The 57,671-nt window shown below is 58.7% G+C and carries 32 protein-coding genes and 1 pseudogene (2 of these 33 cut by a window edge); 16 read left to right on the forward strand and 17 right to left on the reverse strand.

Annotated elements, in window-relative coordinates; translation table 11 throughout:
* Both E8M78_RS05790 and E8M78_RS05795 read right to left on the reverse strand, forming a co-directional pair.
* A protein-coding gene (locus E8M78_RS05790; RefSeq protein ID WP_137134166.1) for an acetyl-CoA C-acyltransferase crosses the window boundary here: on the reverse strand, positions 1-570 show its beginning. It extends 609 nt beyond the left edge of the window; the window shows 570 of its 1,179 coding nt (coding positions 1-570); it begins with the start codon at positions 568-570; its stop codon lies off the left edge, out of view.
* Entirely contained in the window at positions 567-2,690 is a 2,124-nt protein-coding gene (locus E8M78_RS05795; protein ID WP_137134167.1) for a 3-hydroxyacyl-CoA dehydrogenase NAD-binding domain-containing protein, read from the reverse strand. The genes E8M78_RS05790 and E8M78_RS05795 overlap by 4 nt, the downstream gene beginning before the upstream one ends.
* A 136-nt stretch (positions 2,691-2,826) precedes the next feature.
* Here E8M78_RS05795 and E8M78_RS05800 point away from each other — a divergent pair, with 136 nt between their 5' ends.
* The 5 genes from E8M78_RS05800 to E8M78_RS05820 all read left to right on the forward strand — a co-directional run bounded on the left by E8M78_RS05800 (position 2,827) and on the right by E8M78_RS05820 (position 8,074).
* Complete coding sequence (locus tag E8M78_RS05800) at positions 2,827-4,062, forward strand: thiolase family protein (RefSeq protein WP_137134168.1); 1,236 nt, start codon at positions 2,827-2,829, stop codon at positions 4,060-4,062.
* Positions 4,063-4,086: 24 nt separating this feature from the next.
* On the forward strand, positions 4,087-5,373 hold the full coding sequence (locus E8M78_RS05805; protein ID WP_137134169.1) for an acyl-CoA dehydrogenase family protein: 1,287 nt from the start codon (positions 4,087-4,089) through the stop codon (positions 5,371-5,373).
* Between the two features lie 24 nt (positions 5,374-5,397).
* Positions 5,398-6,543 (forward strand): DUF5938 domain-containing protein, encoded by a 1,146-nt coding sequence (locus tag E8M78_RS05810; RefSeq protein WP_137134170.1) that lies wholly within the window; start codon positions 5,398-5,400, stop codon positions 6,541-6,543.
* On the forward strand, positions 6,543-7,373 hold the full coding sequence (locus E8M78_RS05815) for an enoyl-CoA hydratase/isomerase family protein (protein ID WP_137134171.1): 831 nt from the start codon (positions 6,543-6,545) through the stop codon (positions 7,371-7,373). The genes E8M78_RS05810 and E8M78_RS05815 overlap by 1 nt, the downstream gene beginning before the upstream one ends.
* Before the next feature lie 164 nt (positions 7,374-7,537).
* The gene (locus E8M78_RS05820) at positions 7,538-8,074 is read left to right on the forward strand and encodes a cupin domain-containing protein (protein ID WP_137134172.1); all 537 of its coding nucleotides are present in this window, start codon (positions 7,538-7,540) and stop codon (positions 8,072-8,074) included.
* Between the two features lie 62 nt (positions 8,075-8,136).
* On the opposite strand, the gene E8M78_RS05825 is transcribed toward E8M78_RS05820, so the two are convergent.
* Complete coding sequence (locus tag E8M78_RS05825) at positions 8,137-9,714, reverse strand: bifunctional 3-(3-hydroxy-phenyl)propionate/3-hydroxycinnamic acid hydroxylase (protein ID WP_137134173.1); 1,578 nt, start codon at positions 9,712-9,714, stop codon at positions 8,137-8,139.
* A 243-nt stretch (positions 9,715-9,957) separates the two neighbouring features.
* Between E8M78_RS05825 and E8M78_RS05830 the strand changes: the two genes are divergently transcribed.
* The 3 genes from E8M78_RS05830 to E8M78_RS05840 all read left to right on the forward strand — a co-directional run bounded on the left by E8M78_RS05830 (position 9,958) and on the right by E8M78_RS05840 (position 12,499).
* On the forward strand, positions 9,958-11,052 hold the full coding sequence (locus E8M78_RS05830; protein WP_137134174.1) for an autotransporter domain-containing protein: 1,095 nt from the start codon (positions 9,958-9,960) through the stop codon (positions 11,050-11,052).
* A gap of 71 nt (positions 11,053-11,123) precedes the next feature.
* Complete coding sequence (locus E8M78_RS05835; RefSeq protein ID WP_137134175.1) at positions 11,124-11,741, forward strand: NAD(P)H-dependent oxidoreductase; 618 nt, start codon at positions 11,124-11,126, stop codon at positions 11,739-11,741.
* A gap of 359 nt (positions 11,742-12,100) precedes the next feature.
* The gene (locus E8M78_RS05840) at positions 12,101-12,499 is read left to right on the forward strand and encodes a hypothetical protein (RefSeq protein ID WP_137134176.1); all 399 of its coding nucleotides are present in this window, start codon (positions 12,101-12,103) and stop codon (positions 12,497-12,499) included.
* Positions 12,500-12,790: 291 nt separating this feature from the next.
* Here E8M78_RS05840 and E8M78_RS05845 read toward each other — a convergent pair whose 3' ends face one another.
* Positions 12,791-14,212, reverse strand: a complete 1,422-nt coding sequence (locus E8M78_RS05845; RefSeq protein ID WP_170973330.1) for an aminomethyl transferase family protein — start codon at positions 14,210-14,212, stop codon at positions 12,791-12,793.
* A gap of 160 nt (positions 14,213-14,372) precedes the next feature.
* On the opposite strand from E8M78_RS05845, the gene E8M78_RS05850 reads away from it, so the two are divergent.
* The 3 genes from E8M78_RS05850 to purU all read left to right on the forward strand — a co-directional run bounded on the left by E8M78_RS05850 (position 14,373) and on the right by purU (position 17,371).
* Positions 14,373-15,317 carry a LysR family transcriptional regulator gene (locus tag E8M78_RS05850; RefSeq protein WP_170973331.1) on the forward strand — a complete coding sequence of 315 codons (945 nt, stop codon included), beginning with the start codon at positions 14,373-14,375 and terminating at the stop codon, positions 15,315-15,317.
* Positions 15,318-15,629: 312 nt separating this feature from the next.
* Positions 15,630-16,490: a methylenetetrahydrofolate reductase gene (locus E8M78_RS05855; protein WP_137134179.1), complete on the forward strand. Its 861-nt coding sequence runs from the start codon at positions 15,630-15,632 to the stop codon at positions 16,488-16,490.
* Positions 16,487-17,371, forward strand: a complete 885-nt coding sequence (purU, locus tag E8M78_RS05860; protein WP_137134180.1) for a formyltetrahydrofolate deformylase — start codon at positions 16,487-16,489, stop codon at positions 17,369-17,371. The genes E8M78_RS05855 and purU overlap by 4 nt, the downstream gene beginning before the upstream one ends.
* Before the next feature lie 255 nt (positions 17,372-17,626).
* Here the strand turns inward: purU and E8M78_RS05865 are convergent, their stop codons facing one another.
* Positions 17,627-18,634 carry a LacI family DNA-binding transcriptional regulator gene (locus E8M78_RS05865; RefSeq protein ID WP_137134181.1) on the reverse strand — a complete coding sequence of 336 codons (1,008 nt, stop codon included), beginning with the start codon at positions 18,632-18,634 and terminating at the stop codon, positions 17,627-17,629.
* 107 nt (positions 18,635-18,741) lie between these two features.
* Positions 18,742-19,926 (reverse strand): glycoside hydrolase family 88 protein, encoded by a 1,185-nt coding sequence (locus E8M78_RS05870; protein ID WP_137134182.1) that lies wholly within the window; start codon positions 19,924-19,926, stop codon positions 18,742-18,744.
* A 230-nt stretch (positions 19,927-20,156) separates the two neighbouring features.
* On the opposite strand from E8M78_RS05870, the gene dctP reads away from it, so the two are divergent.
* The 3 genes from dctP to E8M78_RS05885 all read left to right on the forward strand — a co-directional run bounded on the left by dctP (position 20,157) and on the right by E8M78_RS05885 (position 24,906).
* Complete coding sequence (dctP, locus tag E8M78_RS05875) at positions 20,157-21,137, forward strand: TRAP transporter substrate-binding protein DctP (protein ID WP_170973332.1); 981 nt, start codon at positions 20,157-20,159, stop codon at positions 21,135-21,137.
* A gap of 71 nt (positions 21,138-21,208) precedes the next feature.
* A complete protein-coding gene (locus E8M78_RS05880; RefSeq protein ID WP_205910224.1) occupies positions 21,209-23,122 on the forward strand; it encodes a TRAP transporter large permease subunit in 1,914 nt (637 codons plus the stop codon).
* Between the two features lie 62 nt (positions 23,123-23,184).
* Positions 23,185-24,906 carry a DUF2264 domain-containing protein gene (locus E8M78_RS05885; RefSeq protein ID WP_170973333.1) on the forward strand — a complete coding sequence of 574 codons (1,722 nt, stop codon included), beginning with the start codon at positions 23,185-23,187 and terminating at the stop codon, positions 24,904-24,906.
* Between the two features lie 66 nt (positions 24,907-24,972).
* On the opposite strand, the pseudogene E8M78_RS05890 reads toward E8M78_RS05885, so the two are convergent.
* The 9 genes and pseudogenes from E8M78_RS05890 to E8M78_RS05930 form a co-directional block, all read right to left on the reverse strand.
* Positions 24,973-25,913 (reverse strand): annotated as a pseudogene (locus tag E8M78_RS05890) (IS630 family transposase).
* 268 nt (positions 25,914-26,181) lie between these two features.
* Complete coding sequence (locus E8M78_RS05895) at positions 26,182-27,348, reverse strand: FAD-dependent monooxygenase (RefSeq protein ID WP_137134186.1); 1,167 nt, start codon at positions 27,346-27,348, stop codon at positions 26,182-26,184.
* 17 nt (positions 27,349-27,365) lie between these two features.
* Entirely contained in the window at positions 27,366-29,378 is a 2,013-nt protein-coding gene (locus E8M78_RS05900) for a TonB-dependent receptor (protein WP_137134187.1), read from the reverse strand.
* An 8-nt stretch (positions 29,379-29,386) separates the two neighbouring features.
* On the reverse strand, positions 29,387-30,634 hold the full coding sequence (locus E8M78_RS05905) for an MFS transporter (protein WP_137134188.1): 1,248 nt from the start codon (positions 30,632-30,634) through the stop codon (positions 29,387-29,389).
* A gap of 93 nt (positions 30,635-30,727) precedes the next feature.
* Positions 30,728-31,528: an alpha/beta fold hydrolase gene (locus tag E8M78_RS05910; protein ID WP_170973334.1), complete on the reverse strand. Its 801-nt coding sequence runs from the start codon at positions 31,526-31,528 to the stop codon at positions 30,728-30,730.
* Positions 31,518-33,164, reverse strand: a complete 1,647-nt coding sequence (locus E8M78_RS05915) for an alpha/beta fold hydrolase (protein ID WP_170973335.1) — start codon at positions 33,162-33,164, stop codon at positions 31,518-31,520. The genes E8M78_RS05910 and E8M78_RS05915 overlap by 11 nt, the downstream gene beginning before the upstream one ends.
* Positions 33,148-34,281, reverse strand: a complete 1,134-nt coding sequence (locus E8M78_RS05920; protein ID WP_137134191.1) for a Gfo/Idh/MocA family oxidoreductase — start codon at positions 34,279-34,281, stop codon at positions 33,148-33,150. The genes E8M78_RS05915 and E8M78_RS05920 overlap by 17 nt, the downstream gene beginning before the upstream one ends.
* Positions 34,274-40,888: an SDR family NAD(P)-dependent oxidoreductase gene (locus E8M78_RS05925; RefSeq protein WP_137134192.1), complete on the reverse strand. Its 6,615-nt coding sequence runs from the start codon at positions 40,886-40,888 to the stop codon at positions 34,274-34,276. Before E8M78_RS05925 ends, E8M78_RS05920 begins: the two co-directional genes overlap by 8 nt.
* A 32-nt stretch (positions 40,889-40,920) precedes the next feature.
* Positions 40,921-53,376: a non-ribosomal peptide synthetase/type I polyketide synthase gene (locus E8M78_RS05930; RefSeq protein ID WP_170973336.1), complete on the reverse strand. Its 12,456-nt coding sequence runs from the start codon at positions 53,374-53,376 to the stop codon at positions 40,921-40,923.
* A 210-nt stretch (positions 53,377-53,586) separates the two neighbouring features.
* Between E8M78_RS05930 and E8M78_RS05935 the strand changes: the two genes are divergently transcribed.
* Together E8M78_RS05935 and E8M78_RS05940 are read left to right on the forward strand one after the other, a co-directional pair.
* Entirely contained in the window at positions 53,587-54,582 is a 996-nt protein-coding gene (locus E8M78_RS05935; protein WP_137134194.1) for a helix-turn-helix transcriptional regulator, read from the forward strand.
* 132 nt (positions 54,583-54,714) lie between these two features.
* On the forward strand, positions 54,715-55,638 hold the full coding sequence (locus E8M78_RS05940; RefSeq protein ID WP_137134195.1) for an IS5 family transposase: 924 nt from the start codon (positions 54,715-54,717) through the stop codon (positions 55,636-55,638).
* Positions 55,639-56,086: 448 nt separating this feature from the next.
* Here the strand turns inward: E8M78_RS05940 and repB are convergent, their stop codons facing one another.
* Positions 56,087-57,106 (reverse strand): plasmid partitioning protein RepB, encoded by a 1,020-nt coding sequence (gene repB / locus E8M78_RS05945; protein ID WP_137134196.1) that lies wholly within the window; start codon positions 57,104-57,106, stop codon positions 56,087-56,089.
* Positions 57,106-57,671, reverse strand: partial view of a plasmid partitioning protein RepA gene (repA, locus tag E8M78_RS05950; RefSeq protein WP_137134197.1) — the 3' portion only. It continues 631 nt past the right edge of the window; only the last 566 of its 1,197 coding nucleotides appear in the window; its start codon lies off the right edge, out of view; its stop codon occupies positions 57,106-57,108. The genes repB and repA overlap by 1 nt, the downstream gene beginning before the upstream one ends.

A 57,671-nucleotide genomic window follows, 5' to 3' on the forward strand; every position in this document is an offset into this window, starting at 1 on the left:
GATCTCGTCATCGAACCTGCCGTTTGCAGCGGCGAACGCCGCTCGCTGCTGGCTGGCTGCACCATAGGCATCCTGATCCTCCCGCGAGATGCCATAGCGGCGGGCGACCGTCTCGGCCGTGTCGATCATCGACTGGTAGAGCGCGGGCTTTGTGCGCGCCAGTTCCGGGTCCTGCAGAAAGCGGGTGTTCATCACATTGGCAACGCAGGAAATACTCTCGACACCGCCCGCGACAAAGATATCGGCCTCCCCCGCGATGATGCGTTGCGCGGCAAGCGCAATAGCCTGCAGCCCGGAGGAGCAGAAGCGGTTGACCGTCAGACCCGGAACACTGACGCCAAGTCCGCCCGTGAAGGCCGCCTGTCGGGCGATGTTCATGCCGTTCGCGCCCTCAGGGAAGCCACAACCGAGGATGAGATCGGCCACTTCCGGCCCGTCCAGGCCGGCGCGCTTCACCGCCTCGCGCACCACATGACCGGCCATGGTGGCCCCATGGGTCATGTTCAGTGCCCCTTTCCAGGATTTTGCCAGCCCGGTACGGGCAGTGGAAACGATTACGGCGTCGGTCATGGGTTTCTTCCATAGTCAGAAAGGCGTTGCCCGTGGGCTGCGAGCCGCCGAAGCAAGGGGTGCGGTGTCCAGAAGGCCCCATCGCCATGCGGGCTGCGGGCAAACGTGCCCATCTTGCGCAGAACCCCGCGCAACCCGATGCGATCGGCATCGTAAAGCGGGCCGCCGCGCGCAGGCGGAAAGCCGAAGCCGGCCAGGTAGACGGTATCGATGTCAGAACCTCGAAGCGCGATGCCTTCATCCAGGATCGCCGCGGCGGCATTGACGAGCGCCAGGGTGCAGCGACCTGTGATTTCATCGGCACTGATCTTGCGGGCTTTTACGCCGCTGTCCGAACGCCACGCCGCCAGAGCGTCGCTCAGCGCCCGGTGTTCTGCCGGGCGGCCGCCTGAATGGTCATACCAGCCGAGGCCGGATTTATTGCCGTACCAGCCCTGATCGCGAAGAATATCAGGAATCTCGGGCAGCCGAAGCTCGGGATTGGCAGCGCGCCGCCGCTCCCGGATCGCATCATTCACGTCGTTGCCCACAAGATCCATCATGGCGAAGGGCCCCATGGCCATGCCCCAGCGTTCCAGAGCCCGGTCAACCTGTGCGGGTGTTGCCCCCTCCTCGACCAGATAAAGCGCCTCGCGCATGTAAAATTCGATCATCCGGTTGCCGATGAAGCCGTCGCAGACACCGGAAACGACCGAGACCTTGCGCAGGCGCTTACCGAAGGAAAGGGCGCTGGCCAGCACATCGGGCGCGGTCTGCTTTCCTCGCACCACTTCCAAAAGGCGCATGACATCGGCAGGGTTGAAGAAATGCAGTCCCAGCACATCACCCGGCCTGCCGGTAAAGGAAGCGATCTGGTCGAGATCGAGGGTCGAGGTGTTGCTGGCCAGAATGGCGCCAGGCTTCATCACGCTATCCAGCGCCTTGAAAACCGCCTGCTTCACCTCCATGCGCTCCACCACGGCCTCGATGACCAGATCGCAATCGCGAATTTCGTCGTAGCCGGAAACGGCGGTTATGCGGGCCGCCGTTTCGCGCGCAGTCTCCCCGCTTATCTTTCCTTTCGCGACCGCTTTTTCGAAGCGCAGGGCAAAGGCAGCGCGGGCACGCTCCAGCGCCGCGTCATTGAGATCCAGCAGCCTGACGGAAAGACCCGCACCGGCACAGGCAAGTGCGATGCCCTGCCCCATGGTTCCGGCACCGATCACCGCCACCGTTTCGATCAAACGCGGCGTTGCGGCATCCAGACCCGGCACCTGCGCCGCCGCTCGCTCCGCCAGAAATGCGTAGCGGAGTGCTGCCCCTTCCGGGGCTATGCGTGCCTCCAGAAACTTTTGCTGTTCGACCTCCCGCCCTTTGGCAAACGGCAGCGTTGCAGCAGCCTCCAGGCAATCGACAGCGGGTAAGTGTCCAGGTGCGCGCTGGCGGTAGCCGCTCAGATTGGTGCGGATGGATTGCAGGAAGGCGACCGCAGACACATGCTCAACGCGGTTCTGTGACAGATGCGGCAGACCCTCGCCAAGGCCACGGGCAAAGGACAGCGCCTCCCCCAAGGGATCGGCACCCAGCATGGCATCAAACAATGGCGTCTCCGCGAAACGCTCTGCCTTCACCGGACGACCGGACAGAATGAGATTGGCGGCGGCCTCCAGTCCGATGGCGCGCGGCAAAAGCTGTGTGCCACCCGCCCCCGGCAAAAGACCGAGGGTCACTTCCGGCAGACCGATGCGCGCATCGCGGTTCGCCAGCCGATAATGGCAGGAAAGAGCGAGCTCCAGACCGCCTCCGAGGGCAGCCCCCGTCAGTACCGCAATGACCGGCTTTTTGAGCGACGGTAGCAGATCATAGACAAGCTGCGCCGGGTTGGGATCGGCATCCGCCGCGCCGGTATCCATTTCGTTGAGATCGGCACCGGCACACCAGACGGCCGATTGGGATGCCAGAAGGATTGCGCTTACCCCTTGATCGGCTTCCGCTGCCGTCAGCGCATCCCAGAGCGCCACGCGAAAAGAACGGGTCAGAACATTCGTTGCGCCCTGCTGCATGGTGATGATGCGGATCGTACCGTCATCATCGATATGAAGAGGGTTCCGCTGGCTCTCGGCCCCGGTCGTGTCAGTCATTGGGTTTCCTCCCCCGTTTGACGACAAGACCTATCCCCCCATGCGTGTCGGGGCTCCCCCACAAAGTAGGGGGGGGCCAAGCGACAGGCAGAGACATAACCTTCAGCCAACGCGCACAAACGCGGCGGGAGGAAACATGGATATTTACGTGGCTGGTGTCGGTATGACCCAGTTTGGCCGTTTGCTGGACAAGGAGGTCTGGCAGATGGGTGAGGAAGCCCTCAACAAGGCGCTTGCCGATGCCGGTGCCGAACATTCGGATATCGAAATGGCCTTCTATTCGGGCCAGACACAAGGGTTCCTGCAGGGTCAGTATGCGGCTCCCGGCCAGATGGTCTTTGCCCGCACCGGCATCCGCGGCATTCCCGTCTATAATGTCGAAAATGCCTGCGCGGGTGGCACCAGCGGCTTCCAGATGGCCAAGATGGCGATCGAGGCCGGTCAGTGCGATATCGCGCTTGCCCTTGGCGCCGAGAAAATGAACATCGAGGACAAGGGCAAGGCTCTCGCCCTGTTCGATGGTGGCTGGGATGTGTCGCGCGTCGAGGAAAACTATCAAATGCTCGTGGCGCTCGGAGAAGGCATCGACGTTCCTGAAGGCAGCGAATCCGACCGTCCCTATTCGAAGTTCATGCAGATCTACGCCGCCATGTGCCGTTTCTGGATGAAGGAGTTTGGCACGACCCAGCGCCAGATCGCTGCCGTCAGCGCCAAGAACCACATGCATTCGGTCGAAAATCCGCTGTCACAATTTCGCAAGGCCTTCACGGTGGATGAAGTGCTGGCGGATCACCCCATCACCTATCCGCTGACACGGCCCATGTGCGCGCCGCTGTCGGATGGCGGGGCCGCCGTCATTGTCTGCAACGAAAAAGGGTTGAAGCGACTGAAGGGATCGCGGGCGCGCGCCATTCGCGTCGCTGCAAGCGCAATCGCCACCGCCACCGAACGCCAGGCCACCGATTTCGACAAGGCCGTCTGCCGTCGCGCAGCGAACAGGGCCTATGAAATCGCCGGTCTTGGACCAGAAGACGTCCATGTTGCGGAGGTCCACGATGCCTCGGCCATGGGCGAGGTCATGGCGGTGGAATACACCCGGCTGATGCCGATGGGCGAAGCCGGACCCGCCGCCGAACGCGGCGATCTCTCCATCGGCGGCAAATTGCCGGTCAACCCCTCAGGCGGCCTGGAATCGAAAGGCCATCCGCTGGGCGCGACGGGTCTCGGACAGATCCACGAGCTTGTGACGCAATTACGCGGCGAAGCCGGTCGCCGCCAGGTCGAGGGCGCCAAGGTCGCGCTTCAGGAAAACGGCGGGGCGTCGGTGGGCTACGAGGAGGCCGTCGTCACCGTCAATCTGTTCAGCCGGTAACAGCCATCGCAGGGAGGAAACGCGATGAAGGACACCGTTGATCATAAACTGGCATTTCCGCATACGGAATATTCCGGCTTTGATGCAGGTCTTTCCGAACAGGAGGCGGCAGCACTGGAGGGTGTCAACCGCTTCGCCCGCGAGGTGATGCGCCCGATCGGCATCGAGCTGGACCGGATGGACCCTGATGTGGCCTATGAGAAGGGCTCGCCCTTCTGGGATTTCCATGACGCCATACGGGCGCTGGGCTTGGGGCCCGAGGCCATGGAGGGGCTGTCTGCCCGTGAAGCGGCGCGGATGGAGGCGCTTGTCGTGGCAGAACTCGGCTGGGGCGATGCCGGCCTTGCGGTCTCGGCAGGTGCTGGCGAAATGCCCATCCGGGCTGCCATGGCGGCGGGCAATCAGGAACTGGTAGACCTTTGCCAGGGCAAGCTCGGCTGCTGGATTGCGAGCCAGCCGGACCGGGGCTCTGACGGCATGACGCTTTACCCGCAGGAGCGGAAGCCAGGTTCGAAGGGCAATATCGGCAATCTTCAGGCCCGCTTCGTTGGCGACGAAATCATCGTGAACGGCCAGAGTTCGGCCTGGGTCTCGAATGGCTATGTGGCCGAAGTCGGCCTTCTGGATATCGTTGCCGATTACGGCAACGGCTTCTATGACGAGGAAGGCAGCGTCCACGGCTGCCTGGTGGTTGTGCCGCTGGATCTGCCGGGGATCTCGCGCGGCAGGCCCTTGCGCAAGCTTGGCAAGCGGCCCCTGCCGCAGGGGGAAATCTTCTTTGACAATGTGCGCATTCCACGCCGCTTCGCCACGGCGGAACGGGATGATTTCAAGACCAAGCATGCGCTTTCCTGGGCCCATGCGGGCACCAACATGGCGCATCTGGCCACAGGCCTCGCCCGCGCGGCATTCGAACATGCCCTGACCTATTGCAATGAACGCCGACAGGGCGGCGGCCTCATCGCCGATCTGCAACTCACCCAGTACAGGCTGGGCGTCATCGGCGCGAAGGTGGAGGCCATCAAGGCCATGGCCCGCCATGTCGCCGAATACACCAAATGTTCGCCGGTGCCGCACCCCTATTTCACCGCGAGCGGCAAGGCCTTCTGCACACGGGAAATGTTCGAGGTGGTCAATGAGAGCATGCAGCTTTTTGGCGGCAATGGGCTGACGCAGGAATATCCGTTGGAAAAGCTGCTCCGGGATGCGCGCGCCATGCAGATCGAGGATGGCGAAACCAATGTGCTGTTCATGCACTTCGGCTTCCTCATGGCGCAGATGAACCGGCACACCGGCTGGGGAAAGAACTGAATTTCAACGACTTCGGAGGAAGACATGAGCATAGACTATCCAGTCGTCGTCTATGGGGCGAACGGCTATACGGGCAGGCTTGTCTGCGAACACCTGGGTGAGCTGGGCATTCCCTTCATCGCCGCGGGCCGTTCGAAAAAGAAGCTGGAAGAGATGATGCAGATCGTGCCGGGCATCGAACGCTCGAAGCACATGATCGTTGAGGTCGAAAACACTGTCGAGGCCTTGTCGGAGCTGGTGCGTGGCCGCAAGGTCGTGTGTAACACAGTCGGTCCGATGAACCGTTTCGCCCGCGAGCTTCTGCAGGCCTGCTATAACGAACGGGTCAGCTACCTCGATACGACCGGCGAGCAGCACTGGATTCGCGAGCTGATGGACCATTGGCACGAGAAGTTCCGTTCCATCGAGCGACTGGTCATTCCCTCCTGCTCCTACATGTACGGCGTCTGCGAACTGGGTGCGCGGGTCTGCCTTGAAACGCCGGGGATCGACTCCATCGATGCCACCTCGATTGCCGATGGTGTGCCGACGGTTGCCTCTGCCCGCACCATCCTCGATGCGATCCGGCATCCTTCAGTCTACCTCAAGAACAATGAGCTGGTTCCCTACAAGGGCATCGAGAACTCGCGTATCACCTCACCGGAAGGAACGGTACTGACGGCATCCACCTGGGGCGGCACTGCCCTGCCGATCTGGTTCAGCCGCGACGGACGCATCCGCAACGCCAAGATGATGTGCGCCATGTGGAACCAGGAACTCTACAAGAAGGAACTGGAACTGGAGCGCCTCAACAAGACGACCTTCCAGTGGATTCCAGACGAAATCCTCTATCCGATGATGGACAAGATGGCCGAGGGCATTACCGCGGGAACGCCTCCGCGCGAAAGCCGCTATGTTCATCGTGCCATTGATGTCTGCGTCGGACGCGGCCCGGTCGGCATGGTCAAGACCACGATGGTCTCGAACGGGGGGTATTACACCACGGGCCTGATCCAGGCCTATGTCGCCTCCCGCCTCGTCTACGAAACTCCGCCAAAGGTGGTGGGCTTCGCCTCGCCCTCGGAGGCCTTCGGTCATCGAAACATTCTCGGCGTCATGGAGTCCTATGGTTACGCCAAACTGGGCGTTCAGAAGATCATCGGTAACCACGTGGAAGGAGCGGCGGCATAATGACCTTCAAAACACTTTCCCTTCGTGAACAGGGCGCAGTTCTGCATGTCACGATCAACAATCCGCCGCTCAATCTGATGACGGGCCAGCTCGCCATGGAGCTTTTCCAGCTTCATGGACTGCTGATGATGCGCCGGAGTGAAATCGTCTGCGTGGTCATCGACAGCGCAGACCCGGACTTTTTCCTCGGCCATTTCGAGGTCAATGAGCTGGAAGCCGCTCTGGACGATCCGTCGAAGCAGAGCCAGTATCCGGACGTGAACCTCATTCAGGGTCTCGCTATATCCTGGCGCGATCTGCCGCAGGTGGTCATTGCCAAAGTGCGCGGCCGTTGCCGCGGCGGCGGTCTGGAATGGCTGCTCGGCCTGCATATGCGGTTTGCTTCGGAAAACGCGCTCTTTGGCTTTCCGGAAGCGGATGGCGGTTTCATTCCGGCGGGCGGCGGCACCACGAACACTATCCAGATCGCCGGCACGGCGCGCGCCATGGAGATCCTGCTTTCGGGTCGCGACTTCACGGCCGCAGAGTTTGAACGCTATGGCCTGATCAACCGCGCCCTGCCGGATAGCGAACTCGATGCCTATGTCGAGGCACTGGCGGCAAATCTTGCACGCCGCACGCCGCAGGTTCTAGCCATGCATCGCGCGGTACAGGTCAAGGCCGTTTCACCGCAGGAAGAACCGTTGTTTGCCGCCATGGCACAGGAAAACATCGCGTTCCGCTCTGCCATCGCAGACGGATCGCTGAAGGCGTCCATCGCGCGCATGAAGACGCAGGGACAGACCCGGGAAAGCGAACTGGATCTGCCCGCAAGTCTCGCCAGGGCATAGCGCCTGACGAGCGACATGCACCCGGGCCACGGTCCCTCGGGTGTCATGTCCTGCTGGCTGGCGCGTTCCCCACGTCCCGCGCCAGCCAGTCAGCCCGTGGTTATGCAGCAGCAAAGAAACTTGAGACGTATCGAACCATGCCTTGTCCGGACCAGGAGGAAAGCATGCCTATCAGACGTGTTGTCACGGGTATCAACGAGAGCGGAAAATCGATTGTCGTCAGCGATGGAAGCTCTTCAGCCGAAAGGGCTTTGCAGCATTCGCCCGGCTTCGTCATAGCGCCGCTGTGGAGACTGGAGGAAACACCGCCGCAAAATGACCGCTCGACGGATCCACTTTCGCAGGCCGGCAGTCTGCTGGCCCCTCCAGGTGGTGCCGTTTTCATCGTGGTGACCTTTCCGCCAGATTCAATCACGGCAGCGCCAGATTTCGATCCGGTGGCCGCGGGCGGCGAATTTGCAGAGGCCGTGCCCGGCCTTGCTGAAACTTTCGAGCCGGATCACCCAGGCATGCACACGACCCCGACACTGGATTTCGCGACGGTCGTCTGCGGAAACGTTGTGCTTGAACTCGATGACGGCGTCACCGTCGCCCTCACCCAGGGTGACACAGTCGTACAGCGTTCGACCCGTCACGCCTGGCGTAATCCCGGATCCGAACCCGCGACCGTCTCCTTCGTCATGTTGGGCACGCGCACCTGACATGTAGCAACTCTGAAAGCGAGGACGGGGTCGCAGTGGTCCTTTGCTTGCTTCACCCGGGCTCAGGTGGCAGCCAGCACAGGCAAAATCGCATCCAGCACATGCGTCAGATCGCCGGGCGTGCGCAGTCCGGCAAGAACGACATGGTCCGGCCGAACAAGAATAGCCTCACAGGCATGCTTCTGCATCCACAGACGGAAGACCGCATGGCGCTCGCAAAGCGTGCCCTTTTCTCCCTCCTCCGCAATGACGTGGGGCGTGATCGCGAGTGTCTCAAGCCTGTGGCGGTCAGTCGGGGCCGGTTCAAAACCTTGCCGGACCAGCAGGTGAAATCCGTAGCCCAGAATATCATCCAGACACCGGACAGAACCGTCGGTCGCAATTATCTCGGGCTGCGGCGATGGTCTGCCTGCAGCATTCACCGAGCCGATCCCGTGCAGGCACAAGGGGCCGGGGCCAATCGGCGGAAAGAGGTCCTGGCGGATCGTGGTGCCGCCGCCAGAAGCCATGTCGGCCCGCATCCGGCGATTGCGTTCCTCGGCAAGAGCCGGATCGCGTTCGCCTATGATCGCGCCCAGCCCTTTGGTGATGGAGATGACCTCTTTGACCAGGGGGCGGCGCTCTGCTTCATAGGTTGCAAGCAGACTTTCCGGCGCTCCATCCAACACTGATGCCAGCTTCCAACCAAGATTGGCGGCGTCCTTGATACCCTGCACCATCCCCTGCGCCAGGAAGGGTGGCGTCATATGGCATGCGTCACCCGCAAGAAAAACGCGGCCCCGGCCCCATTGCTTGGCAACAAGCGCGTGGAACCGGTAGGCGGCAGCGCGCCAAAGCCGCGCTTCGCCACGTTTGAGCCAGGGAGAAAGCAGGCCCCAGACCGTATCTTCACCACTCATGGCAGCCGGGTCTTCGCCCGGCAGCAACATGAATTCCCAGCGACGCAGGTTGCGTGGGCCGACAACGAATGTGTGTGGCCTCGCCGGATCGCAATACTGCACGTTCACCTCCGGCAGCGATACATCCTGCTCCACAAGCATATCAACGACGACCCACGGCTCATCGAACACCAGATCCTCGAAGCCAATGCCGAGATGGCGCCGTACAAAGCTGTTGCCGCCATCGCAACCGACCACAAAACGGGCAAGCTCATTGCGAACCTCGCCCGACCGTTTGTCGAGCAGGGTCAGGACTGGCATCGTCTCGATCTCGCGAAGATCGGTCAGCTCGGTCGCCAGCCGCATATCCACGGTGCTGCACCGCGTCAGGTGCTCCCGCAGAACCCTTTCCAGATCCGGCTGCAGGAATGTCAGGTAGGGAGGCCATGCAAGAGGATAGGGCGGCTCCTGCGAGAGAAAGCGCCGGATGACCTCGCCATCGGCTGTCCGATATTCCGTCGGCCTGTAGGCGCTCGTCACACCCGACACGGCAGCGCCGAGTCCAAGCTCCTGGAACACACGCATCACCTCCTGGTCCAGCCCGATGGCACGCGGCAGGTTGAACAGGTCGGCCGCCGCATCAAGGGCCAGAACATGCAGTCCCCGCCCAGCCAGAAGTGCGGCCAGTGTCGTGCCCACGGGACCCAGACCAACAATAGCGACATCGAACGGCTGGTCGGACCTGGAACCTCTACCCTGCATCGTCGTCTCCTCCCGAAGAACATTCGGTCATCAGCCTTAAAACTCGGGAATTAATTTCGCAAGATATTCTTATTATCGAAATTTTGGATCTGGATAATCACGAACTTACCCTTGCTCTGGCGGCATGCAGGCCGGATGCAATCCTTCTTACATCTCTACTATTTCGTAAAAATACAAATTATCGAAAATATCTGGACTCACCCGTACAGAGACGATAGTGTCCGCGATGGGAGGACATCGACCATGAAACATTCGACTTTATTGGCAGGCTGCCTCATCAGCCTTTCTGCATTTCCTGTACTGGCTGAAAGCCCGAAACCCGCAATCGAGGGGCCACCAGGCGCAGGCGCGCCTCCAGCGAGCGTGATCACGCAGATTAACCTCGGCAATGCCGGTCTCCTGGCGCCGTTTTACTCGGATCTCGAATATGGCACGGTCCTGCAGCGGGTGGGCCAATCGCGTTCGCGCGTCAATACGATCAACAATGGCCCCCGCGGAACGCCAACCACCGGCTACGAGAACTCGTCATTCACGGTTGCCTTGCCCTGGATTTTCCGTGCTCCAATTGACGAAACGTCAAACTTCACTGTCAAGCTTGTTGGGGTAACCGCCAACGAAGGCACCAACCGTATCTCTGAAGATGCACAGTTCGGTTTCGCTGCGGTGGGTTACGAGTGGTTCTACAGTCCCACAGGCATGTTTGCCGTTGAGCTTGGTTATCGCGGCACAGAAATTGATCGCACCACGGGTGCATTCGATCTTCGTCGCAACAACCTCGATTTCAAGCTCTCCTTCGCCCAGCAGATAACCGATGAATGGGGTGCCGTGGGCCGTGTGGTCTATTCGCCGGGCAAGACGAAGACAGATATCGGGACGCCGTTCGGCATCGCTCATGCGAAAATGTCGGACTACTATGTCTACAACCACTTCGATCTCATCGGCAACTATTCTCTCAGCTTCCTGCCCGACGACTGGAAGTTTCATCCGCAGCTTGGCCTGACCTATCTGACCAGTTGGTCCGATGAAACGACGAACAGCCTCGGTGGAAGGATACTCGCAGCCGAGGACCGTTATGGCTCCGTGCAGGCCATTGCCAATTTCGAAAAGCAGGTCAGGCCGGGCTCGTTCTCGCCGGTCCTTGCGCTCGGCGTCGAACACGTCTTCAAGGACGATCTGGCTGCATACAGCAATGAGAAGACCTATGGCATTGTCCAGGTTGGTCTGGGCTACCTCGATGCGAGCGGCTTTGCGACCTATGTCGGCATTCATCATCGCGAGGGATTTGCCGGACAGCGCAGCTCCACGGAGCTGACCATCGCGGGCAATATTCGCTTCTGACACCCTGGCATCCGGCATGCCTTGCGGAGCGGCTCAAGCCGCTCCGCCCTTCATTTTCAGGACGTCACACCATGCCCACACTGCTTCACATCCATTCCAGCCCAAACCTCGGTCCGTCTGTAACGCGCAGCCTGTCGTCGCGCTTTGTCGAACGGTTTTCAGCCTCCCACCCGGATACCACGGTGGACGTGCTGGATCTCGCCGCAGACCCTCTGCCGCATTTCGGACCCGCCAACATGGCCGCCGCCATGACCCCACCTGAAAATTTTTCCGAGGCAACCAGGGTTGCAGTCGGGCGGTCAGCGCAGCTGATTGATCAGATCATGCGTGCAAATGTCATCGTCCTGGGGGTGCCGATGATCAACTTTACCGCACCTACTCAACTGAAAGCCTGGATCGATCACATCAGCATCCCGCAAAAAACCTTCCGCTACACCGGTCCGGGGAAGGTGGAAGGTCTCGTTGTTGGCAAGAGAGTATTTCTCATTGCCGCGAGCGGGATGGACTACTCAACAGCGCAGGGTAAAGCCTTCGATTTTCTGGAACCAATGCTGCGCTGGCAACTGGGCTTCCTTGGCATGACGGATCTCACCGTCATCAGGGCACAGGGCATGCGCATGTTCCCGGAAAAAGCTACGGATATCATGGCTGCCGCAGAGGCAGAGGTGGATCGGCTGGCTCTTGGATAGGGCTTCGCCCGGCACACCCCGATCCGATACGAGCAACAAGACTTCCCGACCAGCATGATCGGGGAGTTTTTGATGGTGCCGGATCAACGTGGAATTGCCACGTCCTGAGGAATTACCTGGCAACAGATCATCTGCCGCCCTTGCCGTCCTGAACGCGTGGAGGGTCGCAAAGTCCTGTATGCCGCTCAGAAACAACGGTCCCTGCACTGTTGAGGATTGGCTTCCGCCGCGTGGCGTGGCAGAAGGTGCGCGGACGCGACCGCCGTTAGCTTTAGAACGGGGTCGGGCGACCGATTGACGTCACGTTGCTGCCGCGAGATCACGCTGGCCGTCCACTTGGTTCACATGAAGGTATCAGGATGTCCATTACCATACAGAAGACCATTCCTGCGTCGCGTATGCTTCAGTTCAACCAGATGGTCGATCGGTGGCTGGAGGAAGGGCCCATCAAGCTGGCCACGAATGCGACGATCACGGCAATGGACAATGCGGGCATCCCTAAGGCCGAACAGGTCGCGATCATCGAAGACCGCAATATCATCATGAAGCACAATATGCGCCTTGGTCTGATTAGCGAGGTCTTTGCCAAGGCGATTGAAACAGCGGTCAATTCCTTCCGATCAGGAAGCGAAGCACAGGATGAGATCGCTCGCCTGATCGTTACGGCGGTTGGCATTCGACAGGAAGATCACAGCGAATTGGTCACCTTTACTTTTCTCACCACAGCCGAAGCGAGTAGCTTCGATGCTGCATGTTGACGCGAAGACTGATAACCTGAACAGCCTGTAAGGCCGATATCATCGTTCAGCGCCGGGCGTGCGCTCCAAGGAACCTTCGGGACGGAAGATCCGCCAAGACCATCAGCGCAGCCGGCAATATGCCGGACAACAGGCCATATAAACAACCGCCCCGAAACCTCAGTATCCCGGAGCGGCCGCTTGGGCCTAAAGCATGGCGCGTTCAATCATCCTCGACTGAACGATAACGTACATGCGGCAAGAAAAGATCGAAAGCGCGGCTCTATCGAATCCAATAAAGTGCGCCGCGCTTTAGGCCATCTCCGCAGTCCTGTATGTCTCGCGTGCCACCCGCGAATAGGGTGCGGGGCTCACAATGGCGCGGATCTGGAATGGATCGGTCGCAGGCACGACATGGTTGCCATATCCTCCTCCCGCCTCGCCCCAGGTCAGGGTCAGTTCATCACCGATCTCGACGCTCTCTTCCACCAGAGCCATGGACAGGATGGTCCGTTCATTGGCGCTGTAGGCGGTGTAGGCCGAAGTGCCAACATCCCGACCGTTCCTGGTCAGATGGTCATAGTGGATACCGATGGTGTCGCAATTCGCGGGCAGATGCAGGAATTTGACGTTGCGCCCACCAGGCGTCAGCATCTCGCCAAAGAGGGCCTTGGCATCATCGCGGTTCCAGGCAAGCGTGACCTTTTTCGAAGAGGGCGCATTTGCCAGCTTCGATAACGCATCGCGTCCGATACAATCATTTTCAAGGTTGAGGAACTTGCCCAGATCGAGGTCGTAGGGCGTTCGATAATAGTCTTCGATCCGTTGGTAGGATTTCGACCCAACCAGCATCATCAGCGCATTGTGATCGGTCTCGGGAGTCCAGCTCCGGTAGGCATCAAGCGTCGGGTCGTCATGATAGATCGCCGGAAGAACCGCCTGATACCAGCCACTTTCAATGGCGGGCACGAGATAGGCCATACCACCGACGACGCAAAGACCGAATTCTTCGCCCGCCCGGATGATTGCTTCGCGGATTGCGACGCGATGCTCCCAGTCGCCCCAGAGTTCGAGCCCCATGGCTCCGGCCATCCCGTGACGAAGCGCACGGCAATGATGACCCGCGATGGTGATTTCGGTCATGCCAAAGAATTTCACATCCCCGATCGGTCCACCATTGAGCTTTTCAATCAGTTTCCCCGCCAGCGGCCCTTGAAGCTGGTAACGGCAATTGGGCCGGGTGTTGCCAAAACCGTTGGCATAGACCGGCGAGCGATCATCGGAAACCACCTCGACATCCAGATCCGACCTTTCGGCATGGAACTTGATCCAGGTCGACACCATCGGCGCACCATAGACCGAGAACAGGTTTTGCTCGAGATGGAACACGATCCCGTCGCCGATCATCATTCCGTCGTCGTTCACGCAGATGATTTGCGAGGCACGGTTCGGCACGGACTTGAACAGGCTGTTGCAGGACAGACGACCCAGCAGTTTCTGCGCATCCGGACCCGAGACGAATACCCCAGCCATATGGTGAGACTGGTCAAACAGCGCGACCGTCTCGCGCCACGACCGGGATTCGCGCTCCCAACGGGAAAATTCCTGCGGGATATTGGGGATGATCAGGCCGGGATCATAAGCCGGCGGCAGATCGGCACGGTCATACTTGTCGGCGCGCAGCAGGTTCTCGGCGCCGCCTGCGGCGCGCACAAGGTCGTTCAGGTTTCGCATAGCTCTCTCCCATACGGCGGATCTGGGCTCGAACCTCCCGAGGCCACCGCCACCATCGATTTGCCTTGCGAGCGTAGGACTTGACCGATCACCGATAAAACGAATTATATTTTTGACTGACATTGATGAAATCGATGAACGATGGAGAGGCTTGAAAAATATGCGGTTTGAGCGGCTCGACCTGAACCTTCTGGTGGCCTTTGACGCTATCGTGACCGAGGGAAGCGTCACCTCGGCGGCAGAAAAACTGCATCTCAGCCAGTCAGCAATGAGCAGTGCATTGGGACGGCTGCGCGACTTCTTTGGCGATGAGCTCTTCGTGCGTGTCGGTCGCGATCAGCGCGCAACACCCTTGGCCGAAGCGCTTGCCGGTCCCGTACGCGAGGTGTTGCGTGACGTGCAGTCCAACATCATCCGACGCCAACCCTTCGATCCCAAGACCTCGACGCTGCAATTTTCACTCGCCGTGTCCGACTTCATGACGCAGGTTGTTGTCAGTGATCTGGCGCGGCATCTGTGCGAGGTGGCACCCCTCACACGCCTTAACCTCACACCATTGCGGGGCGAAGCAGTCCGGCGCCGCTTTGTCGCGGGCGAGATAGACTTCCTGCTATGCCCGCAATCGGTCATGGTGCCGGAACTGCCTTATGAGCGGTTGTTTTCCGAAGGCTTCAAGGTGGTCGGTTGCGCGCAGCATTGGCAGGACACATCCGTGCTGACCCGCAAGCAGTTTGAAGAAGCCGGGCACGTCGCGGTACGCCTTGGTGAGCAGCAGACACCCGGCATCGACGAGCTCATCTGCCTGAATGCCGGCATTGATCGGCGCATTCAGGTGATCGTTGGCGCATTCGACCACGTCGCGGCCTTCGTCGCAGGAACGCATCGGCTCGCCATGCTGCAAAGTGGAATGGCCGAACGCGTTGCAAGTCAATGGGATCTCAAGATTTTCAACACCCCCTTCGACAGTCAAAGCTTTACCGAAGTTCTCCAGTGGCAACCCGTCAACGCGAATTCCAGCGCCCATGTCTGGTTTCGCGACGTCGCGATCCGGCGTATCCGCGAGCAGTTTGCACGCAGCGAGCCGGAGGGTTCATCGATTTTATGAATGTCAAACGACAATATAATCAGCTTTTTCGCTGACGCTCTTTTGCTATCCTGAACAGGCTTCACGCTGCTCATAGGGAGGGAATGGCATGAGCATGTTAAGACAGAGCGCAGCGATGGCACTTGCCATATGGCCTTGTTGGTGCCGCACAGGCAGGAACATTGACCTTCGCGACTGCAGACCCGCGGTTATACCGCTTCACTGCGACATGTTGATTGGCTGATTCCACCAGGAAGCACCAAGTCGAACTATCATCCGATCGGGGCACCGGTCTTCGTGTCGGCGCCGTCTCCCCTAACATCTGGTATCGTCATGTCAGCAACAGTCCCGGCGGTCAACACCGCCGAACATCTTCCCGTGTCTATCGAAATCAGTGCAACCAAGGTCCTGAAAGGTGATCTGGATCATGCGCCGCTGGCCGCCGAGTCCCGCGTCTATATCCCGGATCTGGGCAGTGAAACACTTGCCACCCGAGTGGCTGCTGCTCGGCATATTCGCGCTCTGGGACTGAGGGCGGTACCGCATCTGGCGGCACGGCGGCTTCCCTCGACAGGGGGCCTGACCGCGTTTCTCGACAGCTTTACACAAGAGGCAGGCGTACGCGACCTTCTCCTGATTGCAGGAAGTCCAGCCACGGCGACGGGTCCCTTTGGATCGAGCATGCAGGTTCTGGCAACGGGCGCGCTCCAGACCGCAGGTATTACCAATGTCGGTGTCGCTGGCCATCCCGAAGGCAGCCCGGATTTCGACACACAAACGGCAGAAAGGGTATTGCTTGAAAAACTTGATTATCTTGCAGGTCACGGGCTGACAGCCCGGATCGTCACCCAGTTCGGCTTCGATCCGGTCGCATATATCGACTGGGCACACCGTCTTAGGGCTCGGGGCATTCTTGCCCCTGTACACGTCGGTCTTGCCGGTCCGGCGAAACTGACCACGCTCATCAAATACGGCGTGGCCTGTGGTGTCGGTAATTCGCTCCAGTTTCTGAAAACCCGGACATCCAATCTGCGTATGCTCGCCAGCGGGTTCGATCCTGGCGATATTGTGGATGCAATCCAATCTGCGAACCTACCCGCTATTGCAGGTCTCCATTTTTACCCGTTCGGAGGCACCTCTCAGACCCTCGACTGGCTCGAGGCGCGTGGCCTTACACTGGAAGCGAAGCAATGACCTCCTATCTGCTCAATGTCTCCTGTCCCTCGAAACGTGGCATCGTTGCTGCAGTATCGAGCTTCCTTGCAGAGAATGGCTGCTCTATCGTCGACAGTTCACAATTCGATGATCTCGAAACCGGCCAGTTCTTTATGCGCGTGCGCTTCGTCATCGAAAGCACGCGAGAGTTGCAAGACATCGAAACCGGTTTCGCCTCGGTGGGACAAGCCTTCGCGATAACCTATGCCTTCCACGACTCCGAGACGAAGATGAAGGCGGTGGTCATGGTCAGCCGTTTTGGGCACTGCCTGAATGACCTGCTCTACCGGGTGCGGATCGGCGCGCTCCCAATCGAGATCGTTGCCGTTATCTCCAACCATATGGATTACCAGAAGGCGGTGGTGAATGCCGACATTCCCTTCCACCACATCCCCCTGACCAAAGAAAACAAACCTGTTGCCGAGGCCCGGATCATGTCCGTGATTGAAGACACCGGAGCCGAACTTGTCATCCTTGCTCGATATATGCAGATCCTCTCCGATGACATGTGCCGTAAAATGTCCGGCCGGATCATCAATATCCACCACTCGTTCCTGCCGTCTTTCAAGGGAGCAAACCCCTACAAACAGGCCTATGAGCGCGGGGTGAAACTGATTGGCGCCACCTCGCATTACGTGACCGCCGACTTGGACGAGGGACCGATCATCGAGCAGGATGTGGTGCGTGTGACCCATGCGCAGAATGCCGAGGATTTCGTGTCGCTGGGCCGGGATGTCGAAGCACAGGTGCTCGCCCGCGCGGTTCATGCTCACGCGAAGAAACGGGTGTTCCTGGCCGGCAACAAGACAATCGTCTTTGCCGCCTCACCGGGGGAATACTCCTCCGAGCGAATGGGTTGATGGAATTGGTTCCCCCAATCCGCAAACCAATTCCAATAGGAGGGGTCCAAATGGCAGACTTGTGTCAGCAGGTTTTTTAGTCTAGCGCCCAGCCTGTCACCCACTGTTTGTCTGTGGGTGGGGGCCGAGCCGATGAACTCTCCCCAGATATCCTGCCGGGTGTTCTCAGCCAAGGCGGCGACATCAAACCCCGAAAGCTGATCACCCACGGGTGCCAACCCTGCGAGCCCTCCGCTGCTTCACCTATGGCCCACATCACCCTCGGGGTGCGGCGGTCGAGCGGCGCAAAAGGAGATCAACGCCGACACTGATGCGTTGAACCGGACCGGTTGGCTCCGCCAATCGCGCCGCGAGAAGCTCAACCCCGATACGACCCAGGGCGTGGCGATTCGAGCTGACGGTGGTCAACGGGGGAGTACCGAAGCTCCCGAGCGCCAACCCGTCGAAGCCGACAACAGAGACGTCGTCGGGCACTGAAAGGCCCCGTCTTTCTATCGCCTGGATCACGCCAAGCGCCACCATGTCATTGACACAGAAAAAGGCGGTCGGCATCGGGTTACCCTCGTCCAACCAGCGCTCGAGGATATCGCGGGCCGAGAGATTGATGTGCTCTGGCGCACCGAGATCCATGACGTGGCGGGCGGAGTCAAAGGTCAGGCCCGCCTCTTCCAGGGCACTGCGAAAACCTGCCACGCGACGACGGAAGGTTTCTCGCCAGGCATGCGTGACATGCACGATATCCCGGTGTCCAAGCGCAAGCAGATGCCGCGTTGCGGTCCAGGCACCGTAGAGATAATCCGGCGCAACGCTTGGCAATCGCATGGATGGATCCATTCCATTGACGATGACGGCAGGCACCTGCAAGGAGGCAACGGATTCGACGAGATCCGGATGATCGACCCCGACAAGCAGCAGAGCCTGAGCCTGCGGCAAACCTCCCGGTGCCAGCATCTCAGCGAGATCCCGCAGGACGGTCACGCTGACATCGAGTCCGGCGGCAGAGCCGGTCGTTCCAATGCTTGCAAGGACATCACCATAGAAGGCATCATGAGTGACATATTGTTCCAGTGTCAGGACCGAAACGCTGCCAACCTGGCGACCGGAACGGCCGCGATAACCAAGTTCCTCTGCGATCTGCAGAACCCGATCGCGCGTAGCACCTCCGACACCTTCACGGTTGTTGAGGACTTTGGAAACTGCGGCAACCGACACGCCGGCGGCGGCGGCAATATCCTTAAGCGTGGGCTCTGGTGGCAACTGCATCTGCAAGAGATCGGTTCCCTTTCGCAAAGGTCATATATGTATCTCGTTCCGATAGCGCAGCAAGCTATGCCGTTGCAACACATCTCCCGCGACAAGCAGGAGCGAGACTACCAAAAGAAATCCCTGTGCCCCTGCGCGCGCATCAAAGCTTCCATAAAATAGTAATCGCCGTAGGGCAGCATGGCATCACAACGGCCCGCAGGCACATGCCCCGCACCATGGGCGAGAAGTCCCTGCGCGTTCGGGGTCTGCGTGAGGTCACAGGTCTCCAGAAGCCCGTCCAGAAGACGGTAACCGAAATTGCGCCACCGCACAGCCTCGGCTTCCGGCACAAGTTCGCAAAGCAGAAATAGCCCTGCTGCCGTTACGGCTGCCGCCGATGAATCAACCGGATGTTTTCCATTTGCGGGAAGGCTGTAGTCCCAGACCGGCACCTTGCTGCCTCCCACCAACGCCTCAGCCTTGGTTGCGAGTCGTCGCGCGGCGTCCAGAGAAACGGGATTGCCTGTCACTCTATGACAGTTCGCAAAACCATGGATCAGCCAGGCCTGTCCCCTTGCCCAACAGGAGTGATCGGCATAGCCCTGATGCGTCTCTCCCCGCAACGGTTCCCCCGTGGCCGGATCGAACAGGAAGGTGTGGAACGTCGTCCCGTCGGGCCGAACCAGACAACGCAGCGTCGTCGCCTCGTGGAGATCGGCAACTTCGCGGAAATCCGCAACGCCGGTCTCGCGATGTGCCCAGTGCAGGAGCGCGAGGTTCTGAATGGTGTCGGCGATCATGCGACCATTGGCGAAGCGAGCCTGCTGACGATCCTCCGGGCCTACCGGATTCCAGGCCTGGATGTACTGGCCCTCCTCTCGAAACCGTCCGATCAGCCAGCGGGCGGCCTCAAGCGCCATGCTTCGCGCAACCTCGTCGCCAGTCGAAAGCCACTCCGCGACAGACGATAGCGAGAAGATGAAACCGAGATCGTGGTCCCGCGCCTTGCGACTGTCCAGAACAGCCCGAAACTGCGGCCTTCTTGCGCGCGCCGCCGCCGCAAAGACGGGATCAGCGGTCAGTTGATGCGCCAGCCACAATTGCCCGGACAGGAATCCCATAACCCAGTCTGGACCATCGCAAAAACTCCAGCTGTGATCGGGACGCCCGATCTTCGGGTTACGCAACCCGGCAATCGGAAGAAGTTCACGCAACCGTGCCACCGACCGCTCAAGCGCTGCCTGATAGATCTCCCGTCCGGCATGATCGGGACCGTTGGTGAAGTAGGATGTCAGTTGAGACGTTTGCATGATTATCTCCTCCGGGCAGACTTTTCGCGAAATACGAAACTTTTGTCAATAAAAGAAATTTCTTGACGTCAGTAAAATCCAGTCGTAGCAAATGTCACAGGAGGATCGGCCCACCACAATGATGGCAGGAATACGCTGACGTAGATGATACGCCAGGGCTGCCGCAGGTGTGCCGACGTCGAGAAGGAGCTATGCCTGCTCACAGGCATTGGAAAACTGGAGGAATCTCAATGGGAATTACACTTCGCCTTATCACCGCTGCCCTTGCCGTTGCCGTGTCTGCCGTATCCGTTCATGCGGCTACGTTCCGCATCGCAACCAATGTCACGGAGGACAGCACGGCCGGTAAGCTGCTTGCCGAGTTTTCGGAAGCCGTTACCGCCCGCACGGAAGGCCGCGTCAAGTTCAAGATGTTCCACAATGGTGTCCTGGGCGAGCAGGCACAGTATCTTCAGCAGATCCAGACCGGCGCCATCGACGCGGGCCTGGTGAACTCGGGTACGCTCGAAACCGTGGTCCCGGCTGTTGGCGTCATGAATCTGCCCTACGCGTTCCGCTCGTCGGAAGAATATGCCAAAGTCATGACGGACCCGAACATTCTGAAAACACTTGAGACAGCTTCGCGGGCACAAAAGATCAATGTCCTTGGCTTCCTGTCCTCCGGTTTCCGGTCGATCTACACCACCAAGCCTGTAAAGGATTTCGCAGGTCTGAAGGGTCTGAAACTGCGCTCAATCGCCAGCCCCACCTATACGGAAATGGTGAGCCTGTTCGGCGCCGTGCCGACGCCCCTGCCCTTCGGCGAACTCTACTCGGGGCTGCAGGCCGGAGTGGTCGATGGCGCTGAAGGCGGTCTGGCCGGCCTGTGGGTCGCAAAGTTCGGCGAGGTTGCGAAATATGCGCTCGTCACCAACCATACACGTCTGACGGATTTCATCGTGACGTCGGCAGAGTTCAACGAAAAGGTCGGCAAGCAGGATCTCGCACTCCTGCAGGAGGAGTTCCAGAAGGTCAGCCTGAAGTCCATCAAGTTCGCTGATCAGACAGAAGCAGACCAGTTGGCTCAGGCCGTTGCAAAGCTGGGTGTCACCGTGACCCAGACGGATCTGGCTCCCTTCATGGCTGCCGTTTCGCCCATGTATGAAAAGGCGCGTGGCGATGCGGCCAAGCGGCCGATGATCGAAGCGCTCTTCACCGCAACCGGTCGCTGAGTTCGCACGTCGCCGCATAGCGGGAACTGAATGATATCCTCGGTTCCCGCAGATTTCTGAAAGGATTGATGATGGACGAGCAGTTTGCCGTTGCCGAGGCCAGGATCTCTCATCGTGGGATTGGCCGTTTTCTTTTGCAGGGGCTTTCGTCCATCATGGCGGTGCTTCTGGCTCTGATGCTTGCCGCGATCACCTGGCAGATCGTGTCACGCTATCTGCTGGGGACGCCCAGCCTCCTGACGGAAGAGTTTTTGCGTTTCTCTCTCATCTGGCTCGGCCTTTTCGGCGCCGGTGTCTGCTTTCTTGGCACCTACCACATGAACCTGCCGATCATGTCGGAAAGCATGCAGCCGAATGGCCAAAGTGTCCTTTTCCATCTGAATGCACTCATCAACATGCTATTCGGCGGGGCGCTGATCTGGGGCGGCTGGAAAAGCGTCATGGTCAATGCCGCAACCGTCAGTCCCATGTTGCAGATCTCCATGGGACTGATCATGTCCGTGATCGGACTTTGCGGTCTTATGATGGTGGTTATCCAGTGCAGGGATATCGTCCAGCGCATACGATCAGAGCAAGGGGGCCTGCGCCTTTTCAGCATTGCCTTCACGCTGCTTGCAGCAGGCTGCGCTTTGATATGGCTGATCTGGACGTCGTCCTGGATGGAGACCCTGACGGACAACTATCTGGAACTGACCTCAACAATCGTCCTCTTTCTGATCGCAACTCTCCTGCTGGTTATCGGCACACCCATATCGGTCGGGCTTGCGCTGGCGGGCGTGCTCACGCTCGCTCTTCAGATGAACATCTCTCGCGTTCTGCCGACGGTGGGAGAAACCATGTTCAACGGCCTGGACAGTTTCGGCTTTCTCGCGCTGCCCTTCTTCATCCTTGCTGGCAACATCATGAATGTCACGGGTCTGGCGCGGCGTCTGATCGATCTTGCCATGCTGCTCGGGGCCCGTTTTCCCGGCAGTCTCTGGCAGACCAATGTCCTCGGCAACATGCTGTTCGGAACCTTGTCAGGCTCGGGCATTGCAGCAGCGTCCGCCATCGGCGGCATCATAAATCCGGTTGCGAAGGAAAAGGGCTACGACATGGCGGTGACAACCGCCGTCAACGCAGCGTCAGCACCGGTCGGGCTCCTGATCCCGCCGTCAGGCGCTCTGATTGTCTACTCGCTCATCACCGGTGGAAGCGCCTCCATCATTGCGCTGTTCATGGCAGGCTATGTGCCCGGCATCATCATGGGCCTGGCTGTCATGCTCTATGCGGGCTGGTATGCCAAAAAGCACGGCTATGAGGCCGATCGGCAGCGGCACACTCCCTCTGAAACGCTCAGGATCGTGCTGAGAGCCCTGCCCAGCATGCTTCTCGTCATCATCGTCATTGCCGGTATTCTCGGGGGCGCGTTTACAGCCATTGAAGGCTCTGGCGTGGCGGCTGTCTATGCCCTGGTTCTCGGGTTTGCCTATCGCAGCCTGACCTTGCAGCAACTTGCCAAGATCCTCGTCGATACCGCCCTGATGACGGCATCGATCCTGTTCCTGATTGCCTGCTCGGCGATGATGATGTGGTCGATGACCTTTGCGTCGGTTCCTGAAACCGTGGCAAGTCTCATCATGACGGTTGCCGACAACAAGTTCCTCGTCCTGCTGATCATCAACATCGTGCTGCTGATCGTCGGCATTCCCATGGACATGGCGCCTGCCATGCTGATCTTCACGCCGATTTTCTATCCGATCGTCACTGAGCTCGGCGTAGATCCGGTGCATTTCGGTATCATCATGGTTTACAATCTGGCCATGGGCATCGTCACGCCTCCGGTTGGAACAATCCTGTTCGTCGCCTGCTCGATCAGTGGTCAGAGCATCGGGGCCGTCACCAAGCCGCTGCTCCCCATCTTCGGCCTCCAGATCGCGGGGCTGCTGCTGATCACCTATGTGCCGGCCGTCACACTCTTTCTGCCGAGGCTGTTCGGTCTATGACGCGGCGGACAGGGCACGGATGGAATCCATTGTACGGCCTGCCAATTGCCGGCAGGAGCGATATGCTGGAAGCTCTGCGTGCCCTGATCCATCCAATTTCCGCCTATCAATCGCCTGGCGGCGCCCGTCTGCAACTGTCGGCGGGCGCTGCCATATTCGACAGGGCAGCGGCGGAGCTTGAAGGTTTTGCCCGCCCACTCTGGGGAGCCGTACCTGCCGCACTCGGCGGTTCGGATGTGCTGGACTGGGCACGCGTGCGAGAGGGGCTCAGCAACGGGTGCGATCCCGAACACGAGGAGTTCTGGGGCTGGCCAGGGCCGGAAGACCAGCGTCTTGTGGAAATGGCGGCGATCGGCTTTGCACTGATGGCGATCCCGGACAGAATATGGATCCCCCTGCCCCAGCGGAGCAAGGCCCATGTGTCCGCCTATCTGCGCGCATGCACGGCACAGGTTTTCTCGCCGAATAACTGGATGTTCTTTAGGCATCTGATTGTGGCTGGTCTGGCGCGCGTGGAACCGGATACTCCGGTGGCCGATTCTGAACGCTATGGCGCGGAACTCGAAGCGCTCTATCTGGGCGACGGCTGGTACCGTGACGGCCCCGGACGCCGCGTCGATCACTATAATGGCTTTGCCTTCCACACCTATGCCCTGCTTCTCGCCTGCCTTGCGCCGCAGAAACCGGCAGTCGATCATCTGGCGCGTGCGCGGCTGTTTGCGCCGAACTTTGCCGGCTGGTTCGACCCGGAAGGCAGAGGTCTGGCCTATGGTCGATCCATGACCTATCGCTTCGCCATGACGGCGTTCTTCGGAGCCTATACGCTCGCCGAGGTCGGCGATCCTGTCCTGTCCTGGGGGTGTCTCAAGGGGATAGTCCTGCGCAACATCAGATGGTGGTCGCGCCAACCCATTGCCGACCGCGACGGCGTCCTGTCAGTCGGTTATGCCTATCCGAACCCGATGATGGCGGAAGATTACAATTCCGCATGTTCGCCCTATTGGGCGCTCAAGGCATTTCTGCCGCTGGCTCTGCCCGCAGATCACCCTTTCTGGACCTCCGAGGAAGCGCCGCTTCCCGAAGACATGCCTCTCATCCAGCCAGGAGCAGGCTTCCTCCTTCAGCGAACACCGACCCAGACGGTTGCCCTCACCGGGGGACAGGCAGGGCCACAGTTCCGTCATGGTGCCGAGAAATATGCCAAGTTCGCCTATTCGACCCTTTTTACTTTCAGTGTCGAAATGCGCGATGCAACTCTGCTGACTGCGTCCCTGGACGGAGCGCTCGGTGTTCAAGCGGAAGGGCGCCCATGGGTTTCAAGGCACAGTTGCATCTCAGCCCAGATTGTCGATGGAGAAGTCCATTGCGTTTGGCGTCCCTATCCCGACGTCGAGATCGAAACTTGGTTGCAGCCCTATGGCAATGGCCATCTGCGCCGTCACAGGATTTCGACGCCGGTGGCCCTTGATACGATCGAAGGCGGATTTGCCATCGAGCGCACGGACGGGAAAACTGAGACATGCCAGCTTGAACCTCATTCCGCTGCGATCTCGGAAGGGCTCTTCAGCTGCATAGTCGATCTGGGGAACTGCCGGCGGGCGCGAATCCATGCACCTGCCTCCGGCGTCAACCTTGCCCACCCGAGGATCTGGGTTCCGCAACTCGTCGGCCATATCCCGGCTGGAGAAACCGAGCTCCAGTGCTGGTGCGCCAGCGGAGAGAAGCCGTACCAGATAGACATGGGCTTGTCGCAAACATTTTCGAAGCTCGCGATTATACCCTGACCATCTTCATTTTCATGCTTTGTTAACCTTTTGCAGTCCGAAGAGGCGAGCTAGAATCTGTCAGTTTCAAATTAAACCATAACCTGCATGTCTGAAGTAGTTTGAGCACTTCTGCGGGCTGAACCGCCTTGAGGAGTTCTCCTATTCGTCTCCATGTTGTTTCCACGGTTCTCTCGTCCGCCTTTCTGACGAGCGTCTTGAGCTTGGCGAACATCATCTCGATGGGATTGAGGTCTGGAGTGTATGGCGGCAGGAAAAAGAGATGTGCGCCGACATCGCGGATCGTGTCTCGGGCTGGTTTTCCTTTGTGGCTCCCGAGATTGTCGAGGATGACGATATCGCCATCCTTCAGAGTTGGGACCAGGCTTTGCTGGACCCATGCGGTAAAGGCGGTACCATTGATGGGGCCATCGAGGACGAAGGGGGCAACGATGCTGTCGCTGCGCAGGCCGGCCAGAAACGTCAGCGTCTTCCAATGACCATGAGGGACTTTTGCGATGAGTGGCTCGCCGCGCTGACACCAGCCCCGGCTGCGCGTCATGTTGGTCTTGACCCAGGTCTCGTCGATAAAGACGAGCCGGGCCGGATCAAGCCTATGTTGATGGGTCTTCCATCGCATCCGGAACCGAGCCACCTTCGGGCGATCCTGCTCGCTTGCCGCCAGTGTTTTTTTTGAAGGTCTTGCCCTCGCTGCGCAGGAAGCGCCAGAGAGTGTCGTGAGATACGTTGATCCCCGCAGACTTCAGTTCCGCCGACAACGCACGCACCGTCCAGTCGGACTTGACCCGCAGCCGCTGACGCACGGCATCGGCGCCCCTCAGTGTTGGTTTGACTTACCCGCCGATCTTCGCCGGCATCAGGCCTTTACCGAGCCGATCGAGTTGCCCAATACAGACCGCTGTTGCAGCCGACACCCCAAACCGCTTCGCTGCGGCACGAACGGTCATGCCTTCCTTCAAAGCGGCGGCTAGACGCGTTCGCAAATCGAGTGAAAGAGCTCGCACCATCATTGCTGGCCTCCGATCCAGCAATGATCTTGAATCACAAAAACCAAATCAACGGAATCCCCCTCTCGATTCCGATGAGCGCTGACAGACTCTAGTGATCAGAACGATCTGCTCGCGCACCTCTTCGGAATGCAAAAGGTTAACAAAGCATGAAGGATCGCGAGAGGGGCAATTCTCACTCGCCAGTAAGTTTTCAACACTCCCATTTGTCTGCTGGTGGTCAACACGCCGTTGACCACGAAAATTTGCGACAGGCCCTTTAGGAACCTTATGAAGTAGCGCCATCGAGTGCCAGTGCTCTGGCTAGCATTTTTTTGACAGTGAACCGTGTGAAAGGGGGGCGCATCAAAATAGGAATGAGCCAGGACTGGATGACTATTCCAAGACGGCTGCGAGGCACGTAATGCCCGCCAATCTTTTGGGACTGTGCCTGAAGTGTCAGGGTCAAGGGTTTGAGACGCGCCTCATAAACGGCGAGAGCATCGGGGAGCGGCTTTGCTGTCAGCTCCTGCGCCAGAATGTAGGCACCGGCCATGGCCGTCGAAGTACCCTGACCCGAGAGGAACGTCATGCAATGAGCGGCATCACCAAGAAGCACGACACGACCACGTGACCAATTTGGAACCTCGACCTGCGCGATCGTGTCGAAGAAGCAATCATTCCAGTCCACCTCCTGATCCAAGGTGGCAGAAATCATACCGGGCCAGTTGCCAAAAATGTCTTTCAGATAGCGTTGGCGATCTTCGGCAGCAATGCGCTGCGTCTCTTGATCACGCCAGCAGAAAAGTGTGGCTGCCGTACCGTCCCCGACCCGATAGAGTCCTGCCTGTCGATCAACATCCATGAACCCGACGAAGCTGCAATCCATACCTGGTCCGTCTGGCAGTCGCCAAGCAGCGGCGCGATAGCCCAGAGGGCGAAGAAACGCCTCATGTGGGCCGAACCAGAGCTGCCTAACGCGACTGCGATACCCATCGGCAGCCACTACCAGATCGAAATCCTCCGTCTCCCCGGTTGAGAAGCGAACCGTCAGGCATTGGTTGGCCTCGGTCATCGCGTCGATCTGTGTTCCAAACCGCACTGTGAGCCGTCCATCGAGATGCTCATGCAAAACGCGCACAAGCGCATCACGCATGATGGCAAGCATCTTGCCATCGGCTGCGGCGGAAAAGTGCTTGTAATCATATTGGAAAAGCGGGGCATCACGGAGATTGCGATACTCCGATCTTCCGAGATCCAGTGCATTTCCAAGCAGATCTTCAATGATGCCCAGACGTTCGGCCACATTCCAGCCGTTGACATGGATGCCAACGGCATAGCCCGCCTCACGGATGGCTTCAGCTTTTTCGACAATGACGGGTGTTATACCCTGACGCAGCAGGCATGCGGCCAAAGTCAAGCCGGCAGGCCCAGCACCTGAAATCAGCACACGCATGCTCTGCCCCGCCTACTTTAGAACTTGATGCTCAGGCGACCACCAAAGGTGCGTCCCTTGCCTAGCTGATAAACATTCCCGAAGGACGGTCCGGCGTTGAAGCCGTAAACGGAGTAAGTCTCATCAGCAATGTTATCGATGAAGAACTCGGCAGCGACAGCCTCGTTCTTCTTCCAGGTTAGCCCGGCGTCAAACAGGGCATATTCCTTCTGCCCCAATGTATTGGCCTCATTGAAATAGGTCTTGCCGATGTAGGTCACGCCGGCGCGGGCGATCAACGCGCCATGATCATCTGGAAGATCGAACGTATATTCGGCTCCAAGATTGGCGGTAACGCGGGGTGCATAGGGAACCTGGTTTCCGGTCAGGTCTACGCCTGGATTGGATGGATTTCGGTATGCACTGAAATAGGTATCATTATAGGCAATACCGCTTTTGATCTGTAGAGCGTCGGTTGCCTGCCAGCGTGCCGTCAGGTTGGCACCCTTGCTTTCAACTTCACCCACGTTTTGCAGATATTGGCCCTGCACCGGACCTACCGAAAGCTGGTAATCATCCGTCTTGGTGAAATAGATGGACGAAGTGAGTTCGAGTGCTCCGTCAAAGAGCGAGGCCTTCACGCCAGCTTCATAGTTGTAAGTGTGCTGTGGATCGTAGGAGAAGCCAATATTGTCGGGCGTGACGGCGCGTGTAAACCCACCCGCCTTGAAACCGGTACTGAACAGGCCATAGGCTAAAAGTTCGTCGGTGATCTTGTAGCTGACGCCCGCCTTTGGCGAGACAGCAGAGAAATCATCAGAATTGTAACGCGCATTTCCAGCCAGTGACGTATCTGCCTTTACCTCTTCATAATCGAACCGTACGCCCGCCAGCAGATCCAGCCGGTCCGTCGCATGCCATGTCGCCTCGCCGAAGGCAGCAGAAGAACGAATATCCTGATGTGAGGCCAACAATGATGCCGGTACATTTCGCTTGAAATCAAGGTCCTGATAATAGAGACCGACGACATAATCGATTGCGTTCCCGGCTTCCGGATTGGATGCAAGCCGAAGCTCCTGACTGAGCGTTTTCTGCCATTCCGGCGTATAGCTGCCGAAAATTGTACGATCTAACGCACGATCCTGGTAACCGGTCTGCGATGTGATCGTCGCTTCGCCCAGATCATAGGAGGCGGTGAGGCCGAAATTATTGCTGCTCAACTTGTAGTAGGAAGGAACCGGAAGTGCTGTTCGTGCATCCAGCATGGATTCCATTACGAAGCGTTCTTCCCCGGATGACCGAGTGGTGCGTCCGGCAGAGACCATCACATCCAGCGGACTGTCAGTGGGAGCATAACGTAGACGAACCTGTCCCCAACGATCCTTGCTCTCGCCGACGTCCTCACCGGTGACCATGTCCTTCATCTCGCCGTCCTCATTGAGGGCGCTGAAGGATAGATCCCCATAGAGCGTATCCTCGATCAACGGCGTGTTTACATACAATCCGGCCTTTGGCCCCAGATTGGTCATTGTAGTATTGAACTCCGCGCGCAATTCGTCATCCGGTTTGCGCGTGACGACATTGACCACGCCGCCGATGGCACCACGGCCATAAAGCGTACCCTGTGGGCCGTAGAGCACTTCAATACGTTCAAGCGTTTCTGGTAACATCTGGCTGAAGAGCGCCTGATCCTGCGGCAGACCATCGACATAGAGCTGCGCAGAAGGATTGTAGAAATCAACAGACGATTGGCCACGCAGGGTGATATTGTTGTAGGCGCGGCTGGAGCGCTGGCGGATGTGCACATCGGTGAACACACGATCCAGTTGGTCGATGCTGGTCAAACCACGACGTTCCAGCTCGTCCGCCTCGACCGTTGCTACCTCACCCGCTGTACTAAAGGCATCCTGCAAGCGCTTCGTTGCAGTAATCACGACCCGTTCAAGCGTAACCCCCTCATCGCCGTTGCGATCCTGGGCCATGGTGTTCGAGGCAGAAAGCACGGCGATTGTGGCAAATGCAGTCGCGCTCAAAAGGCTTGTTTTAGACATAGTTGATCCTAATTACTGAGGATGAGGCGACGAGGTTTCGTCGGAAGGATGCCGCGCAGAAGCCGTGTGCTGGACATAGCTGCAATGACAAGCAGGGCGGCAGCGATTGCGAAATTCGCGTGATGTCCTGCATTCTGACTGATGAAGCCGGCGGCGATGGAGAAGCCGATAGCCAGGATGGCGTCTACGCTTTGAAGCAGCGCGAAATCGGTTCCCGCCTGATTGGGAGAGCACCAGCCGATCATCGTGGCGTAAAGTGCCATCATGCTGAAGGCAGCGGCTGCCGCCTGCAACAGAACAAGCGACCCGATGAGTTGGCTGGGGACAGATCCGAAGATTGCGCAAAGCCCAAGAGCAGCGAAAACACTTGCATTGAGGAGTGCAGCGCCCACAAGCGCGTGCCTACCGAGATGGCGGAGGAAGACACTTCCCAGCAATGCGGCGCCAAGGCCAGCCACCGCACCCCCAACACCTTTCAACCAGCCGATTTGCGAAAGATCCAGACCGGCATCAATGAGATAGGGGCCGATAAGACTCATTCCGAGACGCAACCCTGCCTGATACACCAGCAGGAAGAGAAGTCCGCGGCGCAGGCTGGCACTGGCGAATGCGGCTTTGAGACCTGGACGGTACGACGACTGATCTTTCTGGATGATCGCTTCGACCGGGCGCGCGATAATTGCCGGCAAGGTCATAACGAGGACGAGAGCGGCCATAAAGATCATGGAGGCGGACCAGCCAAAAGTGGCATAAACGGGCAACCAGGCACCAACACCCAGCAAGAAGCCGAAATAGCCACCAAAGACGCTGGAGCCGCTCACCAGGCCCCGGCACCTCTCGTCAACCGCCTCAACGGCCAGCGCATCGGTCGCGATGTCCTGCGTAGCTGCGAAAAAGGCGATGGCCAACAGCAAGACCAAGAGCGCTGTGAAGTGCTCCTGTGGCGGAAACCAGGCCATGGCCATGAAACTGATGGCAATCAGTGTTTGGCAAGCGAGCAGCCAAGTGCGGCGATGGCCAAGTCGGACCACGCCATAGCGATCAACGACCGGCGCCCAAAGGAATTTGCAGGCCCATGGCAGGAAAATCAGCGAAAGCATCCCGAGCTTGTCCAACGCTGTTCCGCTTTCTCGAAGAACAGTTGGCAAGCCTGTCTGCACAAGGCTGCCAGTAATAGCCTGAGCCGCATAGAGGCCAGCAAATAGACTGGCAACTTTGAGGTTTGAGGCATGCTGCGGCTTTGCCTTCGTATTCATGTTCAGAAATCCTGCGTCGCATCCGACCTTAACTGCCCCGGCAGCACATCGCTACCTTGATCGGGACTACAACCACCTCGATCGGGGTCATTTTTAAATCGGGCCCCCCGCCGGAAACGGCAGGCACAGACCAGTGCGGAAACGGGTCAGATCATTCAGCAATTGGTGCAGATTGGTTGGTTCACTGAGATAGAAGTGATCGCCGTCGTAGCTTCTGCATTCAAAGCGATCAGCGGCAATTTCTTCCCAAGCCTCTATGTCAGCCTCGGACACCTCAGCGTCGGCCTTGCCGCGCAAGGCAAGGACAGGGCTGAGAATTTTTGTTGGCCTGCAGGGACGATAGGATTCCGTCAACTGGAAATCGGTGCGGATCATAGGCAGGAAAAGTTGCAGGAGTTCCTCATTGGCAAGCACTTCCTCCTGTGTGCCTCCAAGGCGGCGCAGTTCCTCCGTCAGGGCCCGATCCGTCATCCGGTGGCGCCATGGTTGAGGCGTGGGCAGATGCGGCGCGCGACGCGCCGAGACAATCAGGGCTTGAGGTTGGCGTTTGATTTCCTGCAGATGAAGTGCTGCCTCGAACGCGAGAAGCGAGCCCAGGCTGTGCCCGAACAAAACGACATCAGCATAGCGATCTGCCAGGTCTGTCAGGACCGGAGCAAGTTCGATCAGCAAGTCAGTGAAATTTGAGCAAGGCGGATCCCGAAAGCGGCTTCCACGGCCTGGCATCTCCATCCGGTAGACATCGACGCCCTTGAGCAATTCATGGTCAGGCCAACCGCGGAAGAAGGTTGCCCCTCCCCCTGCGTGATGAAAGAGAACAAGGCAGGTTTGAGCGCCCGAATTACCTGGTACACCAAAGGGCAACCATGGCGAAGACAAAGGCCTATGCCGCATTGTAACCCCTCCCAATAGCTGTGGCTGTGATATCGAGCCGCCTCTCAATCGCGTCTCTGACGGTGACAGCAACCTTTTCGCCGTCATCGCGTGCTAGAAAATGCCCACCCTCAAGTCTCACATGGTCGAACCCCGCCGAGGTGCGCGTCCGCCAGGATTCGACCGCTTCCTGCGAAACGAGTTCGTCCTCGCTGGTGGAAATTGCAAGAATGGGCGCGCCAATGACCGCCTCACTGCAATAACCAGCCGCCATGGCGATATCGCCTTCCATTGCGGATTTGAGAGTGCCGAGCATTTCCATGTTGTTAAGTACGGATTGCGGTGTGCCACCCAAAATCCGAAGCCTTGTCTCAATATCATTGCCACCGAAAAAGCTGGCAATGTCTGGCAGCTTTTCATGAGGACCGGGGCACGCGCCCGTGACCACCAGCTGCGGCACACCATGGCGCTCCTTTTCAATGCGGTGGGCAAACTCGAAGGCAAGCTTGCTGCCAAGGCTCCAGCCGGCAAGCACCAGTGGACGATCCAGATAGGGAACAACGAGTGGCAAAATGTCTTCCACCGCGTCGGCAAGAGACGTGAAGGGTGGTTCGCCGATGCGGCTTTCCCGGCCGGGCAATTGAACAGGAGAGAACTGCCAGTTTTGCGGGAAGGCAGGACGCCAACCCTTGAATGCAGATGCTCCTGCCACCGCATGCGGAAAGGCGAGAATATTGACCTGGGCGGTGCGTCTGGGGGCGCCAAAGGGAAACCATTTTGCGCGTCTTTCCGTCAGATCGCGCCCTGAAACGAGGCAGGCTTCGATATCGCGGCTGCGCGTGTTCAATCGGGTCAGGTCAGGTTTGGACGTGCCATTGCCGGTCTTTCGCCACCGGGTCAGCAAATACACGATTTCGCCTTGATCGAGGCAATTCCACATGGCCGAACCGGGGGCCGCGAAATAGTCTCTCAACTCTCCCATGTCCGGCTGCAATGCCAGACGATCGACCAGGCTGGGCGGCATGCGTTCACGCGCATGGCAGACCTGAATGGTGACGTCACGGAAGCTTTCGCACACGAAGCCCATGTCCTCCATGATCTGCCGGAAGGGGGCCACCATTTGTCTTGGCCAAAGATCACCGTGCAGAAACACACCACCGGGTGCGAGTGTACGATAGACATGGCCGAGAAAAGCCCCCATGTCCGGATAGGCTCCGGACGATTCCAGGTTGAAGATCACATCCTGACTTTTGTCGCCAAGTGGCAAGTTGCAGGCATCAGCAATCTGCAAACGCACGCGCCTTTCGCCCAGAAGTTTCCGAGCAGCGGTAATATTGTCAGTGCTGAGGTCGATGCCAGTGAAGGAGAGCGGCCGATGATGACGGGCGATGAATTCAAGTGCACCGCCACGACCGCATCCGATGTCGGCAAACCTTTGCCCGTCGAACCTCAAAGGACCGATCAGTTCTGAAACCAACCGCTCGAAAGGTGCATTGGAACCCGTATCAGACGCCGGATCCAAGGCCTCGTCCGGCATGCCCGCGACAGGCGCATAGCCCCAGTTCAGGAACGCCGCCTGCTGGTCGATACCAATCTTGGAAAAGGCATCCGCCAGCGTGACGTAGGCGCTACGGTTGCGCTCAATCGATGCATTCATCGACATCTCTTCTTTCTTTAGCAAATTCAACGGGGTCTGGTTGGGGTGGCGGGGGTGCTGGTAACGACTTTTCTCGAACGGCTCCCGCTAGCCGCAGGACACTTACCCAAGCCTGACCCAAATCTGTGAGATAGGTATCTGTCTGCCAAGGCACGCTATCGGGTGCCGCTATCGCTTGGTTGAGTTCGTCCAGGGCTCTGAGAATGGCGCCGGGAAATTGTTCATGAACCACTTCCCAAAAGGGTGCACCGCGTGGGGAGCCGAAAACCTGCGCGCTGGGCTGTATAAAGTAGCGGCTTTTCGCAAAGGCTTCGGGAGCCAGCAAATAGGAGCTTTCAAGGCCGTCCTTGCGGTAATCCGGTGCGTAAAGTGAATGGGTCCAGATTGCCGGACCAAAACTGTTCACAAGATTGATCACGCCTTCCGGCCAGCCAATCGCCATGCTGTGCATCACCAGGGAATGGTGATCCGGATCGGAAGGATCGAGGTAGGATTGCAATAGAAGGTTGAAGGGAATCCCTGCCGCCATGCCCTGAAAGCTATGGAAGGGCATTTCATCGGCCGAGAAAGACTTCTCGCAGCGAAACGCTTCAAGGCCGCCGATTGCGCGTCCCAGAATATCCAGGGTGGAGTAGAGAAGCTGGGGACTTGTCGTCATCTGCGCAAATGCTGCGGGTCCATTGCGCCTGGCAGCCGCCGCATAGTCAATGGCATGCCGCACAGCAGGCAGATGGGGGTAGAACGAATTTACATGATAGCGCACCCCCTGTTCCGCTGCGCGGCGGCGAAGGGATGCCACCTCTCCCGGATGAACCGGATGTTCCTGTACGACATGAATGCCGCGGTTGATCAATGCCGCTGCAAGCTTGCTGCCCTCCCCTCCAAAAAGGGTAGTTCGCACAACCACGCAGGCCAGATCGACCTTCCCCTCCGGCAGATCTTCCACGCGATGGTACAACGGTACGCCAAAATGAGCAGCAAGCGATTGGGAGCGTTGGCTGCCGCGCGCCAGGATACCGCGCAAGCGGTAGGCGTGCGACGCTTTGGCCAGCGCTGCAAGATAATGTTCGCCAAAGCAGGTGCCAACGACGACGACATTCTGGATGTGGTCAGCCATGAAGCGTCTCCAGCCATTGGCTAAGTCCGATTGTAGCACCTTCTACTTCCGGAATGACTGACCAACCGGAAACGGGTCGAGCCCAGTCGTCAGCGGCGCCCTGCAGGATTTCCGAGAAGGTCGCCATGATTGAAGCACCAAGCCCGGCGGGAAATAGGCCCTCTATCTCATCAAGGTTGAAAAGAAGTTCCCGCTCTTCTTCAAGCACCTGAAAATGCAGGGCTGTCTGAGGTTGGGCGGCATACTCATAGTTTGGCATGCCCAGAATTGGATCTGCGGTTTCCGGAAGCGCATAACTTTGGCGGACACCCAAAAGCGACGTGAACACGACGGGCAGCGCGAGATGTGGAATATCGGCGAAATCGGGCGGTAGTCGTGCGGGTAGCGCCCAAAGCCCGTTTGCAAGTTCAAGCGATAGTGCCTCGCGGATTACCTCAGCCGTTCGCATCATGACCTGCATGAAGGTTGGATCCTCCGAAAAATCGAAGGAAACGGGCATGATTGCCGTTGCCTCGCAGACAATATTCATTGCCTCGGCATGAACCGGCTTGCGATCGCTATAGGCCAGTTGCAATGCGAACCGCGATTTGCCACCCAGATGCGGCACCAGCGCAGCGGCAAAGGCCGAAAGCACAAGCACCGTGCCGGAGAGACCATCCCGTGCGGCAAGATCACGCGCTCTTAACCACACATCCCGGCACAGTGCCTGACGGGTAATCGCAAGCCCAAGCTGCGGCAGCGTTTCTGGACGTCGCAGCAATGGCAGGTTCGGCGGCCCCGGTAGTTTGCGCCCCTCTTCCTGCCATTTGGTGCGGTCACGCGCGGCTGCTTGCGTGGCGTCCAATAGTTCGATGGAGCGCATGTAGTCCGCACCTGAAAATGAAAGCTCGGGCAAAGCACGCTCCGGCTGAAGCATCTGGCGACCGATCTCACGCAGCATCACCTGGAAGCTCTCAATATCGATAAGGGTCGTATCGATATCGAAGTGCAGGCGCAGACGCCCTTCAGGCAAAAGCGAAGCACGCCATTCAAAGTGTGGCCAGCAAGACAGGTCAAACATTTGGTGGCTCATGCGCTCACGTGTTGCCAAAAGCCGACGATCCACTTCCTCGCGGCCAGTTGTGCGATAATCGTCGCGCTCAATGCTGCTTGTCGGAACATCGGAATGTATCTGCGCGCGGCCATCAGCGCCCACGATTATGCGCAGTGCCGCATGCCGTTTCACAAACTGGTTCCATGCGCTTTCAAATGCAGGGAGGTCAAAATCCGCCAGGGTCTTGTCATACTCGACATAAAGATGACGGGCGGTTCCTCCCAGCGGCCTGCCCTTCTCACGCCCGCGCCACCAACTGCGTTGCAGGGGCGATAGCGGTACTCTCTGACCGTGTGTTAAGGTACGCGGGCGCAGATCCCCATTGTCCAGCAAGAGTCCGGATTGTCTGCCAGCCGCTTCCACCAAGGCCCGACGTACAGGGTTGATGGATGTTTCTGCCTGACCAAGCTGCGAGCGAATGGCTGCAATCAGGGCATCGACCGTATCCAACGAAACGACAGTTTCACCAGAAAGGCGAATATCGAACTCTGTCGCGATACGCTCACGCAGATCGAGAAACAGCAGAGAATCGAGACCGAGTTCCAGCAGCTTACGGTCCGGCAAAATCTGCTGCGGCGAAAGAGACAGCAACTCAGCCAGAAGGTTTCGAATGCTCGTCGCCACATCGATATCGGCGGTGGCGTGATCCCCCCTCGCCCTTGTGAGATAGTCGACTAGCATTTGCAGACTGCCGTTCTGGCGCAATGTATCGGCAGGAACATCGATAGCGAACTGCGCTTTGATGGCCTGTGTCAGCTCCAGCATCATCAGCGAGTCCAGACCCAGTTGAAGAAGATCAGCATCTGCCGCAATGTTTGTCTCTTCAATCGCCAGAAGTTGAGCCAACGTGCGGCGCAGCCAGGCTTTCTCACCGCCCTCGGCCTTGCTTTGCAGGATGGGGGTACGCAGCTGCGGCGTACAAACCGCCAGAGACGGTGGAACTTTCTCTCCGGCACTGGAAAGCTTGAGCCAATCTATCTTGGCGGGCATCAGAACTGCATCTGGTAGAAACTGTGCCTGCCGCAGCAGCTCAACAGCTTCCTCCTCCCTTAGTCCCAGCATGCCTTGATCGGCAAACAGACGGGCCAGATCGCTCCGTTCTGCGCGGCCGTCATCCCAGTATCCCCAGGCCAGGGCCTGTACCGGCCAACCGGCAGAGCGAGCTTGTTCAGCCAACCCCTCAAGAATTGCATTGGCTGTTGCATGCGCTATCTGCCCATGCTGCCCGAACACGGTTGCTGCCGAGGACGCGAAGACTAGCCTGCCGGGCTTGAGGCGATCCAGCCAATCCACAAGGGTTTGCGCGGCCATAACCTTCGGCGCAAAAACTCGCTGCAACAGTGCCGAATCCGTTGTTGCCAGAGGCGTATCCTCCAGATGGCCGGCGAAATGGAAGATGAACGAGATGGCCCGGCCACTATTCACCGCTGTCTGCAGGACCCGCTCCAGAGCTGGACGCTCGCACAGATCCACATCGTCCCACAGCGTTAGCTGCACGCCTTTGGCTTCCAATGCAGCAAGCCGTGTCTGTTCGATAGCCGTTGGCTTTCGTCGTGCAACAAGCCAGATCTCTTTGGCACTTTCCTGTGCCAACCATTCCGCTGTCTTCAACGCCACGGGAGAAAGCCCACCCGTGATGATGCAGAGGCCGGACTCGGGTTTGACCATCGATTGCGGCGCTGCTTCCACCGGCTGTAGGCGCGGAACGAAAATGCGGCCACGGCGCATCGCAAGGATGTTTTCGTCCGCCGCCGCCAGCGGCAGTTCAGTGATCGCGTTGGGCTGATCAACATCGATCCATCGCAGGTCAAACTCTGGATGCTCCCGTTTTGCAACGCGAACAAGGCCCTGCAAGCCTGCATTGATGCCGAAGTGTGGTTGATCCCAAGGCGTGGCGGCAAGAGCACCCAGCGTTATGATATCGACCGCTGCCCCCGTTTTCCTTGCATCGTTAAGTGTCTGCAGCACATAGGCATACAGGTGCGCCGGGTCATGGACCTGCGCAAAACGCAGGTCTAGCGCCAGAACGTCGCCGGCGCCGATCGATGGCGGCACTTGCCAGTCCCCCAACGTTGCGGAACCTGTGCATGGCGCCGAACCGTCCGCGCGCTTCGGGGCGAGCACATGGTCGATGCGTCTCTTCTGATGCGGGCGTGCGCCGTGCTCCCATGTCCAGCGGTACAGAAGCGGTCGTGGTTCTGCGGCATCGATCTGTCGCAGGTTCTCGATCCACAGGATTGGCCACTCTTCTGGATCCACGACAAGGATATCGTATCCACCGTTGTCGCATTTTCGGGCTGTCCATTTCCCCCGAAGTGGCAGGTCTTGCGTGCCACTGATGGCCGAAGCGGTGAAGTAGGAGGCGTCCGCGGGGAGTGCGAATACTTGCTTCAGCAGATCGCTGAGGCCTGAGAACTCCTGTATTTCGCCTTGTTCGAGAAGAAGCGGCATCGGCTGCACGCGCTGCACCATCTGCACGATACTGATCAGTGGCGGCTTTGAATCTATGCTTTCCTTGAGAGCAAGCCCGCCCCGCTCGAATGACCAATGGGTGGCACCCAACAGAGGCCGTGGCCGCAGGATGACACCCTCGTGCCGCCAGAAGCCGCGACCAGAGCGCGCAGCCAGCGCCTCAACCAGGCCACAAAGCGTCGTCGTATCGATCAGTTGAGCCGTTATCGATGGAGAAACGATCTCAGATTCCGGCGCTTCACCATTCAGCGCAAGGATGATGTTTTCTCCTATCTTTGCCGGTAGTTGATCAGCAGTGGGATAGGCGGTCCAATTGGAAAAGCCGCTTTGCGTCAGAAACTCGCCCCAGATCGCCAGCGGAGGAAAGAGTTCACCACCACGCTCCGTGATATCGGAAAGTACCGGCACCAGCGGCCCGAAGATAAAATCGAAAAGCGGTTTTGGCGCAGAAATTTCTCGCAGGACCAGCAAGCCGCCGGGAGCAAGCAGCCGTCTGGCACGAGCCAGAACGCGTTTGAGATCACGTCCATTGTGTAACACATTGGCTGCGATGACCAGATCGTACTCGCCCTCGTGATGCCCTTGTTCAGCTGGCTCGCGCTCTATGTCGAAGGTCGCGTAGCGCAGGAAAGGATAGTTCGAGAACTTCAGCTTTGCCCGACTTAGAAAAAGCGGTCCAACATCGGTAAACATGTAGGTCGTGCGATGGGCCGGAAGGATTGGCAGAATGGAACTGGTAGTTCCGCCGGTTCCCGCACCGATTTCGAAAACGCGGATTGGTCGCTCCGCCGGAAGGCCATCAACGAAGGCCTGAACGGCCTCACGCGCCAGGCTGTTCAGGAAAATCGAATCTCGCTGACGCTCATACATCTCTTCCGCATCGTCCGTTTCGGCAGACGGAAAGACAATTGACACCGGATCGACTTCACCCTTCAGCATGTCTGCCAATTTCGGTCCTACGCGCGCTGCCATGTTGGTTAGCCGCTGATATCCGCGCGCTGCCATGTCTGCGAGAATGGGATGGGTATCCTCCAGCGGCCTTACAACCAGTTGGGCAAAAGCATCTCCCACCTGCTCCAGCGCTCCCTCGTTGACGAGGTCGCGAAGCAGCCTTTGCGTTAGCTGGCGGTAAGTCGGGAGTATCGCGCCACGCGACATGACCTGATCAAGCGAAAGCGGAGAGGTCTCGGTGAAAAGCCCCAGTCTATGAAATGCATGCGCGGTGTAAATTGCGTGGAGCGCCGCAGAAGCGGCGGCTTCCGCTGCGATGGGTGTCCAGTCATGCTCGGCGGCACGCGTGACGGTGGCCTCGTGCATGTAGCGTTTCAGCATTTGCCATCGATCGGTGGGTGCCTTGTCCTCTGTCTGAACGGGACCTTGCAGGACGCATACCGGCGCAAATGCCTTTCGCCTTGGCGGACTTGTTTCTGGGAGTGGCAGATCAGGACCGGTTACTTTGCCCTGATCTACGAATTCATGCAGCTGGCGTGCCAGTACCGCGGCATCAGCCCCCACGATATCGATACGATGGGGCATGACAGTTCGATGATGATCGAGCGTAGCGGCATAGGATTCAAGTTCATCGTCGAACTGACCATCGAGCAGAGCGTCGGCATGCACAAGCGCCAGGGCGCGCAGAGAATCGGGATCACGAGCCGACAGACTAACCCGCACAGGCCCCTTTTTTTCCGCCACAGGCGTACGCAGCCTCGGCGGCAAGGCCTCAACAATCACATGGCAATTGGTACCGCCGATGCCGAAGGAACTAACACCTGCAATACGCTCGTCACTATCCCAGCGACCCAAGGCCAGTGGTACGGTAAACGGCGTCGAAGCCAGTTCGAGCGCCGGATTGGGCGACTGGAAGTTGGTGCAAGGCGGAATGAGGCCGGTCTTGACCACAAATGCTGCCTTCAAAAGACTGGCGACGCCGGCTGCCGTATCAAGATGGCCGGTGTTTGCCTTGAGTGAACCAAGCGCGCAGGGTTGTGTCCGTTCGCTGCCGGATGAGCGGAAAGCCTCGGCCAGTGCCTGGACCTCAATCGGATCGCCAAGCGGAGTTGCAGTTCCATGTGTCTCAATGAAGCCGATCCTGTTGGCGCAAACATCGGAAAGCGCCAGCGCTTCTGCTATGACTGCTTTTTGTCCGATAAAAGATGGCGCAGTGAAACCCGCCTTGCCGGTTCCATCATTGTTAACAGCTGATCCGCGAATGACGGCCAGGACGCCGTCTCCATCCTCCAGCGCCCGCTGCAGTGGTTTCAGCAGGACAACAGCAACCCCATTGCCAATGAAGGTTCCTGCGGCGGCGGCGTCGAAGGGGCGGCAATGACCATCAGGCGAAAAGATCATGCCCGGTTGATGGAAATAACCGGCGGCCATAGGAAAAGTCAGTGCCGCGCCGCCAGCGAGTGCCATGTCGCATTCGCCGCTTCGCAATTGCTCGCAGGCCATATGCACCGCCACAAGCGAGCTGGAGCACGCGGTCTGTACTGTAAGCGCCGGTCCTGTCAGTCCCATCTTGTAAGCAACGCGCGTTGCCAGATAGTCCTTGTCATTGCCGATCAGGCGCTGAAATGTCCGTGAAAGGCCGGCCTGCAAGACATTCTCACGGCTAGCCAAATAATGCGTGCTCATGCGCGAGGCACCGAACACGCCCACTCTCTGACCGGAATGAGTACCCGCAGGTCCCGCCATTTCCAACGCTTCCCAGGCGCAAGTCAGAAACAACCGCTGCTGCGGGTCAATGGTTGCAGCCTCGGCAGGAGAATAACCGAACCATTCCGCATCGAAACGCTGTGCATCTTCCAAAATGCTGGCGACGGGAACGAAGTCCGGACGTGCCAACAGTGCAGGATCAAGCCCCTCTCGCGCCAGATCGTCGGCCGTCACCCGACGTGCTAGCACCTCGCCGTCGGCAATCCGCCGCCAGAAGGTGAAGGGGTCGCTTGCCCCCATGAAACGGCAACCTGCCCCGATGATCGCGATGGGCTGCAAGTCGCTGTAGATTTCAGCAAACAAACCATTGTCGAAGGAACGCATCGTCCTGTCCAATTCAGTCAAAAGCATGTGGTTTAGCGAGCGTCAGGGCGACGCCTCTGCGCATTCAAATCGCGTGCGGCCCGTCGTTGCCGCATCGCGGGGCTACCCTCATCGGATTGTTGGGAGGGCGTGGGAGAGAGGTATCCAGCGAGCGCACGAATGCTTGCGTGGGAGAACAGGGCAACCACCGGGAAATCTCGTTCCAGCGCCTGCCGCAACTTTTGGTGCAACCTGATCAAGGTCAGTGACGTCGCGCCGAGCTCGAAGAAATTGCGCTCTGGGTCCAGCTGACCAAGGCCCGGTTCGGCCCCCAGCAGCTGCGCGATCAGCTTTTCAAGCGCAGGATCGCCCTCCCCTTCGGCTTTGGTGGATGCCGCAAGCCCTGTCTGCAACCCGACGGCAGGCGCCACCGCTTGTCTACCACTGACCGGGGGCAGCAGTTCTTCCCAAGCAATATCCTCGGCTGAAAGGCGTTCAAGCATTTCGCTGTAGAGTGCAAAGACACCATTGATCCAATGCGCGTCGAATAGTCCCTCGACATAATCCCAGTTGAAGACCAGTTCTCCATTGCGCTCGACCACCTGATGGTCGATCCAGACTTGGGGTGTCTGGGTAATCCCGCCGGTAAAGCGACCCAACCAGTCTGTGGTGGTGCCATCGGAGGCGGTGTTATCGACGCCGACACCGCTGGTGAACACCACCGGCACGGCCAGAGCCTGTGCATTGCCTCCACGCCGCGCCGCTTCGCGCATGACCCGCACGGCAGAAACCTGGGCATGCTCAAGATCAGACATCAGCCGGTGCTGCAGTGCTTGCGCCACTTCCCTGAAGCTGCCGGACGTTCGCGCATCGAAAGGCACAAGCAGAAGAGAAGTGAAATCGCCGACCAGGAGATCGATCTGCGGATGAATGTCCTCGCGCCTGAAAAGCGTGAGATTGAGGCTGAAGAAGTCGCCGCCGCCCGCCTGCCTCAGACTTGCGGCATAGGCTGCCAACAGGGCAGCATTTGCCGAAAGCCCCTTTTGCGCCGCCCGCGCCTTGAAGCGTTCCCATTGATCGCCCTCCAGCCTTGCCTCCAGGCGGCAAAAGCGCGGGGGAGTGAGTGTTTCAGGCGAATTGGCCAATGGCAGGTTCGGGCCAGACGGCAGATCCGCCAGCCGTTCAAGCCAGTATTCGAGGCTGGTGGCAAAGGCCGGTGTGTTTTCCTGCTCCTGCCAATGTAGCACCACATCGCGGAAAGACAGTTCCAGTGCAGGCAGCACCGCGTTCCGGTCACGAGCAAGTGCTGCCCATTCCGAAAGCAGCATGACCATGCTGCGACCATCGCAGATCAGATTATCAAGGCTGATCAGCAAACGCACGCTGCCTGGAAGCCGCGCTGCCCTGATATCGAACAGTGGCCATTGCCCCGTATCATAAACGCGGTGGCTCATGTCACGGCGCTGGCGCGTCAACCACATGTCCAGCGCCTGCTCATTGCCATCCGAGATATCGGAGGTCATGAAGGAAAACGCCGGGACTTCAGCGAGAATGCGTTGAGTACCATCGCTTTCGATTACGGCGCGCAGCATGCCATGGCGTTGAACCAGCTTGTTCCAGGCCCAGTTCAAGGCTTCGACAGAATGCTCCGTCACATCGATTTCCGCAAACAGATGCGTGGAAACGCCTCCAAGTGGAAACAGAGGCTGGCGGCCGATGAAGTAGGCCTGCTGTACGTCGGTCATCGGGAATGGCTTGAACTGGTCAGGCAGACTGACCGCCATCGCAGCGGTTTCAGCTGTGGTGCTCCTGTCGGCAATCGTATCGATGTGGGCGGCCAGCGCCTTGAGGACTTGCAGGGAGAAGATCTCGCGCAGCGCCACCTTGCAACCGAACACCGAGCGGATACGCTCCGCCATCCGAACCGCAATCAGACTGTCACCACCTGCTGCAAAGAAATGCGTATCGCGGCCCATATCCTGGCTTCCAAGCAGGTCTGACCAGATCTCGGCCAGAGCCCGCTCTGTCTGCGTGGCAAGCAGAACCGGGCCGGTGTCTGCCTTTTTGTCCGGGCTGGGAAGCGGCAGGCGCTTGCGGTCCACCTTGCCGTTGGACGAAAGCGGCAGGTTCTTGAGCGGCATGAACTGGCGCGGCACCATATAGCCCGGCACCATGCCTTCCAGATACTGCGACACTTGCTCTGGCTGAAATTTGGCTATTGTCGCACGGTTGCGCGCAATGAGAACCTTGAGATCACCGTTCATTCCCGGATCGATATCGCGGGCTGACAAGAAACCCGCAGCCTCAAGCCTTTTGCACCATTCCGCGCCGCTTAACAGCGGTTGGCGCCGTTGGCTTCTGAGGTCAACGAGAGCGCCGAACCCGCGTTCGATCAATGCAGCCGTAACATCGATCATCGGACCATTCGACGTGAGTTCCACAGCGATGAGATGGCCGGCAGGTGCCAGCATTTGTCGGCAATTCGAGAGCAGAAGATCAATGTCCTGACCGCGATGCAGAGCGTTGAACGCAACAACGACATCAAACCGGTGTTCAAGGGCTGGCGGCGGCTCTACCGAGGGGTCCAGCACCTGCCAGGTGATGTGAGGATGATCCAGCCCATCGACGCGCGCCTCCTCCAGCAGTAGCTGTGAAGGGTCCGAGATAGTGACACTTGCCACATCGGCATCCAGCATCGCCAGCCAATCGCGGGTAGCAGTGCCGCTCCTTGCCCCGATTTCCAGGATGTTGAGCTTGCGTCCAGCAGCATCCGCCATAGCCCGGATCGTGCGGCCAATGGCCTGATGCGTGGCAAGAGCCGAAGGATGCTGACGCGCCAGTTTCTCAGGGCTGAGAAGCCCGCGGCGGTCATAGAATACCTCCAGCGGATCGGTTTCGCCGCGTATGACGTCGAGCAATCGCGGTGTAATCTCCTCCAGCTTCCCGACAAGATCTTCCGATATGCCAAGCGACAGGCCGCGCGCCTTCAAAGCCTGCCATGAGGTTGACTTTATCGCGCCGCTCCACCGACCGTTTTCGTGGCTGACTCCGTTCTGCTCCAACAATCCGAGCCAGCGCGACAGGAGGCCATGATAATCCTTATGCAGGGCAAGCTGCTCGACAATCTCAGTCAGGGAAAGGCTGGCAGCGCCTTGGTCAAACAGTCCTGCCGCATGGAAGAAAGCAGCAGCGCATGCGCCGGCCAGATCCTGCTGCCATGCAGCAAAGTCGCTGACATCAACCCTCGGCACGATGGGCGAAATCAGTCTCTCGGCGCTTTCCTTCAGGCTTGCGGCAATTCTGTCAGCCTCTTCCGGAGCAGCTGTCTCAAGATCGTGAAATGCCTCATCAGCATTGTCCAGAAGCAGCCATCCCATGAGTCGGCGCCCGGCTTCATCCGATCCGATAACTCCGACAACCGCCTCCCGCACTGAGGGATGCGCTGTCAGTGCAGCTTCAATTTCGCCGAGTTCGATACGGTGCCCGGCAATTTTTACCTGCGTGTCGCGCCTGCCCAGGAATTCTATCGTGCCATCCGGCCAATAGCGGGCCATATCGCCCGTCCGGTATAGCCGTTCTCCCTCCGGATGGTGAATGAAGGCGGCACCCGTTTTTTCCGGATCGTTCTCATAGCCAATCGCCAGACCTGTTCCGCCGATATGCAGATCCCCGATTACCCAGTCCGGCCGATCTCGCAACCGGCTGTCCAGAACCCGATAGAACTGGTTCGAAAGCGGATAGCCGTAAGGAATGGACCGCCATGCGGGATCGACCGCCTTCACATCGAACCAGTTGGACCAGATCGATGCTTCCGTTGCGCCTCCCATGGCGATCAGGCGCGCTTGCGGCACACGCTTGCGCAGTTGTTCGGGAAGTTTAAGGGGTATCCAGTCACCGGAAAGTAGCACCAGACGCAGGCTTGAAAGCTTTCGCGACGCCTCGCCCAACAGCAGATCGCAAACTGCCGGGACCGAATTCCAGATAGTAACCTCTTGTTCTTGCACCAGTTCTGCCCAGTGCTGCGAATCGTGAGTACCCTGCGCATCTGGCAGCACCAGGGCGGCACCTGCGGCAAAGCTGCCGAAGAGATCATAGACGGATAGATCAAAGCCGAGTGCCGAGAAGCCGAACACACGGTCGTCCTGCGTCACCTCAAACCGTGCATTGATGTCGAGTACTGTATTGCAGGCTCCCCGATGGTCGATCAGCACGCCCTTGGGTTGGCCCGTGGATCCGGATGTATAGATCACATAGGCATGATCGTTCAGCGTGCGACCCGGCAAAGGTGATATCGGTTTCCGGTCAGCCTGTTCGAGCTCATCCGCCAGCAGTATTTTGCCTGAAAATTCTGGCACACGACCAGCAAGCCGTGCCTGTATCAGCATGATGCGGACCTCGCTTGAGGCTGCAATTCTTGCAAATCGTGGCGATGGCATGGCGGGATCTATCGGCACATAGACGCCGCCCTGGGAGAGAATTGCAAGGCAGGCTGCTGCCTGTTCCGGCCCTTTCTCCATCGCAACGACAACGCGTTCACCCCGTTTCAGGCCAGCCTCATTTAGACTACGGGCCAGCCGCAAGGACCAGTCCTTGAGCGCCGCATAGGTCCAGCTTCTGTCGGGAGTGATTAGCGCGGTCGCATCGGGTAGTCGTTCTGCCGTATCAAAGAAAAGCTCATCGAGAAGGCGTAACGGCAATTCCCGTTCAGTGGCATTTACCTGAAGCCGCACCACCTTTTGTGGCTCGGGTCGCAGATCGCCTACCGGCAGCTCCCAGAACGTTGGGTCATCGGCGAGTTTCTGGAGAAGCGTCTGATAGGCCAGGAACATGTCCTCGATCATGCCTGAAGGGAAGAGGCCTTCGACCACATCCCAGTTGAACACCAGCGCACCGTCCTGTTCAGCTGCCTGGTGATCGAGCCAGACCTGTGGCGTTTGGGTAATGCCATAAATGTGGCGTCCAAAAACCTCGTTAGAGGATGTACCCTTCGTGGGATCTTGAAGGCCAAGCTGGCTGGTAAACACTACGGGTGCCGTAAACTGACCGCCATCCGTTCGACCGCGATTGAGTTCTCGGATCACATCGACGGCGCTGTAGGAGCGATGTTCAAGCGCCTCGAACATGCGGCCCTGCACATCCTGCAATCGTTTTCGTATTGGATCCGCCTCAGCGCAATCAAGTGCGAGCAAAGTCAGGCACGTAAAGTCACCGACAAGGCGTGGAACATCGGGATGCGATGCCAGCCGGTCGAAAATCGTCAGATTGAGGGAGAATCGCGCCTGATCGCTCCAGGCCGCAAGCACCTCACCAAACACACCGATCAGCAGGCTGGCCGGGGTAACGCCCACCGCTTGTGCGCGTTCGCGCAATTTTTGCCACTGTGTCGCGACAAGCCCCGCCTGATGCCGAACGAAGCGCGGTTTGGTGATACGTTCCGGTGCCAGCGCAAGGGGTAATTGCGGCGCTGGCGGAAGATCGGCCAACTGATTGAGCCAGTAGGCGCGATCGCGCTCCCATTGCGCTCGTGCTGCCTCGGATGGCTCTGCTCGTGACATGACGCAATCGCGGAAACTGATTTCGAAAGGCTCCAGTCCGGCTGCGTCAGTGCTTCCCGCAGTGTAAAGCCGTTGCCATTCCTGCCAGATGATCTGGCTGCTCATGGCATCGTTGATCAGCATATCAATGGAAATATGCAGCCGGTCGCGCCCATCGGGCAGACGGGAGATGCGAATATCGAACATGGGCCATGTGCCCGGATCGAGGACCTGATGAGACATCTCCTCCCGCGTCTCAAGCAGATGGTAAGCAATCGCATCCTCATCGGCTTCAGAAAGGTCCTTGGTCGCGAAGCGATAAGGTGGCACGTCAGCCAGAATCCGCTGGTGTCCGGTATCCTCAACAACGAGCCTCAACGCGTCGTGACGCTTCACCAAGAGGTTCCAGGCCGTTTCCAGCCGCTCCAGATCCAGCGGCGATGCGGTTTCCGTTTCCAGATAGGCGTGGCATGCAATGTTGCCAAGTACATGTTCGGGATCGCGGCCGATCCAGTAGGCATATTGCAGGTCGGTCAGCGGGAACGGCTCGTGCCGGTTCTGTATGTCCGCGACAAGGCACGTCTCTGGACCTGTCTCCGGCAATTCGCTTGTTTCATCCACAAGCTTGCGCAAATAGGCGGAAAGCTTGGCTGGCGTGGCATTCTCGAAAACACCTCTTAGCGGGCAGGCGAAGCCAAGATCACGCGACACAATGCGGGCGAAATCCATCACAAGAATAGAATCGAGGCCCAGTCCGATCAGATCGACGTCGCCGCCAAGAGAGGATGCATCCACTTTCAGCACGTGTTGCAAACGCTCGGTCACGAAGCGCTCAATGATCTCCGCCCGCTCCTGCGCAGAAAGCCCTTTCCAGTCAGGACGAACACCTGTCTCCTGTATTTGGATGGCGGGAGCAACATGCTCTAATAGATTGCTGCGACCAAAGGCACGGTAAAGCGGCGCAAAGGCCGACCAATCGACATCAACCGCCACCCAGTTTCCTGCGCAGCTTGTGACCAGTCGTTCCAGCGTTGCAATACCGCGTGACGGCTCGAACTTGTTGATGCGCGCACGGCGTAGCAGATCGAGAAGATCATCCCCCAGATCGGAAAGACCGCCCTTCCCTCCCCACGGTCCCCAGGCGATGGCAAGGGCGGGAAGCCCCTGGGCGCGGCGCATGCGCACCAGCGCATCCTGATAGGCGTTGGCCGCACCGTAGTGGATTTGCAGGCGTGAGCCCCATATGCCGGAAATGGAGGAGAACAAAGCGAAGGTTGTCAGATCGGTCCGTTCGCGTGTCAACTCATGCAGTACCCAGGCTCCATGGATCTTGGATTGAACCACCTTGCCGAAAGTCTCCGCGGTAATCGTTTCCAGCGTGTCGAAAAGTCCAACTCCCGCGCAATGAAATACGCTGCGCAGCGGCAAACCGCTTCGGTCGATCCTGTCAAAAACCGCCCGCATGGCGGTGAAATCGGCAAGATCCACGCGCTCATAACGAAGATCGACGCCAGCAAGGCGATGACGCTCGAAAGCTGCACGCGCCAGTGCACCAGGCTCCCCACGGCCGGTGACGACCAGATGGCGCACCCCCGAGGCAACCAGCCAATCCATGATATAGCCGCCGATTGCACCCGTGCCGCCACAAACGATATGGACACCATCGCTGGCGAAACCTGCCTGCATTTCACCGCCTGACTCTGCAACGGCAGGCTGGATGCGGGGCGATAACCAACCTGTTTGATCCTGGCGCAACATATCCTGCGAAGCAAAGAGCGCATTGAGCCGAGGCAGCATCTCGGTCACGGTCTCGGTCACTTGCATGCCAGGTGCCACGTCTACCAGGAGCAGGCTGATATCCGGGCATTCTATAGCCAGCGACCGCACAGCGCCCCAGAAGGCGGCTTGCAGGGGATGCAGGGTCGCATCCTCGCCTTGCGCTCCCTGCGTCAAAACAAGCACGCGCGATTTACGCTGGGCCTGCTGGCAAGCCTTGCAATAGGACACCAGAGACCAGAGGGCAGCGTCATTCGGAGCGCTGCCGCACTCAAGCGCATCAAGCCACACATAGACAGCCTGCTGTTGATCGTCCATCGCTCCCACCCCCATGTCAACCGACAGGTGGGCAGTATTGAAACCGGCATCTCGCGCCGCCTGAGAAAGAAGCGAAGCTGTGTTCCTGGTACCGCCGATGAAGATCAGCGGCGGGCGTTCCTGGGCCGGTTCGGGCAATGTGACCTTGCTCCATTCGACCCGGTAGAGCGGCAGCGCCTGATCTCCGTCACGATTGGGAGCTGGAAGGCTTCTGGTCGTCGTGTTGCCCGATCGATAGTCAAGCCAATAGGATTTATGAGTGAAAGGATAGAGCGGAAGCTCTGTCGGCAGCGCTCGTTCCCCACGGAACACCGAATGGATTCGGAAGGGTCTTGCCTGCCGATAAAGCGCGGCAAGGCTTCGGCGCATGGTCAGTCCAAGCCGGTCTTCCGGATCCGTACTTGCCAGGAACAGGCCGCCCTTCAGCCCCAGATTCTGGGCCTCCCGCTGGGTCAGCATTGTCAGAACCGGGCGTGGCCCAATCTCAATGAACGTGTCGCACCCCCTTGCTATGGCTACCTGCAACGCGTCAGCGTAGCGAACAGTCAGTTCTGCGTGCTGGCGCCAATAAAGCGCATCTGGCCCGCGACTGAGCACCTTTCCTTCAACGGTGGAAATGATATCAATGCTTGAGCTTTGCGCAGGTGCCGTAGCCGCAAGCACCTCGAAAGCATCAAGTATCGGGGTCATCAGCTTGCTATGGAAAGCGTGCGACACATGCAGCCGTCTCGCACTAACGCCTCTGGAATTGAGGGCCGCTTCCGCCTTTTCGATTGCATCAGTAGGACCGGCCAGCACCACATCTGAAGAACTGTTCACGGCTGCCAATGAGAGGCCGTGGTTATTGGCATAGCGCAGCGCATCCTGTTCCGGCAGGCGCACAGCAAGCATGGAGCCGGGTTCCGACAACCCCTGCATCAGCCTTCCGCGCAAGACGACAATCCGGGCGCCATCCTCCAACGAAAGCGCACCCCCATGCACGAAGGCCGCGAACTCGCCAATGGAATGGCCGATCATCGCATCCGGTTCTATGCCGAAGCTTCGCCACAGCTTCGCGAGCGCGTACTCGACCGCAAAGATAGCGGGCTGTGCAATTTCGGTATTGCGCAGATGGTCATCATCACCATTGAAAATAACCTCGGCAAGAGAGCGGCCAATGTGGACTGATATAGCCTTGTCTGCGGCATCAAATGCATCACGGAACACAGGCTCACTCTCGTAAAGGCTACGGCACATGCCCGGATATTGCGAGCCCTGACCCGTGAACAGAAATGCCACGCCGCCGCAGGGTGCTGTGCTGTTCGACACGACGGCCTTTTTCAACTCGGCGCACAGCGCGTTCGCGTCCTCAGCCGCAACGGCGATCCGGTGTTCGTGAAAATGTTCTCGATGAAATGCCGCACTATTGGCAAGCGCAGTAGCGTCGGCACTGGGGGAGGAAAGCCGTGCGATGTAATCATCCCGCAAAGCCTCCAGCGCCTCGCGGCTGCGCGCTGAAATAGCCAGCAGCGGAGCGGGTGCGGCAGACGCAGACAGTACAGCGTTTTCGAGGTCCGGTGCCTGCTCCAGCAGAATATGGCCGATCGTTCCGGCAAATCCGAAAGAGGTCACGCCAGCACGACGGCGATTACCCCGTTTTGGCCAGGCTATGCCGGAGGTTGAGAGAACGGCGGGAATTTGTGCCAGATCGATCTGCGGATTGACCTCCTTTAGATGCAGGTGTGGCGGCAAGTAGCCCGACTGGAGCGCCAGCACCGTCTTGATCAGACCGGCTATGCCTGCTCCGGCTTCCAGATGGCCGATATTGGTCTTGACCGAGCCGAGGTAGAGCGGATCGTGCTGCGGCCTGCCCGCAAAGACATCGCGCAATGCCTGATACTCGATGGGATCGCCCAACCGGGTTCCTGTCCCGTGCAGCTCGATGTAATCGACATCCTGATCGCTCCAGCCGGCACGATCCAGGGCGCGTTCCAGCATGCGCCGCTGCGCCAGAGCATTGGGAGCCGAAAGACCCGCGCTCGCTCCATCCTGTGCAAGAACACTTTCCCGGATAACTGCCCGGATAGGGTCTCCATCCCTCAGCGCATCGGACAGACGTTTGATCACCACGACGCCGATGCCCTCCCCTCTTACATATCCATCGGCGGAAGCATCGAAGGTTTTGCATTTTCCGTCTTGCGCCAACATGCTCGCGCGCGACAGAACGAGGTCAATCTCTGGCAGCATCTGAAGCTTGACGCCGCCTGCTATCGCCATGGCGCATTCGTTCAGCCGCAGGGACTGGCATGCATAGTGTACCGCCGCATGCGATGCAGAGCAGGCAGTATCGACGGCCATGCTGGGGCCATGCCAGTCAAAGAAAAAGGAGAGCCTTCCGGCGGCGGCCGCAAATGCGGTGCCTGTTCCATAGTAGGGATCAAGGTGCGACCTATCACCTGTCGCAAATGGTATGTGGCCGTAGTCACCTGTTCCGATGCCGATGAAGACGCCCGTGTCGGTACCACGAATTTTCGAAGGAACGATACCCGCATCCTCCAGCGCATGCCAGGTCGCTTCCATCAGCAGGCGTTGTTGCGGATCGGTATTGATTGCCTCTCGCGCACCGATACCGAAGAAGGCAGCATCAAAGCCATCCACGCGCTGCAGGCATGCACCATAACCCGGAATCTCCGATTCTGGCGCAAAGCGATCTGCTTTCAGGGGACGAACGGCATCCCCTCCTTTCAGCAACCATTTCCAGAAGCGCTGCGGATCGGCAAAATCTTCGTCGCCACCGGGAAACAGGCAGGACAGCCCGACAATTGCCAGCGGCTCCGCGGCAGGCGTTTTGGACGGCGCGTCGCGAAGGCTTGACGTTTTCGGTGCATCTTCCCGGCGCATTAACCAATCGACCAGAGCTTCCACGCTCGGTTTTTCGAAAAGAAGACCTTCGGGCAGGCGCACGTTGAGGCGCCGCTCAAGCTCGGCAATCGCCTGCATTGCCGCCAATGAATCAAAGCCGAGCGAGAAAAGGCTCGCCTTTGGATCGATTGCCTGCGCTGCTGCCGGCCCGAGAACCTTGCGCACAATCAGCAGAACTTCGGCCTGAAACAGAGCACGGCGATCCTTCGCCGGTTCTGCCTCTGCTTGCCTGTTGTCCGCCTGCGAAATCGCCTCGACCAGTACAAGGCTGCCGTCGTGATAGGCGCGGCGCATATCGGAACGGCGAACCTTCCCGCTGGTCGTGCGCTTCAAGGTACCCTTGCGGATCAGCACCACGTCATGAAGGCCTATCCCATGCTCACGCCCGATGACATCCCGAATGACGGCGGTGATCTCAGCCGCATCGAATGTATCGTTGCGCCGCACTTCCTGCACAATCACGACCTTCTCCGCGCCGTCTTCACCGGCAATGGAAAAGGCTGCGGCAGCACCTCCAACAATGTTGGGATGAGCCCCGGCAAGGCTTGCTTCAAGATCGTTCGGGTAGTGGCACTGACCCCTGAGGATCATCATATCCTTCAGGCGTCCCGTGACATAAAGATGGCCCTCGCGGATAAAACCGAGATCACCGGTTCTAAGATATTCGCTCTCTACACGGATAGATTGAGTTGAGCGAGCCTTGAAGGTTTCTGCTGTTGCTTGCGACCTGTTCCAGTAACCCCATGCAACATGATCCCCCGCCACCCAGATTTCGCCAACTTCGCCCTCGTTGAGGGGTTCCAGGGTCTGCGGATCTACAATGCTTACATCCTGACCGCTGCGCTCCGAACCGTTGGAAACATAGGTTCGGCTTGAAGGCGCGTTTTCCGGCACGTCTACGGCTCTGCCACCTTCTAATGCGTTGCAATCCACCGTCTGAAAACGGGGGCCGGACATGTCAAAAGATGTTGTGACCAGAAGCGTTGCTTCCGCCAGGCCATAGGCGGGGCGAATTGCCTCCCAGCGCAACCCATGAGCAGCAAATGTGTCGTAGAAGGCCTTGACCTGCCTGGGTAATACCGGCTCTGCCGCAGGAACGAAGCTTTCGATTGCGCTGAGGTCGAGATCGCGGCATCGCACCGCATCGTATTTTTCGACGCAGGCATCCATAGCAAAGGCAGGCCCGGGCAACATACCCGCTCTTTCCTGTGCGGCGACTTCCAGCCAGTTGAGCGGATCAACCACGAATGAACCGGGTGACATCATGACGGCCCTTCCGCCCGCTGCCAGCGGTGCCAGTACGCCCATGATCAGGCCCATATCATGAAAAAGCGGCAACCAGCTTGCCACGACCGGTCGGTCTTGAGGTGCAAGCAAACCTTTGATGAAGCCAAGATTGCGCATCAGCGGCGCGTGTCCGTTGATGACCCCCTTCGGATCGCCGGTGGAGCCGGATGTATATTGCAGGAATGCAATATCTTGCCCGAGCGGCAGAGGTCCTCGCCAAACGCACTCCTGCTGCGGGGCATCGAGAAGAACGAGTTTGGCACCGATCTCTTCGCCAAAAGCCAGAATCGCTGCCTCGGAATCTCTTAGGATATCAGCCGATGTAATGATGACGGAAGGACGGCAATCGGCCGCAATAAGCCGGACCTTTTCGATGACGCGTGCTACTCGCGCCGTTCCCGGCAGGTTTACAGGCACGCCGATCATGCCAGCATACATGCTGCCGAGAAGGGCTACCATGTATTCCAGCCCCGATGGCAGGAGGATCAATGTTCGCTCATGCGGCGAAGCAATTTCAAGTAACCGTGCGGCCAGGCCCCGCACGGTTGCCGAAAGTTGTTCATAGCTCAGGGTCTGTGGTCTTGCACCGACACGTGCGCGATAATCGAGGGCGATATCCTGCCCGCGCAAACGTGCCCAATGCTCTATGCTCGATACGATCGTTTGGCTTTGGGAGCTGTGGGCGGATGGCATAGGCAATCTCCAACTATCATTCTGTAAGAGCTCCGGCAGTGGCCCGGAACCAGAGTAAAAAACCTTGACTTTTTTACTCATGAAATACAGATCGTTTGACACGACGCCACCATGATCGGGCCGCTCGTTATCCTGATCGGGTCAATTTCTTGATGTGCCTGAACGGTCTTTGAAACCCATTGCTATTTGGATCTCGGAAGGAAATGGCAGATGACGCTAAACTTTGAGGAGCGCCTGCTGAAGCAAGCCCAGATGGAAACGCTGCTGCCGGTTCGGCGGGCTAGCCAGGCGGAACTGGCTGATGTGGAGATTGACGGTGATTTTCGTCGGCTGGGTATACGCGATGGGCTGGAAGTCTCGATTTACGATCTAATTCTTCATACACCATTCCGGCGAAAGGTGGTTTCAGATGCGGGCCTGACTATGGTCTTCCTCACCAAGGCAGCAGGAGCAAGCCTCGTGAGGCCTTGCGAGGGAGGTGTTGACGACATCCGGCTGGACTATGACCCGCGCACCGCGATCATGATCTATTCTAGTCAGGCGCTTCGGGGACAATACGATGTGCCGGCAAACACGCGCTTTAGTGGCGTGGAAATTCGCGCCACTGACGATTTCCTGCAGCGACTGGATGTCAGCCAGACATTCATGAATGCAAAAAACAATCATCCCCTGACCCTTGCCGCGAACGACGCCATCTGGATCGGCCGCTTTCCGATCACTTCCACGATCGAAGCTATTTTATCACAGCTGATGACATCGGGTATTGGACAGAACCGCGATGATCTGTCCATGGAGGCGCGAAGCCTGGATCTGCTGACTGCCTCCATATCGGTCATGCGCGAGCCATTGTTCTGCCAGAAAACGAAATTTCTGCGAGACACCAATGCACTCCTGAAAGCGAAGACCATCCTTTTGCACAATCTGGACAAGGCTTGGACCATCCATGATCTTGCGCGTCAGGTCGGCCTGAGTGAAAAACGGTTGAAGGAAGGTTTCCGGCAGCAGTTCGGCTTGCCCGTCTACAGTTTCCTCCAGAAATCACGGATGGAGGAAGCGCGGGCAATTCTCGCACGGCAGGACAGCACGGTCACGGAAGTTGCGCTTGCGGTTGGTTACGCCAATCCCAGCCGCTTTTCGCAGCTCTTTCTGCGTCAATACGGAATTACTCCTTCGATGTTCAAACTTCAGGGGGAGGCTGCTTTTTGAACTGGCATTCATGTGCAGATTGGAGTTGCCATGTAGTCCCCCCGCCATCGTATTGGCAAGAGCGTTGGTGCACGGATCATTCATCAGCGGTGACGTAGTTGGATTGGGTTGAAACAACTCGGCTGATTGAACATGCCTTTCAAACACAACGCCTGCCGTCGCCATTGTATCTGCAAGATGAAGTTCAAGGTCACGAACTGGGCGGAATACGAGGCAGGCCTTCGTCAGCGTGGCAGCCTGACGCTCTGGATGACGCCGGAGGCACGATCGTCCTGGCAGCCGCCGAAGCGGACAACGCGCGGTGGCCAGCCGCGCTACTCGGATCTGGCGGTAGAGACCGCCCTGACGCTAGGGCTGGTGTTCGGCCTGCGGCTGCGTCAGACGGAGGGGTTTATAACGTCGGTGTTGAAGCTGATTGGACTGGACCTCCCCGTTCCCGATCACACGACGCTCAGTCGTCGGGCCAGTAAGCCCAGAATGCCGAAGAAGCGGCACGATGATCGCATGCCTCAGAAAGGGCCCGTCCACATCTTGATCGACAGCACCGGGCTGCAGGTCTACGGCGCAGGCCAATGGCTGGAGGAAAAGCATGGTGCAAAATCCCGCAGGGGTTGGCGCAAACTGCATCTGGCGCTGGATGCCGACAGCGGCGACATCATCGCTCAGGTCATGACCGATCAAGATGCCGGCGACGCCTCACAGGTTGAGCCGACCTACGACGCCGTTATCAATCACAGTCCTGACGCGGCGGTGGTCATTCCGCCACGCGCCAATGCGGTGGACCGGCAGGACGCCGATCTCTCCAGCCAGCGAGACCGTCATATCGCGACGATCAACGCCGATGGCCGGATGCAGTGGCAAGCCGCGACCGGTTACGGCAAACGATCGCTGGTCGAGACCGCGATCGGTCGGTACAAATCGATCATCGGACGGCGGCTGCGGGCACGCTCATTCTCCGCACAGCAGACGGAAGTCGCCCTCGGCTGCGCCGTCCTCAATCGAATGCTGGACTGCGCACGCCCGAAATCCGCCCGCTGCAACAAGGCGACCGTGTAGCGCCAACCATCAAAGCCGGAAATCCATCTTTTCAGAGATCCGTGCACCAACGCCCTGCAGGTGGAGATCGTCACCAGCGCCATGGTCGTGGGTGGGTGACCTTGCGCAATTTCCATCAGGCTTTCGCAACCCACCCGACGTGATCACCCTATGTTCTCAAATGTCGGACAGATCGAGCACTTTCGTGTCGTGACGACAATCAGATCCTCCGCCTGGCGCACATACTCTGCGTGGATGAGGCAACGATCCGCCGCACCACCTTCACAGATATCGCCCGGTCGTCGCGGTGCTTGATTGCGACGGATGCGATACAGTCATGCCCAATCCTGCCCCTGTACCTGCAGCCGGCTCTGCTGGCCGGAATTAGCTTGTCGATGATGATCCGCCTGGGCAATAGCGTCGGCCAAAGCAAGCCGGTCAACGCAGCAACACCATCGAAACAGCGTGTTCAGTCCGCCGCAGCCCGCTCGCGATAGTTTGCATAAAGCCGCTCGAGATCCGCCTGAAGGAAGTCGGCGAAGCGCTCCGCGTCTGCTGCCTCGATCGCGACCACCACCTTCTTGCCACTCCCCGAAAAGCTCACGCGCATGGCCTTGTCGGTCGCGACCCAGACGCTCTGCTCCGGCTTCTCCTTGCGCAGCTTGGACTTGTCCTGGCGCGCCGCACGGTACGCAAGCTCGAAACGTGCATCGCTTCCGGCTTCCGCAGCCCCTGCCTTGTTCAACACGTCGATGACATGCTCCGCCACGGCTTCATTCAACAGTTCTACCAGTTCCAGCCAGCGTCGTCGGCCGACAGATGGTGCCGGACCGATGAGAGAGACGACTGTGGAAGGCACCTGCTTTGCCACCTGCAACATCCGTGACAACGCCGCCTTGTCGATACCGAGCGCAGACATGATGATCTCGCGAGAAAAGTCCCGCTGTTCCAGCTTCATCGCAAACAGCGCACGTTCTATATAGGAAAGGTTGGCACGGGCATTGTTCTCCTGGCCCTGGCTGACAACGAGCTGTTCGTCCGTCAGGTTGCGCACGACAGCACGAACCCGGATGCCCAGTTTCTGGCAGGCGGCGACCCGTCGATGCCCATAGGCAACCTGATAGCGCCCTTCCCTCGCCGGATGCGGCCGAAGCAAAACCGGCACCTGTTGTCCATGTTCGCGGATCTGTTCAGCAAGCTCGTCCAACTGGCGCGGATCAATGCCCAGACGGTCGGACACGAAGGAGCTGTCGATAAGATCCGTATCGATCTCGATGACGGCAGCACCCTGCAGGAGCTGTGCCTCTATCTCCCTGGCCCGCTCGACGGAGGAATTGATGCTGCCGAGCGTCTTGGAGATACCCCCTATCGCACCGCTTGCCTTCAGCGGACTGCCCAATCCGGCAAGCGGTCGAGCCGGAGGCGTCTCGGTCGAAGAGCTGGTCGCGGCGTTGCGCTGTACGGCTTCGATCAGGTTCTTGCGTGCCATTATTTGCGCCCCCAGGTGGTCTTGACCAGTTGTTCGATTTCGCCGTTGACGGCATTCAGTGCTTCGATAGCGCGGTCATAGGTTCCGCGTGTGAACTGCGTTCGTTCTACCTCGTAAAGCGTCTGCTTTGTCACGCCCGCATCCGAAATGGCGGTCGATTTCAGCATGGGCGTGTTCAGCATCCGGTTCCCGAAAATGGCCCGCATGAAGCCCGTCATCTGGCTTTGAGGGCCGTCATTCGGCTCGAAGCGGGTGACCAGATACCGCATCCAGTCATAGCTTGTGCGCCCCCCTGCCCGCTCGACCACGGACATCAGTTCACTCGTCATTGCCAGAAACTGGCTCATCGACATTACATCCAGCATCTGGGGGTGAATGGTGATCAGCACGGACGTCGCCGCACACAGGGCGGACATGGTGAGAAAGCCGAGCTGTGGCGGGCAATCGATGACCACGAGATCGTAAAGCTCTTCGATTTGACCCAGAACCTCGCCGATCCGCGCGAAAAACATCGTGCTGTTGGCGCCTTGCGCCATGAAGCGTGGCGTATCGTGCTCGAACTCCA

Origin of the sequence: Rhizobium sp. FKY42, assembly GCF_005222835.1 — a bacterium.
In the GTDB taxonomy this organism is placed as follows: Bacteria; Pseudomonadota; Alphaproteobacteria; order Rhizobiales; family Rhizobiaceae; genus Neorhizobium.

Coding starts and splice junctions, on each gene's coding strand:
- E8M78_RS05845 (WP_170973330.1), bottom strand. CDS start 14,212: ATGCGAAACCTGAACGACCTTGTGCGCGCCGCAGGCGGCGCCGAGAAC.
- E8M78_RS05885 (WP_170973333.1), top strand. CDS start 23,185: ATGCTGGAAGCTCTGCGTGCCCTGATCCATCCAATTTCCGCCTATCAA.
- E8M78_RS05935 (WP_137134194.1), top strand. CDS start 53,587: ATGACGCTAAACTTTGAGGAGCGCCTGCTGAAGCAAGCCCAGATGGAA.
- E8M78_RS05910 (WP_170973334.1), bottom strand. CDS start 31,528: ATGCGGCATAGGCCTTTGTCTTCGCCATGGTTGCCCTTTGGTGTACCA.
- repB (WP_137134196.1), bottom strand. CDS start 57,106: ATGGCACGCAAGAACCTGATCGAAGCCGTACAGCGCAACGCCGCGACC.
- E8M78_RS05840 (WP_137134176.1), top strand. CDS start 12,101: ATGTCCATTACCATACAGAAGACCATTCCTGCGTCGCGTATGCTTCAG.
- E8M78_RS05835 (WP_137134175.1), top strand. CDS start 11,124: ATGCCCACACTGCTTCACATCCATTCCAGCCCAAACCTCGGTCCGTCT.
- E8M78_RS05855 (WP_137134179.1), top strand. CDS start 15,630: ATGTCAGCAACAGTCCCGGCGGTCAACACCGCCGAACATCTTCCCGTG.
- dctP (WP_170973332.1), top strand. CDS start 20,157: ATGGGAATTACACTTCGCCTTATCACCGCTGCCCTTGCCGTTGCCGTG.
- E8M78_RS05900 (WP_137134187.1), bottom strand. CDS start 29,378: ATGTCTAAAACAAGCCTTTTGAGCGCGACTGCATTTGCCACAATCGCC.
- E8M78_RS05800 (WP_137134168.1), top strand. CDS start 2,827: ATGGATATTTACGTGGCTGGTGTCGGTATGACCCAGTTTGGCCGTTTG.
- E8M78_RS05925 (WP_137134192.1), bottom strand. CDS start 40,888: ATGCGTTCCTTCGACAATGGTTTGTTTGCTGAAATCTACAGCGACTTG.
- E8M78_RS05810 (WP_137134170.1), top strand. CDS start 5,398: ATGAGCATAGACTATCCAGTCGTCGTCTATGGGGCGAACGGCTATACG.
- E8M78_RS05795 (WP_137134167.1), bottom strand. CDS start 2,690: ATGACTGACACGACCGGGGCCGAGAGCCAGCGGAACCCTCTTCATATC.
- E8M78_RS05880 (WP_205910224.1), top strand. CDS start 21,209: ATGGACGAGCAGTTTGCCGTTGCCGAGGCCAGGATCTCTCATCGTGGG.
- E8M78_RS05895 (WP_137134186.1), bottom strand. CDS start 27,348: ATGCGTGTGCTGATTTCAGGTGCTGGGCCTGCCGGCTTGACTTTGGCC.
- E8M78_RS05825 (WP_137134173.1), bottom strand. CDS start 9,714: ATGCAGGGTAGAGGTTCCAGGTCCGACCAGCCGTTCGATGTCGCTATT.
- purU (WP_137134180.1), top strand. CDS start 16,487: ATGACCTCCTATCTGCTCAATGTCTCCTGTCCCTCGAAACGTGGCATC.
- E8M78_RS05830 (WP_137134174.1), top strand. CDS start 9,958: ATGAAACATTCGACTTTATTGGCAGGCTGCCTCATCAGCCTTTCTGCA.
- E8M78_RS05930 (WP_170973336.1), bottom strand. CDS start 53,376: ATGCCATCCGCCCACAGCTCCCAAAGCCAAACGATCGTATCGAGCATA.
- E8M78_RS05865 (WP_137134181.1), bottom strand. CDS start 18,634: ATGCAGTTGCCACCAGAGCCCACGCTTAAGGATATTGCCGCCGCCGCC.
- E8M78_RS05820 (WP_137134172.1), top strand. CDS start 7,538: ATGCCTATCAGACGTGTTGTCACGGGTATCAACGAGAGCGGAAAATCG.
- E8M78_RS05815 (WP_137134171.1), top strand. CDS start 6,543: ATGACCTTCAAAACACTTTCCCTTCGTGAACAGGGCGCAGTTCTGCAT.
- E8M78_RS05850 (WP_170973331.1), top strand. CDS start 14,373: ATGCGGTTTGAGCGGCTCGACCTGAACCTTCTGGTGGCCTTTGACGCT.
- E8M78_RS05920 (WP_137134191.1), bottom strand. CDS start 34,281: ATGGCTGACCACATCCAGAATGTCGTCGTCGTTGGCACCTGCTTTGGC.
- E8M78_RS05940 (WP_137134195.1), top strand. CDS start 54,715: ATGCCTTTCAAACACAACGCCTGCCGTCGCCATTGTATCTGCAAGATG.
- E8M78_RS05915 (WP_170973335.1), bottom strand. CDS start 33,164: ATGAATGCATCGATTGAGCGCAACCGTAGCGCCTACGTCACGCTGGCG.
- E8M78_RS05805 (WP_137134169.1), top strand. CDS start 4,087: ATGAAGGACACCGTTGATCATAAACTGGCATTTCCGCATACGGAATAT.
- E8M78_RS05870 (WP_137134182.1), bottom strand. CDS start 19,926: ATGCAAACGTCTCAACTGACATCCTACTTCACCAACGGTCCCGATCAT.
- E8M78_RS05905 (WP_137134188.1), bottom strand. CDS start 30,634: ATGAATACGAAGGCAAAGCCGCAGCATGCCTCAAACCTCAAAGTTGCC.